Source organism: Arenibacter palladensis (assembly GCF_900129275.1).
Lineage (GTDB): Bacteria > Bacteroidota > Bacteroidia > Flavobacteriales > Flavobacteriaceae > Arenibacter > Arenibacter palladensis.
The window spans coordinates 1-49,829 of the sequence record NZ_FQUX01000014.1 but is presented as its reverse complement, the minus strand read 5'-3'; the positions used below and the strand labels follow the sequence as shown (position 1 = coordinate 49,829).

At 40.1% G+C, this 49,829-nt stretch carries 29 protein-coding genes, 1 tRNA gene and 1 rRNA gene; 25 read left to right on the top strand and 6 right to left on the bottom strand.

The window, feature by feature from the left end:
• Nucleotides 1-200: 200 nt before the first annotated feature.
• The 9 genes from rrf to BUA60_RS22230 all read left to right on the top strand — a co-directional run bounded on the left by rrf (nucleotide 201) and on the right by BUA60_RS22230 (nucleotide 15,223).
• A 5S ribosomal RNA gene (gene rrf / locus BUA60_RS22275) occupies nucleotides 201-312 on the top strand.
• Between the two features lie 570 nt (nucleotides 313-882).
• Nucleotides 883-1,542, top strand: coding sequence for a 3-keto-disaccharide hydrolase (locus BUA60_RS22265; RefSeq protein WP_072865705.1), 660 nt, complete (start codon nucleotides 883-885; stop codon nucleotides 1,540-1,542).
• Nucleotides 1,542-3,164 carry a sulfatase gene (locus BUA60_RS22260; RefSeq protein WP_245802606.1) on the top strand — a complete coding sequence of 541 codons (1,623 nt, stop codon included), beginning with the start codon at nucleotides 1,542-1,544 and terminating at the stop codon, nucleotides 3,162-3,164. Before BUA60_RS22265 ends, BUA60_RS22260 begins: the two co-directional genes overlap by 1 nt.
• A 769-nt stretch (nucleotides 3,165-3,933) precedes the next feature.
• The gene (locus tag BUA60_RS22255) at nucleotides 3,934-7,086 is read left to right on the top strand and encodes a SusC/RagA family TonB-linked outer membrane protein (RefSeq protein ID WP_084532728.1); all 3,153 of its coding nucleotides are present in this window, start codon (nucleotides 3,934-3,936) and stop codon (nucleotides 7,084-7,086) included.
• 16 nt (nucleotides 7,087-7,102) lie between these two features.
• Nucleotides 7,103-8,608, top strand: a complete 1,506-nt coding sequence (locus tag BUA60_RS22250) for a RagB/SusD family nutrient uptake outer membrane protein (RefSeq protein ID WP_072865712.1) — start codon at nucleotides 7,103-7,105, stop codon at nucleotides 8,606-8,608.
• Nucleotides 8,609-8,778: 170 nt separating this feature from the next.
• A complete protein-coding gene (locus BUA60_RS22245) occupies nucleotides 8,779-10,632 on the top strand; it encodes an arylsulfatase (protein ID WP_084532727.1) in 1,854 nt (617 codons plus the stop codon).
• Nucleotides 10,633-10,669: 37 nt separating this feature from the next.
• The gene (locus BUA60_RS22240; protein WP_317043228.1) at nucleotides 10,670-12,139 is read left to right on the top strand and encodes a sulfatase family protein; all 1,470 of its coding nucleotides are present in this window, start codon (nucleotides 10,670-10,672) and stop codon (nucleotides 12,137-12,139) included.
• A 66-nt stretch (nucleotides 12,140-12,205) separates the two neighbouring features.
• Nucleotides 12,206-13,741, top strand: coding sequence for a sulfatase family protein (locus BUA60_RS22235; RefSeq protein WP_072865701.1), 1,536 nt, complete (start codon nucleotides 12,206-12,208; stop codon nucleotides 13,739-13,741).
• A 15-nt stretch (nucleotides 13,742-13,756) separates the two neighbouring features.
• The gene (locus BUA60_RS22230) at nucleotides 13,757-15,223 is read left to right on the top strand and encodes a sulfatase family protein (protein ID WP_072865699.1); all 1,467 of its coding nucleotides are present in this window, start codon (nucleotides 13,757-13,759) and stop codon (nucleotides 15,221-15,223) included.
• A 155-nt stretch (nucleotides 15,224-15,378) separates the two neighbouring features.
• Here the strand turns inward: BUA60_RS22230 and BUA60_RS22225 are convergent, their stop codons facing one another.
• Nucleotides 15,379-16,578: a hypothetical protein gene (locus BUA60_RS22225; RefSeq protein ID WP_072865697.1), complete on the bottom strand. Its 1,200-nt coding sequence runs from the start codon at nucleotides 16,576-16,578 to the stop codon at nucleotides 15,379-15,381.
• A 286-nt stretch (nucleotides 16,579-16,864) separates the two neighbouring features.
• Here BUA60_RS22225 and BUA60_RS22220 point away from each other — a divergent pair, with 286 nt between their 5' ends.
• The 4 genes from BUA60_RS22220 to BUA60_RS22205 are packed head-to-tail and all read left to right on the top strand — an operon-like array spanning nucleotide 16,865 to nucleotide 24,066.
• A complete protein-coding gene (locus tag BUA60_RS22220) occupies nucleotides 16,865-20,110 on the top strand; it encodes a DUF1553 domain-containing protein (RefSeq protein WP_072865695.1) in 3,246 nt (1,081 codons plus the stop codon).
• Between the two features lie 9 nt (nucleotides 20,111-20,119).
• The gene (locus tag BUA60_RS22215) at nucleotides 20,120-21,589 is read left to right on the top strand and encodes a DUF1501 domain-containing protein (protein ID WP_072865693.1); all 1,470 of its coding nucleotides are present in this window, start codon (nucleotides 20,120-20,122) and stop codon (nucleotides 21,587-21,589) included.
• Nucleotides 21,590-21,600: 11 nt separating this feature from the next.
• Nucleotides 21,601-22,668, top strand: coding sequence for a twin-arginine translocation signal domain-containing protein (locus BUA60_RS22210; protein WP_072865691.1), 1,068 nt, complete (start codon nucleotides 21,601-21,603; stop codon nucleotides 22,666-22,668).
• Between the two features lie 3 nt (nucleotides 22,669-22,671).
• Entirely contained in the window at nucleotides 22,672-24,066 is a 1,395-nt protein-coding gene (locus tag BUA60_RS22205; RefSeq protein WP_072865688.1) for a c-type cytochrome domain-containing protein, read from the top strand.
• A gap of 160 nt (nucleotides 24,067-24,226) precedes the next feature.
• On the opposite strand, the gene BUA60_RS22200 is transcribed toward BUA60_RS22205, so the two are convergent.
• The 3 genes from BUA60_RS22200 to BUA60_RS22190 all read right to left on the bottom strand — a co-directional run bounded on the left by BUA60_RS22200 (nucleotide 24,227) and on the right by BUA60_RS22190 (nucleotide 31,669).
• A complete protein-coding gene (locus BUA60_RS22200; RefSeq protein ID WP_072865686.1) occupies nucleotides 24,227-25,693 on the bottom strand; it encodes a glutamate synthase subunit beta in 1,467 nt (488 codons plus the stop codon).
• 7 nt (nucleotides 25,694-25,700) lie between these two features.
• Nucleotides 25,701-30,209, bottom strand: a complete 4,509-nt coding sequence (gltB, locus tag BUA60_RS22195; protein WP_072865684.1) for a glutamate synthase large subunit — start codon at nucleotides 30,207-30,209, stop codon at nucleotides 25,701-25,703.
• 317 nt (nucleotides 30,210-30,526) lie between these two features.
• Nucleotides 30,527-31,669 carry an acyl-CoA dehydrogenase gene (locus tag BUA60_RS22190; protein ID WP_072865682.1) on the bottom strand — a complete coding sequence of 381 codons (1,143 nt, stop codon included), beginning with the start codon at nucleotides 31,667-31,669 and terminating at the stop codon, nucleotides 30,527-30,529.
• Between the two features lie 238 nt (nucleotides 31,670-31,907).
• Between BUA60_RS22190 and BUA60_RS22185 the strand changes: the two genes are divergently transcribed.
• From BUA60_RS22185 to BUA60_RS22150, 8 genes are all read left to right on the top strand, one after another.
• Nucleotides 31,908-33,134, top strand: a complete 1,227-nt coding sequence (locus BUA60_RS22185) for a Glu/Leu/Phe/Val dehydrogenase dimerization domain-containing protein (RefSeq protein WP_072865680.1) — start codon at nucleotides 31,908-31,910, stop codon at nucleotides 33,132-33,134.
• Nucleotides 33,135-33,146: 12 nt separating this feature from the next.
• Nucleotides 33,147-34,511 (top strand): sodium:proton antiporter NhaD, encoded by a 1,365-nt coding sequence (gene nhaD / locus BUA60_RS22180; RefSeq protein ID WP_072865678.1) that lies wholly within the window; start codon nucleotides 33,147-33,149, stop codon nucleotides 34,509-34,511.
• A gap of 49 nt (nucleotides 34,512-34,560) precedes the next feature.
• Nucleotides 34,561-35,253: a MotA/TolQ/ExbB proton channel family protein gene (locus BUA60_RS22175; RefSeq protein ID WP_072865676.1), complete on the top strand. Its 693-nt coding sequence runs from the start codon at nucleotides 34,561-34,563 to the stop codon at nucleotides 35,251-35,253.
• Nucleotides 35,254-35,263: 10 nt separating this feature from the next.
• Entirely contained in the window at nucleotides 35,264-35,650 is a 387-nt protein-coding gene (locus tag BUA60_RS22170) for an ExbD/TolR family protein (protein ID WP_031445231.1), read from the top strand.
• Complete coding sequence (locus tag BUA60_RS22165; protein ID WP_072865674.1) at nucleotides 35,650-36,549, top strand: energy transducer TonB; 900 nt, start codon at nucleotides 35,650-35,652, stop codon at nucleotides 36,547-36,549. The genes BUA60_RS22170 and BUA60_RS22165 overlap by 1 nt, the downstream gene beginning before the upstream one ends.
• Nucleotides 36,550-36,674: 125 nt before the next feature.
• Nucleotides 36,675-37,886, top strand: a complete 1,212-nt coding sequence (locus tag BUA60_RS22160) for a bifunctional folylpolyglutamate synthase/dihydrofolate synthase (protein WP_072865672.1) — start codon at nucleotides 36,675-36,677, stop codon at nucleotides 37,884-37,886.
• 116 nt (nucleotides 37,887-38,002) lie between these two features.
• Nucleotides 38,003-38,077: transfer RNA gene (locus BUA60_RS22155), tRNA-Val, on the top strand.
• A 261-nt stretch (nucleotides 38,078-38,338) separates the two neighbouring features.
• The gene (locus tag BUA60_RS22150; RefSeq protein WP_072865670.1) at nucleotides 38,339-38,533 is read left to right on the top strand and encodes an N-acetylmuramoyl-L-alanine amidase; all 195 of its coding nucleotides are present in this window, start codon (nucleotides 38,339-38,341) and stop codon (nucleotides 38,531-38,533) included.
• 269 nt (nucleotides 38,534-38,802) lie between these two features.
• Here the strand turns inward: BUA60_RS22150 and pckA are convergent, their stop codons facing one another.
• Nucleotides 38,803-40,422 carry a phosphoenolpyruvate carboxykinase (ATP) gene (gene pckA, locus BUA60_RS22145; protein ID WP_072865668.1) on the bottom strand — a complete coding sequence of 540 codons (1,620 nt, stop codon included), beginning with the start codon at nucleotides 40,420-40,422 and terminating at the stop codon, nucleotides 38,803-38,805.
• Between the two features lie 485 nt (nucleotides 40,423-40,907).
• Nucleotides 40,908-42,584, bottom strand: a complete 1,677-nt coding sequence (locus tag BUA60_RS22140) for a M1 family aminopeptidase (RefSeq protein ID WP_072865666.1) — start codon at nucleotides 42,582-42,584, stop codon at nucleotides 40,908-40,910.
• Nucleotides 42,585-43,364: 780 nt separating this feature from the next.
• Between BUA60_RS22140 and BUA60_RS22135 the strand changes: the two genes are divergently transcribed.
• The 4 genes from BUA60_RS22135 to BUA60_RS22120 all read left to right on the top strand — a co-directional run.
• Nucleotides 43,365-44,300, top strand: coding sequence for an SGNH/GDSL hydrolase family protein (locus tag BUA60_RS22135; protein ID WP_084532726.1), 936 nt, complete (start codon nucleotides 43,365-43,367; stop codon nucleotides 44,298-44,300).
• Entirely contained in the window at nucleotides 44,297-47,275 is a 2,979-nt protein-coding gene (locus BUA60_RS22130; RefSeq protein ID WP_072865662.1) for a PVC-type heme-binding CxxCH protein, read from the top strand. Before BUA60_RS22135 ends, BUA60_RS22130 begins: the two co-directional genes overlap by 4 nt.
• Before the next feature lie 505 nt (nucleotides 47,276-47,780).
• On the top strand, nucleotides 47,781-48,839 hold the full coding sequence (locus tag BUA60_RS22125; RefSeq protein WP_218587959.1) for an FG-GAP repeat domain-containing protein: 1,059 nt from the start codon (nucleotides 47,781-47,783) through the stop codon (nucleotides 48,837-48,839).
• A 504-nt stretch (nucleotides 48,840-49,343) separates the two neighbouring features.
• Nucleotides 49,344-49,829, top strand: a 486-nt coding sequence (locus tag BUA60_RS22120; protein WP_317043227.1) for a DUF2231 domain-containing protein, incomplete at its 3' end; no start/stop codon positions are given.

Here is a 49,829-nt window from a genome sequence, read left to right as displayed (position 1 = left end):
ACGACACGTTTCTTGTAGATTACCTTACCAAAGTGCGACCGATACGGCCGCCCTGTCCCATTATTATGTCATGCTTCGGCTACGCTCAGCATCCGCTGTGGGGTACCGGACATTAAAGTATAGAAGTTTTTAGGTGGCCCGCCCTGCAATGCAGTTCGGGCAGACCATGGCCCTTGGGCCGTGGAAAAACATCGACGATTTTAGGTGGCCATGGCGACGGGGCCCACCCCTTACCATTCCGAACAGGGAAGTTAAGCCCGTCTGCGCCGATGGTACTGCTACACCAAGTGGGAGAGTAGGCCGCCGCCTTTTTTTGAAGTCTCTCCATCTTACGATGGGGGACTTTTTTTTTGTGCCATATCCAACAAAAGGGCACGCCTATTGCGTGATTAATTCCTGCTTCCATGTCCACTGCACTTCGTTAGTGCCCATGGGCAGTCATTGAATAGGCCGCCGCCTTTTTTTGAAGTCCCCTCATCTTACGGTGAGGGGACTTTTTTTTGTGCCATATCCAACAAAAGGACACGCCTTCTGCGTGATCGGTTCCAGCATCCGTTCCTGCTTCGCTGCGCTTGCAGCAACGGGCTGTCATTAATTTATACATTGATCAATTGGTCAATTGATACATTTCTAAAGGGACCCATCTTCAGATCGTTCAATTTCCAAATCATCCAATTGATACATGGCTACATTGATTAATTTTCAATTGCTACATTTTCAAACCATCAAATTGTCCCATTATCAAATTGATCCATTGCTACTTTAAATTGTCATTTTCCTTTCAATCAAGCAATATTCAACACCTTCCTAAAATTAGTTTCAACAATATCTTTTGAGTAACCCATTTTTTAATATCTTGTCTCTCCTAAAATAATCAACACCATGAAAAATAGTTTTGCATATCTAATGAGCCTAGTATTCTGTCTAGGAATTTTAAATACAATAACAGGGCAAACAGGGAGAGACAAAAAGAATGATGGCTGGATTTCCTTGTTCAATGGTAAAAATTTGGATGGATGGAAAGTGGGGGAAAATGCGCATACCTTTTCCATTGAGGACGGGGCTATTAAAGTAGAAGGCCCAAAGGCACATTTGTTTTATGTAGGGGATGTAGAGAACCATGATTTCCACAATTTTGAATTTAAAGCCTCTGTGATGACCAAACCAGGCTCCAATTCCGGCATCTATATTCATACCCGTTATCAAGAGGCCAGTTGGCCTGTATATGGTTATGAGGTACAGGTAAACAATTCCCAAGGGGATTGGAAACGTACCGGTAGCCTATATGATATAGTAAATGTAATTGAAACCTATGTAGGGGATGATGAATGGTATACCGAATATATTAAAGTAGAAGGCAAAAGAATAATTATTAAAATAAATGACATTGTGGTAGTGGATTATACCGAACCTGAAAATCCTAAGCGTGATCCAGGGGACCGCCAGCATAGGGTATTAAAGGGAGGAACCTTTGCACTGCAGGGTCATGATCCTAAAAGTATTGTTTATTACAAGGATATTATGGTTAAACCTTTGCCTTAATGCAGAACAAGAATATAATAGGAATGCGCTTCTCCAAAATTTTATCCGTTATTGTTGGTTGCTTTACACTGGGCTTATTAATAGTTGGCTGCCAACAACAATCTGAAAACTTAATTCAAAAACCTAACGTAGTCTTTATACTCGTCGATGATTTGGGCTTGGTGGACCTTGGTATAACCGGCAGTAAATATTACGAGACCCCAAATATTGATAAATTGGCAAAAGATGGCATGGTGTTTACCCAAGGTTACGCTGCCAGCCGGGTTTGTAGTCCTTCTAGGGCCAGTATTATGACCGGCAAATTTACTGCTAGACACGGAATCACGGATTGGATAGGTGCTGCATCCGGTACGGCATGGCGTTCCCATAATCGTCACGATAAACTACTGCCTGCCGAATACGTACACAGTTTGCCAGCAAATGATGTGACCATAGCCGAGGCTATGAAGAAAGGGGGGTATAAAACTTTTTTTGCGGGTAAATGGCATTTGGGCTCGGAAGGATCTTATCCTGAGGATCATGGATTTGACATCAACAAAGGAGGTTGGGACAAAGGCAGTCCAATGGGAGGTTATTTTTCACCTTGGGACAATCCAGTGTTGCCTAATACAGTGGATGGAGAGAATCTTAGCATGCGCTTGGGTGTCGAAACCGCAGAATTCATCAAGCAGCACAAAGATTCCACTTTTTTCGCTTTTCTTTCGTTCTATGCGGTGCATGGTCCCATACAGACCACCCAGGAAAAATGGAAAAAATATAGGGACAAAGCGGAAGCATTGGGCATAGCCGAAAATGGTTATAAGATGGAGCGGGTCCTGCCTATCAGACAGGTACAGGATAACCCTATATATGCTGGGCTTGTGGAAAGTATGGACGATGCCGTTGGAGTGGTACTCCAGGCTTTGAAAGATACCGGACTTGAGGATAATACTATAGTGATATTTACTTCTGATAATGGTGGAGTAGCCTCGGGGGATTCCTTTTCTACCAGTAACCTCCCTTTAAGGGGTGGCAAAGGATATCAATGGGAAGGTGGTATTCGGGAACCTTATTTTATTAAGGTGCCTTGGCTTAAAAATGGAGGCTCGGAAAGCGACTTCCCTGTTATAGGTACTGATTTCTATCCAACTGTATTGGATTTTGCCAATATTGATGCTATATCCGAACAACATATAGATGGTATTAGTCTAAAACCGATCTTGGAGGGCAAAAAAATGGATGTGGTAAGACCGTTGTTTTGGCATTATCCCCATTATGGCAATCAAGGTGGTAACCCATCGTCAATTATTCGGGAGGAAAACTGGAAACTCATCCATTATTGGGAGGATGGAAGCGAAGAGCTTTATAACTTGGCCAATGATGCAGCAGAGCAGTCCAACGTGATTGAACAATATCCCGAAATCGCTAAAAAGTTAAGTAAAAAGCTTCATGGCTGGCTTAGTGAGGTAGGAGCCAATATGCCAACCAAGGACCCTGAATACAATGCCGAATTGGCTCAAAAGCGGCATAATAGAATTGTAAATGAAAGTTGGCCTGCTTTGGAAGCGCAACGTCTAGAATTCTTAGCCAAAGATTTTGAACCCAACGAAGATTGGTGGGGAAGCAAGGTAACGCGGGATTAGGAATAAGTTTTGGCAATGAAACAGGACTTTGCAATGCTAAATCATTGCCTGGAGGTATAATGTGCTATGGGTATGAAATATTTTAGTTAGGGTAAAAAGCGGTTTAAAAGTCTCTCCTCTAACCTTTGCCCATAGAGTGCCTAATGGGTTTTTCCATGCAGATTTTCAGGACATATAATGGGACCCGACTTTTTTCCTTGTTATGCAATAAAATAGGTACGGTCAATTTCTTAAGGGAAAACATATGAGGCTTCGGAAGGAATCTTCCGATAATATTCCCATGCCCGCACGTTGAGTTCAGGCGGGCAAGTTTTGTAGCATTCAAATTTCACTTATTGGGTGAAACGTAACCCCTCTCCTGCCTCTATAAATAACTTCAACCCAAAAAATGAGAACATGGTTTACCTCGACCATTGGTCGGATATCGCTCTTAGCTATGGTACATATACTATGCCTTTGGATTTTTATTCATGTTTTTATCTGACTTTTCCAAAGTGTGCCTGTGCGCTGGACTACATGTAAAAGGTTAAAAATCAAAAAATTAAATTTTATTATTCTAGAACGCATGTTCTGAGCAAATGATTGGGCGATATGAGCAAGATGTGGGGTGTGGTGGGAGACTATATTTGATTACACTCAATCCATGACCAGCTTAGTGTTAATAATATCGATGGTGCAACTATCCGTCCATTGAATTTTAAACGCCAACTAATGGTTACGGAAAAGTTGAATACCAACTAGAATTCTTGAATAACTTAAAAACTTTAAAATGAAAAGAAAGAATGAACCAGTGTGTGGTTTTAAACCTGCACAAAAGGTACTATGGACTACCTTTTTATGTTCCATGGTCATGTTTCTTGCAAATGCAAAAACGGATTTAAATGGGATTTTAACGCCTGTGGAATCCATATTGATTGGCGATGAGCTGCAAATGCAGATAAACGGATCCATTACGGATGCCGATGGTGTACCCTTGCCAGGGGCCAACATCATTGAAAAAGGAACCTCTAACGGTGTTACTGCAGATTTCGATGGTAATTTTGCCATTGAAGTATCCAATGAAAATGCAACCCTTGTAGTGTCTTATATTGGCTATGCCACTAAAGAAATTGCTCTTAATGGACAAACGACCATTGCTGTAAGTTTGGAAGAAAGTGCGGCAGGTTTGGATGAAGTGGTTCTGATAGGTTACGGAACCCAAAAGAAAAGTGATTTAACAGGAGCTGTAGGTTCTGTCTCCTCTGAAGAGCTTCAAGAGCGACCCGCAGCAAACCTTACGCAATCCTTATCGGGTAAAATGCCAGGAGTAAGTGTTTCTATCAATTCCGGTAGGCCAGGGGGGAAATCAAATATAAGAATCCGAGGAAACTCATCGGTAAGTCTTGCCAATGATCCTTTATACGTTGTAGATGGGGTTATACTGGTTTCAACGGGCCTTGCGGACAATAGTACGCCTATCGATTATATCAATCCTAATGATATTGCTTCGGTAGAAGTATTAAAAGATGCCTCGGCAACCGCCATTTATGGATCTAGAGGTGCCAATGGTGTAGTTTTGGTTACTACTAAAAGAGGAAGCAATACAGGTGGTAGAATCAGTTATGACAGTTACTATAGTTTGGGTACGCTCGCCAAAAAAGTTGGGGTACTTAATTCCGAGGAATTCTTAATGATCGAGGAGGTAGCCTACCAAAATGCAGAGAAATATGATGCTGTTGGCTTTGCGAACGGTAAATATACGGATCCTGCCTTAAAGCGGAACGATCCAAGATTGTTCGACGCCAACGGAGATCCAATTTATGATACAGACTGGCAGGATGAAGTTACAAGACCTGCATTTACCCAAAATCATCAATTATCTTTTACCGGAGGAAACGAGAAAGGTAGTTATGGAGCCTTTTTGGGTTATATGAACGAAGAGGGTATTATGAAGGATTCGTGGTTAAAGCGATATTCAGGGCGCTTTGTTTTTGACTCCAACATTAAGGATTGGTTAAAAGTGGGCGGTAGTTTAAGCTATAATAACCAAAACGAAAGAGTAATACATGCTTCATGGGTGGGAAGGAATATGATAGAAAATATTCCTATCATTCCCGTTAAATATCCTGATGGTACCTGGGCCAGTAATGCGGATTACCCTGGTATGGAAGGAGGTCCCAATCCGGTAAGGGTTGCAGAAGAATACAAGAGATACCTAAAAACCAATACTGTGCTGGGTAATATTTTTGCCAATATCACTTTGGCCAAAGGATTGGACCTAAGAACGTCTTTGGGGGTTAATAGTATCGACCAAAAAATTAATGAATATGCCGGTAGGGAACTAAGTTTTATAGGTACTAATACGAACGGCTATGCCACAAGGTCATTGAGCGAATATCTATCATGGCAGTTCGAAAATTATTTAACGTATCAGAAGGAGATTGCCGAGATTCATTCCTTAACAGGTTTATTGGGTATTTCATGGCAACATGTCAACAGTTCCACTTTCAGTGCTGGTTCACAAAATTTTTCGGATGATTTTTTCTCCTATGATAATTTGGGGGCAGGCTCTGTGGTACGTACGCCGAGTTCAAGTGCATATGCCTATGGACTTAATTCTTATTTTGGAAGAATAAACTACGGCTTGCTGAATAAATATTTACTTACGGTTACAGGGCGTGTAGATGGTTCATCAAAGTTTGGTGCTACCAATAAATACGCGTTCTTTCCTTCGGCGGCATTGGCATGGAAAGTGTCCGAAGAAAATTTCCTAAGGGAATCTTCGGCAATTTCAAATCTTAAATTACGTGCTAGTTATGGTGTTACCGGTAACTCGGAAATTCCGGCTTATGGTGCGCTTTCAGGTCTTGGAAACTATGCCTATGTAGTTAACAATGCCGTAGTAAATGGTATTGGTATAGACAGGTTGGCCAACCCCAACTTGCAATGGGAAAAAACTGAACAGGTAGATGCCGGTATAGAGCTGGGTCTTTTTAATGGCAGGGTTTCTATGGAGGCAGATGTGTATAGAAAGTTGACCACGGATATGCTTTTAAATTCCCCGGTACCAACCAGTAGTGGTTATGCTTCGGTATTTAGGAATATAGGTAGTATGGAAAATAAAGGATTCGAATATTCCTTGAATACAAAGAATATAATGACAACGGATTTCTCATGGGAAACCGATTTCAATATCGCCATGAACAAGAATAAAGTGGTTGCCCTGTCTGGAGGTAGTGACATATTCTCTAGCCGTACCATAATCAGGGAAGGGGAACCTGTAGGTTCGTTTTTCGGATTGGTTCACCTGGGAACTTGGGGAACCGATGAAGAGGCGGAAGCAGCTAAATATTTTAGGCTGCCAGGTGATGTGAAAATAGAGGACAGAAATAATGATGGGGTTATCAACCAGGCGGACCGTACAATAATAGGGAAAGGTATACCGGATGGATACGGTAGTTTTATCAATACCTTCCGTTATAAGAATTTTGAATTGTTGGTAGATCTTCAATTCCAGTATGGTAATGATATCATGTATATTACGACACGTCCACAAGAAAATCGCCAGGGTATTGCAAATAGCTTATCCACTGTACTGAATGGTTGGACCCCTGATAATCAGGATACACCAATTGCCCAGTGGAGACCAGTGTCCGCAGGTTATGATAACTTGGATACTTCCCATATGATCCAGGATGGGTCTTTTATTAGGGGCAGAAACCTTCTGTTGGGCTATAATTTTCCTTCCGAAATGACTGAAAAAATAAAACTCAATAGACTTAAGATATATACTTCTGCACAAAACTTCTTTGTTAGTACAAAATATCAAGGTTATGACCCTGAGGTGCAAACCAGCGACAATACTTTTGGACAAGGAGAGGTTAATTTTGATCAATATCCAAAACCTAGGGTATTTATGATCGGGTTGAATGCAACATTCTAATTTAAAAAAGACAAAAATGAAAAATTCTATAAAAACACGATTTGGGTTATTTACAATGGCCTTTTCACTATTCCTTAGCACAGGATGTTCCGATTTTCTTGAGGAATCAGATCCCACCAATATTACGGCTGAAAGTTATTTTGAGACTGCCGAGCATGCCGAATCGGCTGTTATTTCCATATATTCCAGTTTAAGATCGGTTAGAGGTGGTAGTTATGGTGGCAGCCCATGGCTAATGTTGGAATTTGCAACGGGACTTGCAGATAGTGATTTGGGACAGGCCGATAATAGCAATATTATTAGAAACCTGACCAATACCTCGGATAATGCGTATGGCAAAGCGTATTGGGACAGTAGTTATAAAGGAATTGCCAATGCCAATTTGGCCATTGCAAACATTCCGGAAATTGCTATGGACGAAGCCAAGAAAAATAGACTTATGGGTGAAGCCAGATTTTTAAGGGCCTATTATTACTATAACCTTGTCAGAATTTTTGGTTCCGTGCCGTTGATTACAGATCCTATTGATCTGGGCTCGGAAAATCTTTATGCATCTCCTGAATCTGTCGAGAATATTTATGCAGCCATTGAGGAAGATCTTACATTGGCAGAGGCTTCTGGATTGCCCATTAACGATACCACGGGAAAAGTTACTTTGGGTGCCGTTAAATCCCTATTGTCTAGTGTGTATCTTACCATGGCTGGCTATCCACTGCAAAAAGGGAATGAATATTATAAAAAGGCCGCGGACAAAGCTAAAGAAGTAATCGATTCGGATCAATATAGTCTATTTCCATCATATGCAGATCTTCACGATCCGGCCAGCAATAATATTGGCGAGAATATTTTTATGGTACAATATGAAGCTTTTGTAGATCCATCAAATTGGCAACCATTGATAATTCCTTATAATATGAATATCTCAGCGTATTCTGAGCAGACTGGTGCCATTTATGCAAATCAGAATTTTATACAGTCCTATGAAGCTGGTGACAAAAGGGTTGAAGAAAAGGAATTTTACTACACCACCTATACTTCAAAATTTGATAGGAACGAAACTGTTGTCCTGGGAGGCTACTTTTTATACAAACATTTTGATATTGTGGCCAATCTTGAAACGGCTAGTAGTGACCTTAATTGGGACTTAATTCGCTATGCGGAGGTACTTTTAATTTATGCCGAGGCCCAGAACGAGATTTCCGGTCCTACAATAGATACCGAAGAGGCCTTGAACAAAATCAGAAGAAGAGCCGAACTGGTTGAATATTCAGGACTTAGCAAAGAGCAATTTAGGGAAGCGGTTTGGAAAGAGAAATGGCACGAGTTGAGCTACGAAAATGTAACCTGGTTCGATATGGTCCGTCTAAGAAAGGCTTTGAACGTAACTACAGGAAACTTTGAGGATTTTGTTGGACATAAATTTGTTTATGGCCCTACCCTTACTGCCAGGGAATTATTGTTCCCTATTCCTACGGATGAATTGAGAAACAATGAAAACCTTGTACAGAACCCTGGATATTAGTTTAAGGATAATTTGATATTTTTAAGGTGGAAAACCCTAAATATGTCGACCTTAGGACTTTTGTTGGAGTAGGTCGCATTTAGCGGGGTTTTACAAGTTTCAAAATAGGAATTTAGGTTAAAATGAAATAGTATCATGAATGGGTAATATTTTCATAAAAAATAAAAAAAATGATAACTAAATTGTTCAAAAATAAATTAGGTTGGATTATGGTCATAGACAAATTGCGTCCGTTAGGTTCGCTGGTAGGATATTTTAAGGTTTTTGTTTTGGTAGCATTGGTGATACCAATAAGCTTAATGGCCCAAAGCCAAGAAAAGAAAAAACCCAATGTCATTATTGTAATTACAGACGATCAGGGTATGGGAGATTTGGGCTGCTATGGAAACCCATACATTAAGACACCTAACCTAGATGCATTTTATAAGGAGTCGGTGCGCTTTACCAATTTTCATGTGTCCACCACCTGTGCTCCTACAAGGGGAGCCATAATGACCGGTAGACATACCAATAGGATAAACGTATTCCATACCATAACCGGTCGTTCACTGCTGTTTGAGGACGAAGTAATTTTACCTCAAGTGTTGGCCCAAAATGGCTATACCAACGGAATGTTCGGGAAGTGGCATTTAGGGGATAATTATCCGTACCGCCCTGAAGATAGGGGTTTTCATGAGGTTGTTAGGCATGGTGGGGGAGGAATCACCCAAGGACCAGACTATTGGGGCAACGATTATTTTGACGATACTTATTGGCACAATGGGGAAACTCAAAAATACAAAGGTTACTGTACCGATGTCTTCTTTTCAGAAGCTATGGACTTTATAGAGGAAAATAAAAACGACCCATTTTTCTGTTACATTGCCACCAATGCTCCCCATGGCCCATTAAACCTTCCAAAGAAATATTTGGATATGTATAAGGGAGTAGATGGCCTTAAGGAGCAGTTTCAACGCTTTTATGGGATGATAACCAATATAGACGACAATTTTAAGTTGCTGGAAAAGAAGTTGGACGAGTTGAAGATAGCGGACAATACTATCTTGATCTTTATGACAGATAATGGTACTGCTGGTGGGCATCAAGTTTTCGATGCCGGTTTAAGAGGAGGTAAAGGGAGTGAATATGAAGGTGGACATAGGGTGCCCCTCTTCATTCGCTGGCCGGACGGACAACTTACCGGAGGTAAGGACATAGACAAACTGGCCGCAGCCTATGATTTGTTGCCTACTTTTGTAGACGTACTAGGCCTCGATTTCAATCCTGTGAAACCCTTGGATGGCACCAGTCTTAAGCCTTTGTTATATGATAACGCCGAAAATTGGCCCAATAGAACGCTGTATATAGATACCCAAAGACTTCAAAATTTGGTAAAATACAGAAAATACTCTGTTATGGATGACAACTGGAGGTTCGTTAACGGAACGGAACTTTATAACATGAACACGGATCGCAGTCAAACTAAGAATGTAATAGATCAACACCCCGAGGTGGTTGAAAAACTGGCAGAGGGTTACGAAAGATGGTGGCAGTCCTTTGTGGATGAAGGTGTTAACGAAAGATATGCCTACATAAAAGTAGGATCACTGCAAGAAAATCCTAGTCGAATTTCCGCGCACGATATGTTAACTGGGAAATTTAACGGTATGTGGCATCAATACGGGGCAGCAAGTGCAGTTCAGGCTACTGGAAGATGGAAGATAGAATTCGTGGAAGATGGGGAATACAAAATTAGCCTATGTAGATTTCCAAGGGAAAGTGGATTGGAAATTAACGCAACTTTCCCCGCACAGGAAAAAATAGTGGAGCTGGATAGGACAATGCCGGCAAGTGTAAAATCGGATTTTGAAAACGCTTATTTGTATGTTGCGGACGTAGAGCAATCTGCTAAAGTGGAAAAGGGACAGAAGGAAGTGTCCTTCACCGCCAAGGTTTCGGCAGGGAAATACGATATGGAAGCACAGCTAATAGATAAGGACAATAGGGTGCATCCGGCCTATTATGTTTATATTGAGAAATTATAATTGAAATCTATCGAAAAATCTAAAGGTCAATAAGAAATTGGGGGAAACGTTCTTACATAAATTGCGCAACTTTGTATTTATTTTTTGTTGGCTATTTTCAGCAAGCTTGTTTTTGGGTTGCGCAGAAGGGCGGAAAAAAAAGGAAACCAGTCCACCCGAAAACCCAACCCCCAACATCATCCTACTGATGGCCGATGACCAGGGTTGGGGAGATATAGCGTATAACGGCCATCCTCATCTTAAAACTCCTAATTTGGATGCCATGGCTGCCAATGGAGCTGTTTTTGAACGTTTCTATTCAGCTTCGGCCGTATGTTCCCCAACACGTGGAAGTGTAATGACGGGCAGGCATCCCCTTCGCTATGGAATTTGTCATGCCAACTGTGGCCATATAAAGCCAGAGGAAATTACCTTAGGGGAAATGGTCAAAGATTTGGGCTATACTACAGGGCATTTTGGTAAATGGCATTTGGGAACCCTGACACGCGATATTGTGGAAGCCAATAGGGGAGGAAGGGAAAAGTATGATGGGGATTATGCCCCGCCCTGGGATCATGGTTTCAATGTGAGTTTTGTGACGGAATCCAAGGTGCCTACTTGGGATCCCATGATCACCCCTCCACAATCCTCTGGAGACGTCAATGGGGCTTTAAAAGAAGGGCAGCCTTTCAATACCTCATACTGGACCGGTCCGGGCCAAATTGCCAAAGAAAATTTGGAAGGGGACGACTCCAGGGTAATTATGGACAGGGCCATACCCTTTATTGAAAATGCGGTAAAGACCAATAAACCATTTTTGAGTATTATTTGGTTCCATACCCCGCATTTGCCCGTGTTGGCAGGGGATGAAGACAGAACTCCGTATGCCCACCTTTCCGAAGACCAGCAACATTATTATGGCGTGTTAACCGCTTTGGACAAACAAGTGGGGAGACTACGGGATAAACTAAAGGAATTGGGCATTGAAGAAAATACCGTCCTCTTCTATACCAGTGACAATGGTCCCGAGGGAAAATCGGTGTCCGGACGCACCCAAGGCCTTACCAAAGGGCTCAAAGGGAGGAAAAGAAGTTTGTATGAGGGAGGAATCCGTGTACCTGGTATTATGGAGTGGCCAGGAATTATAAAATCGGGGACAACAGTGGATGTTCCTTGTTTTACATCCGACTATTATCCCACAATAGCCAATATTTTGGGAGTGGACCTTAGTAAAAATAAAAGGCCTTATGATGGTGTGGATATGTTGCCTATAGTAAAAGGTGAAGTAAAGCGTAGGACGGAACCCTTGGCCTTCGATTTTCAGGGCCAGGCTGCCTTAATAGACAATGAGTACAAGATTTATAGTAATGATAATGGAGAGCAATTTGCCCTTTATAATATAGAGAGTGATATGGGCGAAAATAGTAATCTGGCAAATGAGCAGCCCACAAAATTGAAAGAAATGGTTGCTTATTGGAATCAATGGAAGGATTCACAGGTGATGAGTGCTACTGGCAAGGATTATTGATTATTTTAGCGACTGCGCCATTAAAGAAAAACTGAGATTTAATTTTACATACCAAAAATAACCTATATGAGATTACTTTTTTGCTTACCCCTACTTAGTATTTTACTACTTGGATCCTGTAAACCATCCGGATCTGAAAAGGTCTCCGAGGTTGGAGACAAGCCCAATATTGTTTTTTTATTTGCCGATGACCAGACTTTTGAAAGTATTAGGGCCCTAGGTTTTGATGAGGTCCATACCCCAAATTTGGATCGTTTGGTAAATGGGGGTACTTCCTTTACCCATGCCTACAATATGGGAGGCTGGAACGGTGCCATTTGTGTGGCATCACGGGCTATGATCATTTCCGGTTCCTATATTTGGAACGCCAAGGAAAAAAGTGAACTATGGTCCAAGGGAGACACTACGGCGCTGAACCAAACATGGAGCCGCTTGATGCAAAATCAAGGTTATGATACTTATATGACAGGGAAATGGCATGTACAGGCACCTGCAGGTACTATATTTAACGATGCCAGACATATACGTCCCGGTATGCCGAAAGATCATGCCAATAAATTGGGCGCATCCATAAAGAAGTGGAAAGAGGAATCCGGGGACATGAAGGATTGGAACGACTATATGCCGCTGGGCTATGGCCGGCCAACGGGTCCGGACGATACGGAATGGCAACCTACAGACACCCTACAGGGAGGTTTTTGGGAAGGTGGTAAACATTGGAGCGAAGTGGTCCGTGATGACGCTCTCGCATTTATAGATTTGGCCACCAAGAAAGATGATCCCTTTTTTATGTACCTAGCTTTTAACGCAACCCATGATCCAAGGCAGGCACCCCAACGCTTTTTGGATATGTACCCCTTGGAAAATATTAAAGTGCCCGAAAATTTTTTACCGGAATATCCATATAAGGATGATATGGGCAATCAACCCGGTTTAAGGGATGAAGCCTTGGCCCCATTTCCAAGAACGGAATATGCGGTGAAAGTACACAGGCAGGAATATTATGCCCTGCTGAGCCATATGGACGAGCAGATAGGGATAATTTTGGATTCCTTGGAGGCTTCTGGAAAAATGGATAATACCTATATCTTTTTCGGTGCGGACCATGGTCTGTCTGTCGGACATCATGGCCTGATCGGGAAACAGAGCATGTTCGACCATAGTGTGCGAATTCCAATGATGGTGGTAGGTCCTGGCATTCCGAAGGGCAAAACTTTGGACCAGGATGTTTATCTACAGGACATCATGGCAACTTCCCTGGAATTGGCTGGTTTGGAGAAACCGGACTATGTGGAGTTCAACAGCTTCATGGATATTATTAAGGGGGAAAGACAGGAAAGCCATTACAATGGAATTTACGGTGCCTATATAGATGTACAACGTATGATACGAAAGGATGGGTTTAAACTTTTAATCTATCCAAAAATAGACAAGGTACTTTTGTTCGACTTGAAAAATGATCCTAACGAAATGAACGACCTGGCCGAAAGTCCAGAGTACAAGGAGAAGGTCAAAACCCTTTTTACAGACCTGTTGGAGCTTCAAAAAACAATGGATGATAAATTGGACCTTAGTGAACTTTATAATAAAATGTACAATTAAAGGAAATATATATTCATGTTGATACGAAGAATATTTTGTGCCAGTATACTTGTGTTTTTATTTGGTTGTGGCGATGCAGCTAAAACCAAGCCATCCGCGGACCAGCAGCCACCTAATATATTATTTATTTTGGTCGATGATCTGGGGAAGGAATGGATCAGCAGTTACGGTGCGGAGGATATTGAGACTCCAAATATAGATGCATTGGCCAAATCTGGCATTAAATTCAACAATGTATATTCCATGCCCCAATGTACTCCTTCAAGGGTCACTTTGCTCACTGGTCAATATCCGTTTAGACATGGATGGGTAAACCATTGGGACGTTCCACGTTGGGGCGGGAGTGCCCATTTTGATGAAACAGAGAACCCTACCTTGGTCAATGAATTGAGAAGGGCCGGATATAAGACCTGTGTAGCCGGTAAATGGCAGATCGACGATTTTCGGGTAGAACCGGATGCATTGGAGAAAGTTGGTTTTGATGAATATTGTATGTGGACGGGTTACGAGGCAGGCATCGAAGCCAGTGCTGAAAGATACTGGGACCCTTATGTTTTTACCAAAGAAGGCAGTAAGAGTTATCCAGGGGCATTTGGGCCGGATATTTTCCGTGATTTTATCATAGACTTTCTGAAAGAAAATAAGGAAAATCCCATGTTTGTCTATTACCCTATGGTATTGACCCATACTCCCTTGGTGAATACCCCGGACGAATCTGCAAACGATAATTTGGGCAAACACAAGGCCATGGTTCGTTATACCGATAAGATCGTGGGTCAATTGGTAGATGCTTTAAAACAAAATGGTTTGTTGGAAAATACGTTGATCGTCTTTACAACAGACAATGGCACCACTCAGTCCATAACCGGTACTTATAATGGTGAAAAGGTAAAAGGCGGTAAGTCCACTACTTTGGAAGCGGGAATCTGTGAACCATTTTTGGTAAGTTGGCCTGGACATATAAAAGCGGATCAGGAATCAAATGCGCTTATCGATTTTACGGATGTCCTTCCAACCTTTTTGGATCTCGCCGGGGTTAATTCAAAGGATAAATGGACAGATGTCAATGCCTCGCATATTATAGATGGCAAGTCTTTTGCGAAGGTTTTGTTGGAGGGTGACGAGGCTTCGCAGCGTAAATGGATATTAGGCATGGGTGGTGGAAACTTTGCGCGCCTCACGGAAAATGGAGTAGAAAATCAATATAAATTTAGGGATAGGGTTCTTCGGGACCAAAAATTTAAATTATATATTGATTCCAAGGGTGAGCCGGAAAAGTTCTTTGATGTGGTCAACGATCCTTTTGAGCGTCATGACCTAAAGGACAGTCTAAATACTCCCGAAAGGAAAAATAGTTATAACGCTCTTTTGGAAGTGGTCCTTTTTTTTCCAAAGGAGGATAGTGATCCTAGGTACAAAAATAATCCAGTTCAGGATTGGGACGTAAAGGTTACTGCCGAAAGTGGTACGTGGAAAATGTGATGCCTCCCAGGTGTCCTTTTCACTAATTGCAATAGCACTCATTTTTGGGAATACTGCGTGTCTTTTCGGTCAATTGGGCCAATTCTTATTTTGGAATATTATGGGTGCATTTTGAGTTATGTGCCTATGTGGGTCGCTTGCAATATTTAAGGTCATTAAGGTGCAATCTCTTGCATTATAAGTATTTTGGAACTTAGTTCCATTCGGTCCACTCCTTTCACTTCCAGCACAATCTGATAATATTTTGGAAGTTTTCCGTATTTTTTAATTAAGGCCGATTCCAGCTCCATAAGAAGTTTTGGTGAGGTAAAATATTTTAAGCTCTGAGAAGCTGCGGTATCCCATATTCCACCAAATAAATAAATGTTGTTATTATTAGGCCCTGGCACTTTGGTGATAAAACCGTAATCTGTATGATGTCCATTGGGGTCGCCGTATGGCCGGAAAACTGTTTCGCTTCCTTCTTGGTCGTTGCGGTAAACTATACTTTGATCCTGATTGTTATAGAATAAGGCAGGACTATCCAAGTAGTCTCTAAATAGTCCAAAAGTTTTCATCATCCCTATAACTATAAAGTTGTTGTCCGGGAGTTCTTTCGGATTAAAGCGTACCATATTTCGAATTGTAAAATCACTGCGGTTATGGGAAAATATTCCGCTAAGATCTTTGATCCACAATGCACTATTGTATATAAGTAAACTGTAGCTTAAAGGCTCGTGGATTAGATTGGATTCGGACTGCTCCATGATAAAGTTGTCATAGTCCTCCAAAGAATTGATAAAGGGATCTCTAATTATTTTTTGCTCCCCTGTTTTGGTATTCTCCTCTTGGTATATAAAGAGGTCCCCCAGTAAGACCATTAGTGGCTTTTGGTTCATTAATAAGTCCTTCCATAAGCCATTCTCGTTTATAGGGTTGATTCTGTGTTTACTGGGATACAGCAAAATATTATATGTCAGGGATAGGATTAAAAATATAAATAGAGTTAAAGTAATGGTCTTGGATCGGGAATAGGATTCCTTCGGCGCCAATATTTTTTTTTCTACAAACCTAACTTCGTAACTACCCTTGGGAATCTGAAGAATTACCGTATCATCTTTTCCTTCCTTAGCGTAATACTTGGTAAGTTTTTTGCGAAGGTTGTAAATATAAACCCTTACCAAGGTGCTCTGGGACGGGTCAAAATTGGGTTTTCCAAGTATTTCGGCAGCAATAGTGGTTTCCTTAGGGATGTCTTCTTGCTGGGTGCTGGCTACTAAATATAGCAGTAGGTTGGCATAGGTATTGGAATGTCCAAACGATTTACTGTTTATTATTTTCGCAATTATTTTATCGTATACGTTACTATTTTCCATTGATTATGCAAAAAACATAAAGATAATCAATAAGTATTAACTGTTAACAAAACAGTTCATTAACCTATTAACAGTTAAAACGGTTATATATATTTGTTTTGGACAAGAGTTTATGGATTAATCTGCCTTTGGCGACAAAGAGTGAAGTTTGTCTGTAGATTTAAAGTTTAAAATGTTTGGACTGGACTGGTTGGGGAGGATTGGCATTTGGTCTATTAAAGAGAATAATGTTATGGTGTCTAGTGTCCTAGAATAACCAATTGATTAAAAACCAATAAATATATTCATGAAGCATTATACCGTATATTTTATTATCAATATGGCATTGGTTCTTAGTGGCTGTGGATGGAGTGCTCCAGAGGAGGTAGAGCTGGCACTTTCGCAGACACCGGATATAATTGATTTTAACTATCATGTGAAACCTATTCTTTCGGATAAATGTTTTGCATGCCACGGCCCGGATACCGAAAATCAAAAATCCGATCTACGACTTGATATTTCTGAAAGTGCATTGGCGCCGCACGGCGATTCCAAGAATTTGGCTATCGTACCTGGTAAACCTGGAGCAAGCGATCTAATTAAACGTATACTTTCTGATAATCCTTCGGAAAAAATGCCCCCGCCAGAGTCTAATTTGTCCTTGACAATTAAGGAAATTGCCATTTTGGCCAAATGGATTGAGCAGGGAGCCGAATATAAGCCTCATTGGTCTTTTATAAAACCTGTTAAGCCCGACATGCCTTTGATAAATGATTCGAATTGGGCAAAAAATGAACTGGACCATTTTATTCTGGAAAGGCTGCAAAAGGAAAGGCTTAATCCGTCAGATAGGGCATCAAAAGAGACTTTGATTCGGCGACTAAGTTTTGATTTAACAGGGCTTCCTCCCAGCTTGGAGCAAATCGAAAGTTTTGTAAAGGATACTTCAGAGGCTGCATATGAAAAGCTGGTGGATAGGCTATTGCAGAGTCCTACTTATGGAGAACGAATGGCGGCCGATTGGATGGACGTGGCACGTTATGCAGAGAGTGACGGGTATCTGGATGATAAGCACAGGGATTTTAGTGCATACCGCGATTGGGTGATTAAGTCTTTTAACGAGAATATGTCGTATAAAGAATTTTCTACCATGCAGTTGGCGGGTGACCTCTTGCCAGAACCCACTAAGGAAAGCATTTTGGCAACGGCATTTAATAGGTTGCATAAAAGGAATTCTGAGGCTGGAATTATTTTTGAAGAGTATCGTGTTGAATATGTTGCGGATCGCGTACTCAGTGTGGGTAAGGCTTTTATGGGTCTTAGTATGGAATGCGCAAGATGTCATGATCATAAGTACGACCCCATAAGTCAGAAAAATTACTATGAGATGTCCGCTTTTTTTAATAGTACCAATGAATTTGGTTCCGCTGTTTACGGTCCCGGTCAAGTTCCTGGACCTTCACTTCTTTTAACCGACAAGGAAGCGGATAAGGTATTGGCCTATATTGATGGCGATATTAATAGTGCGGAGAATAAACTTAGGTTGCCAAAAATGGCGGAACCTAAGGGGTTCGAAAAGTGGGCGGGGAATCCGTCCGCAATAAGAAAGTCCATAGAAAATAGTTATTCCAAAAGTCTCAAGGCCCATTATCCTTTTGATGCTTTCGTGGAAAAAGGAAATAAAAAATACATTAGTCCAAGTAAGGTAGTTAATTCTGGTCCTGCATTGATTAATGAACCTAATATAAAAAAGACGGCCAAAAACAATGGCGTATTCTTGAATGATTTTACATCTATAAGCTTGCCAGAGAAGGTGGGATGGTTTGATCAAACAGATCCCTTTTCCATTTCCTTGAGTATTTACCCAGATACCCAATATGAAGAAGCTGCCCTATTTTATCATTGTGAAGACTTACGATTGGGGTTAAAAGGGTATTCTATGTTTTTGGAAAACAATCGTCCAAAATTTATCATGGCTTTTTCTTGGCCAACAAATGCAATCCAAATTAAGGCCAAAGAGGAAATACCGGTAAAGGAATGGACAAATATTGCAGTTACCTACGATGGATTGGGAAAAGCAAGTGGACTTCATATGTATTTAAATGGCAAAGAAATACCGGTAGATGTAGAAATAGACCATCTTTATAAATCCATACTGTATAAGCCTGATTTGCATACCTATGGATTCAACGGTTTCGGAATTGGGATCAGGAATCATATGAAGACCTTTATAAATGGAGGAATTGATGAGCTTAAAATACATAATTCCGAACTTTCCGCATTGGAAGTTAGTTATGGTTATGATTCCAATACTGTATCAGCAATTATAAATAACAGTACCGTCTCCGATAATAGATCCATTTTAAAATCGCATTATGACTTGCGTGAAAATAGTACCCTTGAGGAGGTAAAGGAAAACATTAGGGAGTTAAACAGGAGGAAAAACAAGGTAATTGATACTGTATCTGAAATTATGGTCATGGGCGATTTGCCCGAACCGCGCCCTACCTATGTTTTGGATAGAGGGGTTTACGATGCCCGTGGGGCTATAGTATACCCCGATGTTCCGGAGGTAGTACTTTCCTTTAAAGATAGTCTGCCCAAGAATAGACTAGGCCTAGCCAAGTGGTTGTTTAATAAGGATAATCCGCTCACTGCCAGGGTATTTGTAAATAGGTTGTGGCAGATGCATTTTGGGACAGGATTGGTTTCGTCGTCCGATGATTTTGGTAATCAGGGTAATTTGCCGTCCCATCCAAAATTGTTGGATTGGTTGGCAGTTAAATTTATGGAATCTGGATGGGATATAAAGGCTATGAACAAATTGATTGTAATGTCGGCTACCTATCAGCAAAGTTCTAAACTAACACCCAAACTACTAGAAAGGGATAAGGAAAATGTATTGCTGGCAAGGGGGCCAAGTTTTCGGATGACTGCCGAAATGGTTCGGGACAATGCGCTGGCCATAAGTGGCCTTTTATCCCCCAAAATTGGTGGTCCAAGCGTTTACCCATATCAGCCAGAGGGCCTTTGGGACGAAATAAGCAACAAACCATGGCGATATAAATATCTACAGGTACCGGGGGAAGGGCTTTATAGAAGGAGTTTGTATACCATATGGAAAAGAACATCGGGTCCGCCATCCATGTTGATTTTTGATGTGGGTGAAAGAGGGGTCTGTACCGTAAAACGGAGGCAGACCAGTACACCATTACAGGCATTGGTACTTCTTAATGACCCCCAATATTTGGAAGCTTCTCGCGTAGTGGCTGAAAATTTAATTGCAGATTATAGTGGGAATGTGGATGTCCTATTGCAAAAGGCATTTGTTCTGTGCACTGGTAGAAATCCCAATGAAATTGAATTGGAGGTTTTACGTAAATTCCATAAGGAGGAATTGCAACGTTTTTCCAAGGCGAAAGAGGATGCAATAGCCTATACCAGTATAGGGAGTTCCAAAGTAAGAGCAAGTGCGGATCCGGTAATGTTGGCCGCTTTGGCTACTGTAGTAAACGGGGTGATGAATACATATGAAGGTTATACGATTAGATAGATATTTAATATGGAAGATTTTAAAAAGCACATGGAATTTATGGAAACCCGTAGGGGTTTTTTAAAGAAATCTGCACTAGGGTTTGGCTCTGTAGCACTTGCCAGTTTGTTGGGTCCGTCATCCTTGTATGGGAATGACCTTTTGGGGAGCAGACCGCAAAATATTTTGGGTGGGTCATTGGGTGGCACCCATTTTCCGGCCAAGGCTAAAAGAGTAATTTATCTTTTTCAAAGTGGAGGACCATCACAATTGGAAACCTTTGACTATAAACCTGAATTGGCAAAATGGCACGGAAAGGAAATACCTCCATCAGTCCAGGGAACCCAACGTAATTCTGGTATGGTGTCTAGTCAATCTACTTTTCCTTTGGTTAAATCTATATATGATTTCAAGCAATACGGACAATCTGGAGCATGGGTTAGCGAGATTTTTCCTTACACCGCACAGGTAGTGGATGATCTGTGCATCATTAACTCTATGCGTACCGATGCCATAAACCATGAACCTGCTGTAATGTTTCTACAAACAGGGAGTCAGCAAAGTGGACGGCCGTCAATAGGTTCCTGGCTTAGCTACGGTTTGGCCAGTGACAATAAAAATCTTCCGAATTTTGTAGTCCTATTGTCCAAGGGGGGTGGGGCGCAACCCTTGAGTTCAGCCGCTTGGGGCAATGGCTTTTTGCCATCCCATCACCAAGGAGTTCAATTCAGGTCAGGTAAGGATCCGGTACTTTATTTGAACAACCCACATGGAGTCCATGATGAAGATAGAAGAAGGGCTTTGGATTACGTTTCACAATTAAATAACCATCAGTTTGATGTTTGGAAGGACCCGGAGATACAATCCAAAATCAATCAGTATGAAATGGCGTATAAGATGCAAAACTCCGTACCCGATGCAGTGGATACCAAAGAGGAACCCGATTATATTTATAAATTATATGGGGAGGATGCTAAAATACCCGGCACTTACGCAGCCAATTGTTTGCAGGCCAGACGCTTGGCGGAAAGGGATGTAAAATTTATACAGTTGTACCATATGGGTTGGGATCAACATGGCGGACTACCCGGTGGGATTAAAAAACAGGCCCTGGGCACGGATCAGGCCACTGCCGGTTTGATCAAGGATTTAAAACAAAGAGGTTTGTTGGAGGACACCCTTGTGGTATGGGGCGGAGAATTTGGCCGGACCAGTTTTTCCCAAGGTAGATTAACAGCGGATAATTATGGAAGGGACCATCATCCAGGCTGTTTTACGATGTGGATGGCCGGGGCAGGGGTCAAGGCCGGCATGGTTTATGGTAAAACTGACGAATTTAGCTATAACGTAGTACAGGATGAAGTTCATGTTCATGACTTTCAGGCCACCTTGCTTCATCTTTTGGGGATAGATCATGAGAAACTTACTTTTAAGCACCAAGGGAGAAGATATAGATTAACGGACGTTCATGGCCATGTGGTCAAAGACATTCTTTCATAAAATTGGTCATTATGATTTCTAGAAGGAAATTTGTTGAAAAGTCCGCGATGGGGGGAGGTGCGTTATTGGCATCAGCGGTAGTTCCCTTTCAAATAATGCCATCAAAACCCAAACTTCATGAGCAAATTTTGGGACATGGCGATTTTAAATATAAAGTGGAAACACAATGGGGTAATTTGGATCCCAAGGTCTACCCCGTAAATAATTGCCATGAAATGGTCATGGATAAAAATGGCAGGCTTTTATTGTTGACCGATCATCCCAAGAACAATATGTTGATCTATGATAGATCTGGGAAATTGTTGTGTAGTTGGACTTTGAATTTACCCAGTGCCCATGGTCTTAGCATTCATGATGAAGGTGGCTATGAATATCTATATATAACAGATCCTGGTAGTGGAAGGGTGGTCAAAAGTACTCTGGAGGGTCGGGTCGTTTTTGAAATTGAGTCTCCCAATAATATTGGAGCTTATGACGGGAAGATGCCATTTAGGCCTACGGAAACCGCAATTGGTCCAAATGGAGACATTTATGTGGCGGACGGATATGGTTCCCAATATATATTGCAATATGACGCAAAGGGCAAGTTTATACGAAAATTTGGGGGTGACAGTTTTTTGCAGCCGGACAAGTTTAAACAAGTGCATGGGGTAGCCGTGGATGCTAGAGATCCCAATAATCCTACTTTGTTGTGTACTGCCCGAATAAAAAATTCCTTTAAAAGATTTAGTTTGGATGGGAAATATCTGGAAACCTATTATTTGCCTGGGGCCTTTATAAGTAGGCCTGTCATAGATGGTGATAATATTTACTCAGGAGTCTGTTTCGGAATGGAAAAGGATAACTACAACTTAGCTTTAAATAAGGGGTTTATTACTATTTTAAACAAGGAAAACAAGGTGGTGTCCAACCCAGGAGGTACCAAACCGAGATATAAAAAAGGAAAACTTAAGTTGATGTTACAGGATCAAACGGTTTTTAAGAACTGTCATGATGTATGCGTGGATGGGGATAAGAATTTATATGTATGTCAATGGAACGCCAATGGAGTTTACCCGTATAAATTACATAGAATTTAAATAATGGGAAATACTGTTGAGGTGTCGGATTGGATTATTTTTATTGGAAGGTTCCACCCCCTAATGGTCCACCTTCCCATTGGAATTATTTTTGCTGGGATTTCTATGTATTTTCTAGCAAGGAAAAAGAAATTTTCACAAATGAAGAGTGCAATTCCCTTTTTAATGGGTGCAGGGGCAGTTAGCGCGGTTCTATCCTGTATATTTGGTTATTTGTTGTCTTTTCAAGGGGGCTACGACAATGAGGCCCTCAATGCCCATCAATGGATGGGTATGGCGCTGGCTATTTTCGCCGTGCTGGCCTATGTCTCCGTGGTATGGAAAAAAACAAAAAGGATTGTGGTGTTACAGTCTGGGCTGATGGTATTTCTTCTGGTGGGACTAGTATATACTGGTCATTTGGGCGGTAACTTAACCCATGGGACCTCATATCTTACCCAATACTCCCCTGATCCGGTACGAAAGTTGGTTGGACTTCCTCCCAAACCCGTAAAAAGACCCCCGGTAACGTTATTGGATTCTGCAGATATATTTTTGGATGTTGTTTCCCCAATGTTATCTGATTATTGCGTAAGTTGTCATAACCCAGGTAAGTCTAAGGGTGATCTAATTCTTTCCACTTATGAGCGTATCCTAAAAGGAGGGGAAAACGGACCAGGTGTAGTTGGTGGGAATTTGGCTAAAAGTGAACTTTTTAGAAGAGTAAGCCTTTCAGAGCATCACGACGATTTTATGCCACCAGAAGGTAAAAAACCACTTTCCGTGGAGCAGAAAAAATTATTGGAATTATGGATAATGAAGGGTGCTCCGGATAAGGGGCAAATGGGCAATTTTGAAATCGATAGGGATTATTTGTTGGCAGCGAATAAAGTCCTTGGATTGGAGGGACAGGGGAACAATTCTTTGGCAAAGAGGGTGGAACCCGCTGATTCTTCGGTTGTGGCTTCCTTGAATGCCAAAGGTTACCTCATTAGGACAATCAGTGGTGGGAGTAATTTGTTGGATGTCAGTTTTTTGTCCAATGGAAACAAGGAAAGTGTAAATATCGAAGAGTTGTTACCAATAAAAGATCAAATCGTATATTTAAGTTTGGGTAACCTAAACCTAAGGGATGAAGATCTTGAAGTTATTGGGCAGTTTGAAAATATGGTTAGATTAAATATTCACTCCAATCCTATTACCGATGATGGCATATCTTTTTTAGGGAGACTTGAGAATTTAGAGGTTCTAAACCTGTATGGGACCAAAATAGGGGATATTGGATTGGAAGGACTGGTATTGTTGCAGAAATTAAGTCGTATTTACTTATGGAATACACAGGTTACTCCGGAAAAAGTGGGAAACCTAAAAGCAAAACACCCCGATTTAGAGATTAACATGGGCGAGGTTTCTTCCTAAATTTCACATGGGAAATTTTATCTATCTCGTATGTAGCTTCCTTTGATTATTTTGGAAAAGTCGGGGCTATGGTCTGTTAGTCTTATTTCTTGGTCAAAAAAAATCCAACCCATTTACCGGGTTGGATTTTTTTTATCTATTCTGGTCTACAAAAAATATGTTAAACCCTTGGAAGGTCTCCCTCTCCTTTTAGCGGTAAGTATGAAGTTCCCATAAGATAGGTATCCACATGGTACGCTGCTTGTCTACCTTCAGAAATGGCCCAAACTATTAAGGATTGTCCTCTTCTTTGATCACCGGCTACAAATACACCGGGAACGTTGGTCTTATAATCCGCTTCACTGGCTTTAATGTTGGTACGGGCATCGGCCTCGAGGCCCAATTGCTCGGCAATAGTCATTTCGGAACCTGTAAAGCCCATGGCCAATAGTGCCAATTCGCACTTCCATTCCTTTTCGGTACCCGGAACCTCCTTAAGTATTGGTCGTTGGCCTGGTTGTGTAATCCACTCTACTTCAGAAGTAATAAGTCCTTTTAAATTACCATTTTTATCACCAATGAATTTTTTAGTGGAAATACTAAAAAACCGCTCTACACCTTCCTTGTGGGATGAACTTGTTCTCAAACGCATGGGCCAAAATGGCCATGGTTGATCCTCTGGACGTCCTACGGGAGGTTTTCCCAATATTTCAAAGTTGGATACAGAAGTAGCTCCGTGTCTAATGGAGGTTCCAATACAGTCAGATCCCGTATCTCCCCCGCCTATTACTATAACGTTCTTACCTGTAGCCTTTATTTCCTCGCCAAGGTCTGTAATACCGTCTACTCGTTTATTGTTTTGTTTTAAGAAGTCCATAGCCTGAACTACTCCTTTAAGGTCGGCTCCTTCTATAGGTAGTCCTCTTCTAACGGTAGCACCACCAGAAAGTACAATGGCATCAAATTGATCTTTGAGTTCTGTAGCCAAAACATCAACACCCACATGAACCCCGGTCTTAATTATGATACCTTCTTCCTCTAAAATCTTAACCCTTCTATCAATGATATTTTTTTCCATCTTGAAATCAGGAATGCCATATCGTAAAAGGCCCCCAACTTTTTCATCCCTTTCAAAAAGAGTTACTAGGTGCCCAGCTCTATTCAACTGTTGGGCCGCTGCTAGTCCGGCAGGTCCCGATCCAATAACGGCAACTGTTTTTCCAGTTCTGCTAGCAGGTGGTTCAGCTACTACCCAACCTTTTTTGAAGGCTGTTTCAACAATGTTTTTCTCAATGTTCTCTATAGTTACCGGATCTTCATTTATTCCTAGTACACAGGCTTCCTCGCAAGGAGCGGGACAAAGCCTCCCGGTAAATTCAGGGAAGTTGTTGGTAGAATGTAATATTTCTGCTGCTTTTTCCCACTTTCCAAGGTAAACTGCGTCGTTGAAATCGGGTATTAAATTCCCTAACGGACAACCACTATGACAAAATGGAATACCACAGTCCATACATCTGGCACCTTGATCCTTTAGCTCCTTTTCTTTCATAGGGAGCGTAAACTCTTTATAGTTTTTTACCCTATCCTCTACTGGAGCGTATTCTTCTACTTTTCTATCGAATTCCAAAAATCCTGTTATCTTTCCCATATTTCGATTATATCGTTTCTAATTTTTCTTTTTCTAATCGTATCAATGCCTGCTTGTATTCTTCAGGGAAAACCCTAACAAATTTGGGAAGGCATTCTTCCCAATTTTCCAGGATTCTTTGGGCTATTGGGCTAAGTGTAGCATTATAGTGGTTTTCTATAAGACCTTTCAATTCGGCAATATCATTATCGTCCTCTACTTTTAAAAGGTTTAAAGACTCGGTATTGCAATTTTTTCTAAAGGTATTTTTCTCATCAAAGATGTAGGCAATACCTCCACTCATTCCAGCTCCAAAATTTCGTCCTACCTCACCAAGGATAACCGCCGTACCACCGGTCATATACTCGCAACCGTGGTCTCCAATACCCTCTACGACAGCCTGTGCTCCTGAATTTCTAACGCAGAATCGTTCACCTGCTTTTCCGTTTATATAGGCTTCACCCGAGGTTGCACCATAAAGTGTAACGTTTCCGGTAATTACGTTTTCCTCTGGTTTTAAAGTGGACTTGTAAGGTACCTTTATGATTAACTTGGCTCCAGAAAGACCTTTTCCTAAATAATCGTTGGTGTTTCCATTAACGATCATGGTGAGGCCTTTGGTTGCAAATGCACCAAAACTTTGTCCTGCCGAACCAGTGAAATTAAGTTTTAAGGTATTTTCAGGTAAACCATCTACACCATAGATCTTTGAAATTTCATTACTGGTAATTGCTCCAACGGCCCTATCGGTATTGTGGATAGGAAAATCCAATGAGATTTTTTCTTTTCTGAACAATGCTGGATGTGCTTTTTCCAAAATTTCAAACTCAATAGACTTGTCAACATCGTGTTGCTGCTTTTGGGTATTGTAGAATTTGGTTCCCTTTGGCACATCAACCTGATATAAGATTGGTGTAAGGTCTATACCTGCCGCCTTGTAATGTTCCAAAGCTTTTTTACGGTCCAGTTTTTGTACTTGCCCAACCATCTCATTAATAGTCCTAAACCCTAATTGGGCCATTATTTCCCTAAGTTCTTGGGCTACAAAGTACATATAGTTGACAACGTGCTCCGGCTTGCCTTCAAACTTCTTGCGCAGTTCAGGATTTTGGGTCGCAATACCTACTGGGCAAGTGTTTAAATGACATACCCGCATCATGATACACCCTGAGGCTACCAATGGTGCTGTAGCAAATCCAAACTCTTCTGCTCCCAACAAACACGCTATTGCTACATCCCTTCCTGTTTTCAACTGGCCGTCACATTCTAGGACTATCCTGTTCCTTAGGTCGTTCAGTACCAAGGTTTGTTGTGCCTCGGCAATTCCCAGTTCCCATGGAAGTCCGGCGTGTTTTAAGGATGTTAAAGGGGAAGCTCCTGTACCACCGTCATGGCCAGAAATAAGGACAACGTCAGCCTTTGCCTTGGAAACACCAGCTGCTACTGTACCCACTCCTACTTCGGAAACTAATTTAACGTTGATCCTTGCCTCTCGATTTGCAGATTTTAAATCGAAAATCAATTGGGATAAATCTTCTATTGAATATATATCATGATGTGGCGGTGGAGAAATCAATCCCACATATGGTGTGGAATTTCTGGTTTTGGCAATGGACGGATTTACTTTTGGTCCCGGCAATTGTCCACCTTCACCTGGTTTGGCCCCTTGGGCCATTTTTATCTGTATTTCTTTAGCATTGGTCAAATAATTGGAAGTAACCCCAAATCTACCGGAAGCAACTTGTTTGATGGCACTGTTTTTCCAATCCCCGGTTTGGTTCTTGTAAAAACGCTCTGCATCCTCCCCGCCTTCGCCAGAATTACTCTTTCCGCCGATCCTGTTCATGGCGATAGCCAAATTTTCATGGGCTTCCTTGCTAATGGATCCATAAGACATTGCGCCTGTTTTAAAGCGTTTTACTATTTCTGTCCATGGTTCCACTTCATCCAAAGGAATAGGGTCGTAATTGGAGAATTCAAAAAGACCTCGTATAGTCATCAAGTCCTTGGATTGCTCGTTCACCATTTGGGCAAATTCCTTATAGGATTCCGGTTCGTTATTTCTAACCGATTTTTGTAGCATGGCAATACTTAAAGGATTGAAAAGGTGTTTTTCACCATCCCTTCTCCAGCGATATTGTCCGCCGATTTCCAAGTCTAAATTTGCTGCTATATCCTTATCAAGGTAAGCTCTTTGATGACGCTTTGCAATTTCCTTCTCTATTTCATATAGTCCAATGCCCTGTATTCTAGTAGGGGTATTTGGGAAGTATTTGTCTACGGTGGAGGTGTTTATTCCAATACATTCGAACAATTGGGATCCACGGTATGAATTTAGGGTGGAGATTCCAATTTTGTTCATCACTTTAAGTATACCCTTGCCAACAGCTTTGTTGTAGTTGTTAATGGCTTCTTCAAAAGTATATTCTGTGATATCGTGCTCTTCAATTTGTTCCGCAATAATTTCGTTAACCAGATAAGGGTTGATAGCACTTGCCCCAAATCCAAATAATAAGGCAAAATGATGTACTTCCCTAGGTTCGGCAGATTCTATAATTACACTTAATTTGGAACGTTTGCCCAATCTTTGAAGTCCGCTGTTTACAAATGAACATGCCAACAAGGCCGGAATGGGAGCTTTTTCCTTACTAACGTTTCTATCCGATAAAATAATGATATTGGCACCTTCATCAATAGCGTGTTCTGCTTGTAGTAAAAGCGATTCCAAAGCATCTTCAAGTCCGTTGTGTCCCTTTTCTATGTCATATAGCATCGAAATGGAAACTACCTTGTAATCTGGACTTGCGTCATAGTTCTTTATTTTGTCCAGATCTTCCTTGGAAATAACTGGATTTTTAATTTTTAATTTTCGGCAATGAAGCTCGGAAAATTCAAAGATATTATGATCACTTCCCAGGGTTAGGCTAATATCTGTTATTAGCTCTTCGCGAATACCATCCAAGGGTGGGTTGGTAACCTGGGCGAACAATTGCTTAAAGTAGTTGTAAATCAATTGTGGACGATCGGATAAAATGGCGATTGGGGTATCCGACCCCATGGATCCCAAAGGTTCTTTGGCCGTTTTTCCCATAGGAAGTATAATGGTATTTATATCTTCCAAGGTATATCCAAATACCGCTTTTCTCTTTTGTACGGATGCCTCATTTAAGAAAAGTGGACAGTCGTTGTATGGGATATCTTTAAGGTGAACCAAATTCTTGTTCAACCATTCCTTGTACGGATACCTTAATGCAATCTCTTCCTTAATTTCTTCGTCATTGACAATGCGCCCTTCTTCCATGTTTACCAAGAACATTTTACCTGGTTCCAGTCTTCCGTGCATTTCAATATTTTCGGGCTCAATTTCTACGACCCCCACCTCAGACGACATAATAACATAACCATCCTTTGTTACGGAATATCGCGATGGACGCAATCCATTTCTGTCCAATACGGCTCCAATATAGTTTCCGTCTGTAAAAGGAATGGATGCAGGCCCGTCCCATGGTTCCATTAAACAGGAGTGGTACTCATAAAATGCCTTTTTTGCTTCGGACATTTCATTGTTCTTTTCCCAAGCCTCAGGTACCAAGATCATCATAACTTCTGGGAGTGATCTTCCTGTCATTAACAATAGTTCAACAACCATGTCCATGGTAGCGGAATCCGACTTCCCTGGAAGTATTATAGGGATAATATTTTTTATTTCGTCCCCGAACCAATCACTTTTCATTAACTCCTCCCTGGAGCGCATTCTGGTAACATTGCCTCTTAGGGTATTTATTTCCCCGTTATGGCACATATAGCGGAAAGGCTGGGCCAAATCCCAAGTTGGGAAGGTATTGGTGGAAAATCGTTGATGTACAAGGGCCAATCGGGTGACTACCCTTGGATCCATAAGGTCCTTATAATATAGGCTAATATCTTCCGGCATCAAAAGCCCTTTGAAGATTATAATTTTGGTAGAAAGACTTGGAACATAGAAAAACTTGCTTTCAGACAATTTGGAAGCGTTGATAGTATGTTCGGTAACCTTTCTGGCTATGAATAATTTTAAGTTGAAATGGAAGAAATCCTGTTCGTCATTCTCTCGGGCAACAAATACTTGCTTCACGAAAGGCTCGGTCTCTGCAGCTATTCTTCCGGGTATGGATTTGTTCACGGGAACTTCCCTCCATCCCAATAACTTTAAACCTTGTTTTTTAATGTTGTTTTCAAAAACCTTGATACAGTAGTCGCGTTGGTTTTCTTTTTGAGGTAAAAAGACATTGCCAACGGCATAACTACCTGGTTCAGGAAGCTCAAAGTTGCATACGTCCTGAAAAAAATCATGTGGAATATCTATTAGGATTCCAGCACCATCTCCAGTTTTTCCATCCGAACTTACAGCTCCCCTGTGCTCCAGCCTTTCTAATATTTCCAAAGCCTTGTGAATAATATCATTCGACTTTTTTCCTTTTAGACTACAAATAAATCCTGCGCCACAGTTATCATGTTCAAATTCCGGTAGGTACAATCCTTGTTTTCTCAGCTTCATAAAATATCATATTTATTCAAAAATATCAAAATATTTACATTTAATGCAGTGCAATATTAAATAGTGCGAAAGAAATTCAACGTTTATAATTCAACGTTAAAAAAAATGCATATTATGATATTTGAGCCCATTAAATTGGGATATCCTCAATATTAAGGTTTATATATTGATTTTTTTCCTAATAATAGGGGGTTAATAATGTGTAATTAATTGTTTTTGGTTAATTGCCCCATCTAGATTGGGGGTGGTTATTTATTTTTTTTAATTTATCTGGTGTCTACCCTACAAAAATAAGGGGTAAGTTGGTATAATCATTATTATTCTCTTAAAATACTTCGCGAAATTACAATTTTCTGAATTTCTGAAGTGCCTTCATAGATCTGGGTTATCTTGGCGTCCCGCATCATTCTTTCCACATGGTAGTCCTTTACAAAGCCATTGCCGCCATGAATTTGTACCGCTTCTATAGTGGTGTCCATGGCTACTTGGGAAGCATAAAGTTTTGCCATGGCACTTGAAAGGTCATAGCTATTGCCTTGGTCCTTGTCCCATGCCGCTTTATAGACCATATGTCTTGCTGCTTCAATTTGGGTGTGCATATCTGCAAGCTTAAAGGCTATGGCCTGATGGTTGCTGATTTCCGTGCCAAAAGCCTTTCTTTCCTTAGAGTATTTTTTGGCCAGTTCATATGCCCCGGCAGCAATTCCCAATGCCTGTGCCGCTATTCCTATTCGTCCTCCGGCCAGTGTCTTCATGGCAAATTTAAAACCAAATCCATCTTCGCCAATTCTGTTTTCTTTGGGTACTTTTACATCATTAAAGATTAGTGAATGTGTATCACTTCCCCTGATGCCCAATTTATTTTCCTTAGGGCCTATTTCGAAACCTGGCATGCCCTTTTCTACAATTAGGGCATTTATTCCTTTATGTCCTTTTGCAATATCGGTCTGGGCAATTACCAAATATATTTCAGCTGAATTTCCGTTGGTTATCCAGTTTTTGGTGCCATTTAATACATAGTGGTCACCATGGTCAACAGCAGTGGTTTTTTGGGATGTGGCGTCACTGCCAGCTTCAGGTTCTGAAAGGCAGAACGCCCCAATACATTGTCCTGTGGACAAGCGGGTTAAATATTTTTCTTTCTGTGCTTCACTGCCAAAAGTTTCCAGTCCCCAGCAAACCAAAGAATTGTTGACAGATACAATTACCGAAGCCGAGGCGTCAACCTTGGAAAGTTCTTCCATAACCAGGGCATAAGATATGGTGTCCAGGCCACTTCCTCCGTACTTGGGGTCTACCATCATTCCCATAAATCCCAGTTCGCTCATTTTCTTTACTTGCTCTGCCGGGAATTTCTGGGCGTCATCCCTTTCTATGACTCCGGGTAGCAATTCATTCTGGGCAAAATCCCTTGCTGCCTTCTGTATCATCAACTGTTCTTCCGAAAGTGTAAAATCCATTTGTGTAGAAAAAAAATATGAGAATGATACAAATATACGAGTATAGAATGGAATAATAATGGGGAATAAAAACATTAAAACCTAATCTATATTTTTATATTTGTTCGGTTGTATACTTTTTGCTGAAAAAGAACTTAACAATTATGAGACAACATTAGCTAGTCTGGGAAATTAAACCAAAGCATGGGAAATGTTCCCTTGTTAGCAAATGAAATCAATGAATTAATTGTGAAGTGCAATGAAAGAGTTATTAAAAATATACGAAAATAAGGCACCTGAAATTGTTTTTAACTGGAAAGATCCGGAAACGGAAGCAGAAGGGTGGACGGTGATAAATTCCCTTCGTGGAGGGGCCGCTGGTGGCGGTACTAGAATGAGGGACGGATTGGATATGAACGAGGTATTGTCCTTGGCCAAAACGATGGAGGTGAAATTTACGGTTTCGGGGCCTCCGATTGGAGGAGCAAAATCCGGAATTAATTTTGATCCAAACGATCCTAGAAAATCCGGGGTACTTAAAAGGTGGTACCATGCTGTGGCGCCATTGTTGAAAAGTTATTACGGTACGGGAGGGGATTTAAATGTTGATGAGATTCATGAGGTTATCCCCATTACTGAAGACGCTGGGGTTTGGCATCCGCAAGAGGGTGTTTTTAACGGTCATTTTAAACCAACCGAAGCGGACAAGATCAATAGGATAGGTCAATTAAGATTGGGAGTTGTTAAGGTGTTGGAGGGGGAAGACTACTCGCCATCGGTGGCCAGGAAATTTACGGTTGCGGATATGATAACCGGTTTTGGAGTAGCGGAAGCGGTTAAACATTATTATGACATACACGGTGGTTCGGTAAAGGATAAAAGGGCCATTGTGCAGGGTTTTGGAAATGTAGGTTCCGCAGCGGCCTTTTATTTGGCCAAAATGGGCGCGAAAGTGGTCGGGATAATAGATAGGGCCGGAGGGGTTATTAATGAGAACGGGTATACTTTGGAAGAGATTAGAACATTCTTTCTGAATAAAAAGGGAAATGAGCTTTTTGCGGATAATATTATTCCATTTGCTGAAATGAACGATAGAATATGGAACCTGCCCGCCGAAATTTTTGTTCCCTGCGCAGCATCCAGATTGGTGACTAAGGAACAGATATCCAAAATGATCCATGCCGGGTTACAAGTGATTAGCTGCGGAGCCAATGTGCCCTTTGCTGATAAAGAGATATTTTTTGGTCCAATAATGGAGTATACGGACGAACGTATTAGTCTAATTCCCGATTTTATATCCAACTGTGGAATGGCGCGGGTCTTTGCCTATTTTATGGAGGGGAGGGTGGCAATGGATGACGAACTTATTTTTAATGACACATCTAATACCATTAGAAACGCAATTTTAAATATATTTGACCAAAATAAATCAAAAGTCAATCTCAGTAAAACCGGATTTGAGATTGCGTTAAAACAATTAATCTAAACCAATAATAGCATGGAGACCATTATTATTATTTTATTCGTTGCCGGTTACTTGGCAATAACATTGGAGCATAACCTGAAAATAGACAAATTAATCCCCGCTTTGGCTATGATGGCTCTGTTGTGGGCGGTTATTGCTCTGGCGCATATGCCGGTTTTTGAGGTCAATGCCGAGCTCCGGGAGTTGGAGGCGACCCATATAGATGAGATTTTGCTGCATCATCTCGGAAAAACGGCAGAAATATTGGTCTTCCTCTTGGGTGCCATGACCATTGTGGAAATAATTGATTACTTCGATGGTTTTGCGACCATAAAAGGTTTTATAAAAACCAGGAGTAAAAGAAAATTATTATGGTTGTTCTCCATATTGGCCTTTATACTTTCGGCCATTATTGATAACCTAACCGCTACCATCGTTTTGATTACCATTCTACAGAAGGTGATCAACGATAGGGAAACAAGACTTTGGTTTGCAGGTATGATAATTATTGCAGCCAATGCTGGTGGTGCCTGGTCTCCAATTGGGGATGTTACCACTACCATGTTGTGGATTGCCAATAAGGTATCTGCGGCCCAATTGATAGAACACGTTCTTTTGCCTTCTATAATTTGTATGGTGGTTCCTACCTTTATTGCTAGTAGATATAAGGCATTCTCAGGGAATATTGATACCGATATGGATGAAGAGGAACCAACGAAGTCCAAGTACGGTGCAACCATGCTTTATTTAGGGTTAGGGGCTATTATATTTGTTCCTTTTTTCAAAACCATTACCCATTTACCACCTTACGTTGGTATGATGCTTTCTTTGGCTTTGGTAGCTACATTTGCAGAAGTATATAGTAGTTCCAAATTCAGTATTTCCAACATAGATGGTGAAAGTGAGGCGGAATCGCATCACAGCCCTGTGCATAAATCCCTTTCCAAAATTGAATTGCCAAGTATTCTTTTCTTTTTGGGTATTTTAATGGCTGTGGCAGCTTTGGAATCTTTAGGGATGTTGTTCCATTTTGCTGGAACTTTGGATGAGGTGATGCCGATGTTGGGAACAGAATCTCCTGGTGAATTGGTATCGGATTTGGTGGTGCTTTTCCTTGGTGTTGGGTCGGCGGTAATAGATAATGTGCCGCTTGTAGCAGCTAGTATTGGAATGTTTTCCGTAGGAATGGATGATCCAGTTTGGCATTTTATTGCATACTCTGCAGGAACAGGTGGTAGTATGTTGATTATTGGTTCTGCAGCAGGTGTTGTGGCCATGGGAATGGAAAAAATAGACTTCTTCTGGTATTTGAAGAAAATAGCATGGTTGGCATTCCTAGGTTTTGCTGCTGGTGCCATAGGATTTATTTTAATTAGAAATTTAGTGTTGAACGGATAATTTAATCGACAAAAGACCGTTATTAAGGCAACTTAAATAAAGAAAATATATGTTATTGATACAAGACCTGGCTCAAGAGGCGGGATTAGAGGGAGTTGTGTCCGAGGAAAAGACACTTTCTGTAATAGATTTAATAGTAAATGGAGGAACGGGAAGTATCTTGATCATAAGTGTTTTGTTTGTAATGCTCTTTGTGGCACTGTATATTTATTTTGAACGGATTTTTGCGATAAAGGCTGCATCAAAAATAGATAGCAATTTTATGAACCAGATACGGGACCATGTTACCAATGGCAAATTGGATGCGGCCAAAATATTGTGTGCACAGACAGATTCGCCAGTAGCAAGGTTAACGGAAAAGGGAATATCCAGAATTGGGAAGCCATTGGATGATATCAATACGGCTATAGAAAATGCCGGTACCCTGGAAGTGTATAAATTGGAAAAAAATGTAAGTGTATTGGCCACCGTTGCAGGAGCGGCACCCATGATAGGGTTTTTAGGAACCGTAATTGGTATGATTTTGGCATTCCATCAAATGGCAACCAGTGGCGGACAGGCAGAAATGGGGTCCTTGGCCTCTGGTATTTATACGGCAATGACCACTACCGTAGCCGGACTTATTGTAGGTATTATAGCATATATAGGATACAACCATTTGGTAAACAGGACGGATAAGGTAGTGCATAAAATGGAAGCCAATGCGGTGGAATTTTTGGATTTATTGAACGAACCTCTTTAGAACATAACAAATGAAACTAAAAGGTAGAAATAAGGTTAGTCCAGATTTTAGCATGTCCTCTATGACGGACATAGTGTTCCTATTGCTTATCTTTTTTATGCTAACTGCAAATTCGCCCAATGCGTTGGATTTGTTGTTGCCTAAAGCAAAAGGAAAATCTACCAATACCCAAAACGTATCGGTAAGTATCAATAAGAATTTGGAATACTTTGTAAACAACGAGAAGATTAACGGACAGTATATAGAAATTGAATTAAAAAAGGCACTAAAAGGGCAGGAGAAACCTACAATTATTCTTAGGGCAGAAGAGAGCGTTGCCATCAAAGAGGCGGTGAACGTAATGGATATTGCCAATAGAAATAATTACAAGGTTATTTTGGCAGTGCGACCAAATTAATGTCATTACTTAACACGAGACACGAGAAAAAATCATTTACACTTACCACAATTCTGTTGAGTGTACTATTGCTATTGCTTTTTTATATTGGACTCACTTATATGGACCCTCCAATAGAAAACGGTATTTCGGTAAACTTCGGAACAACCGATTTTGGTAGCGGCAGGGTACAGCCAAAAGAAAAGATTAAATCCGAACCCCTCAACACTCCTATTAATGAACCCAAGGTGCAGGAGGAGAAAGTGGAAGAAGTCGTAGAAGAGGTGCCGGAAGAAAAGGTTGCCAAGGAGAAACCTGCCGAAAAATTACTTACCCAGGAAAGTGAAGAATCCATAAAAATAAAACAACAGCAAGAAGCTAAACGCAAGGCGGACGAAGCGGCCAAAAAAGCACAGGCCGAGGCGGAACGCATTGCTCGGGAAAAGAAAGAGGCCGAAGAAAAGGTTAGAAGGGAGCAACAGGCGAAAAAGAATAAATTGGATGAGCTGATCGGAGGAATAAATAAATCCGAAGGAACGGCATCCGGGGGAGAAGGAGATGATAACAAGGCCGGAGATAAAGGCCAGCCAGATGGGGATCCCTATGCAACAAGTTATTACGGAAGTCCAGGTTCGGGTAGTGGAACTGGGGGTTACGGCCTCAATGGACGGTCTTTAGTAAACAAGGGCAAGGTACAACAAGAATGCAACGAAGAAGGTAGGGTAGTAGTCAGAATTACCGTTGATCGAAATGGAAAGGTGGTTAGTGCTGAACCTGGGCAAAAGGGAACTACCAATACCCATCCCTGCCTAATGGAACCCGCAAAGAAAACTGCTTTTATGCATCGATGGAATTTGGATTCCAATGCCCCTAGCCAACAAGTTGGTTTTGTGGTGGTGAATTTTAAATTGGGGGAATAAAGTTTTCCTTCATTGCCCAAATGCAATTTTCCTGCAGTAATTTTACATTTTCATTTACTTTTTTAATTAGATTAATAGAAGGTATTGCAACGGCATTAAGTTCTAACTTCAACAGACGACTTTAAATGACCTATCAGGAAACTTTGGAATGGATGTTTGCACAACTTCCCATGTACCAGCAAAAGGGGATTTCTGCGTTTAAGGGTAAATTGGACAATATACAGGCCCTCTCGGCATATTTAGGTCATCCAGAACGTAAATTTAAAAGTATTCATGTGGCGGGGACCAACGGAAAAGGGTCCAGTAGTCATATGTTGGCCTCTATTTTGCAAGAGGCCGGTTATAGAGTGGGTTTGTACACTTCACCCCACTTAAAGGATTTTAGGGAGCGGATCAGGATTAATGGAAAACCGGTCGGTAAAAAATTCGTGGTCGATTTTATAAAGAATAATAAATTATTTTTTGAGGCACACGACCTTTCGTTTTTCGAAATGACAGTGGGAATGGCCTTTAAGTACTTTGAAAAGGAAAAAATTGATATCGCTATTGTGGAGGTTGGACTGGGAGGCCGATTGGATTCTACCAATATAATTATCCCCGAGGTGTCCTTGATCACCAATATTGGCTATGATCATGTGGAGATGTTGGGCGATACCATTGCCAAAATAGCGTTTGAGAAGGCAGGTATTATTAAGCCGGGAGTACCAGTAGTGATAAGCGAGCTTCAGGAAGAGACAGCAGCGGTTTTTAACAATATAGCAAGGGAAAGAGGCTCTAAAATAATCTTTGCAGGGGAGGTAATCCCTGGAATCTATAAAACCTCCTTGTTAGGGAGCTATCAGGCCAAAAACGTTAAGGGGGTTGTTGCTGCCATTAAGGAATTAAAGGGGTTTAACATAGGGGACAAGCATATTGTGGATGGCTTATTGAATGTCTCTGACAATACGGGCTTGTTGGGTAGATGGCAATATATTGGTGAAAATCCAACAGTTGTTTGTGATACGGCCCATAATACTGAAGGGTTATCCATTGTTTTAAGTCAATTGAAGCAACAGGAATACACCTATCTTCATTTGGTCATTGGATTTGTAAAAGACAAGAATTTGGAACAGATTTTACCTCTTTTTCCAAAACACGCCCATTATTATTTTTGTAGGCCTAACATTCAGAGAGGTTTGGATGAACTGGCCCTTAAAACTCGGGCAATGGAATATGGTTTGGAGGGGGATTCTTATCCTTCTGTAAATGAAGCGCTTAAATCTGCATTGAGGGTTGCGAAAAAATCTGATTTTGTGTTTGTTGGGGGGAGTACTTTTGTTGTAGCCGAAATTGTGTAATTTTTTTTATTTTTTCCTTTGGGGAAAGTAAAAACTATTCTATATTTGCACCCGCCTACCGAAAGACAGGCGTGCTTCTGGAGAAATCAAGAAGCGAATTAAATACTGATTAATTAGGGCTCTTAGCTCAGCTGGTTCAGAGCACCTGCCTTACAAGCAGGGGGTCACTGGTTCGAACCCAGTAGGGCCCACGGTAACAAAGATAAGGCTTCCAAGAAATTGGGAGCCTTTTTTGGTTTATAAAAATGGCCCATTTTAGGCTCACTTTTTTTCAAATTAATAGAATTTGAGCGGTCCAATACTTAGTTGGTTGTTTTGTAAATAACTTATATTCAGTGAATTATATTTATAGATGTTTACGTCTCTAACTGATTGCCAATTCAAAAAGCAGGGGGTCACAAATTATAGTTGTGTTTTGTTTTTGGGTTGCGACTACTAGATAAATCAGTTGAATGAAATATGCCAATTTTCAGGTGCTACGGGAAACGCAATACGTTTGTCCGTCGGTGTTACTGGAAGTAGGGTTTTTATCGAATTGGGAGAAGGCAGAGCATTCTGATAAGGTTTCGAGTATAAGAGCATATGCATTGGTTATTTTAAGTGCGGTATTTAAATATGAGAATACATTTCTAGTCATAAAGACCTAGGTTGGCCTTACCACGATCCGTCGACTAGTCATAATGGAATTTTAATTCAATGATTCAATCGTCACATCCGTACAGTAAGGTACAAGCAAGTATATCTATAACACTTGTTTTAGGTCAATATAACTTTATTGTATTTTTAGAATATATTATTTTATCTAAGAGCTGTTTTGCATATATAATCACAAGTGCTTTTTGTTGTGTTCTTCTGTTGTTTGTAGCCAATGATTAAGAACTTTCAACGTTCCGCTTTAAGCTGGTTTAGAATTACCCTAATCAGCAAATCGTTGTGGCCCGCCTCTTCTGATTTCTTCAGACGCATGTGCTTCGAATTTTTTAAAATTCTCCCTAAAAGCATTGGATAGCTTAAAGGCTGCTCTATAATATGCATTGTCATTATTCCAATTAGTTCTAGGGCTAAGAATACTTGATGGAACTCCAGGGCATTCCCTAGGTTGTACAACACCAAAGACAGAATGAATGTGATATTTATCATAACTATATAATCCGAGCTCACCGTTTAGAGCAGCATTAATCATTGCACGGGTATATTTTAGTTTCATCCTAGTTCCTATGCCGTAAGGACCACCTGTCCACCCTGTATTAACCAACCAAACGTTTACACCTGTTTCTATCATTTTCTGACTTAACATTTTACCGTATTCTGCTGGATGTAAGGGCATAAATGGAGCACCAAAACAAGCTGAAAAAGATGGTTCAGGTTCAACTACACCTGCCTCAGTTCCTGCAACTTTTGCCGTATATCCGGAAATGAAATGATATGCTGCCTGACTTGGTGTTAGTTTTGATATTGGAGGCAAGACACCGAATGCATCTGCTGTAAGGAAGAATATGTTTTTAACATTTTTACCTATGGAAGGCTGCATTATATTTTCTATATGCTGAATGGGATAACTTACTCTAGTATTTTGTGTGATGGAAGTGTCCCCAAAGTTTACGGATCGATCGTTATTCAGAATTACATTTTCCAAAAGTGCACCTTTTTTAATGGCTCCATAGATCTCAGGTTCATTCTCCTTTGAAAGATTAATAACTTTGGCATAACATCCTCCCTCAAAATTAAAAACTGAATTATCTTTGGTCCATCCATGTTCGTCGTCGCCAATTAGCTTTCTATTTGGATCCGTTGACAAAGTAGTTTTTCCTGTCCCTGATAATCCAAAGAATATTGCAGTATCACCAGCATTGCCTACATTAGCGGAGCAATGCATTGGTAAGGTATTTTTTTCAACTGGCAGTATAAAATTCAAAGCAGAAAAAATCCCTTTTTTGATTTCCCCAGTATATCCCGTCCCGCCAATAAGCACCACTTTTTTAGTGAAATTTAAAATGGCAAAATTATGCTGACGTGTCCCATCAAGTTCAGCATTCGCCATAAACCCTGGTGCATTAATGACAGTCCATTCTGGTTTGAAGTTTTGTATTTCGTTTTCATTTGGAACAATAAACATATTGAACGCAAACATATTAGACCATGGATACTCGCTTATCACACGTATATTAGTTCTGTAATCTTCGTGAGAACAGGCATAACAATCCCTTACATAGACTTCATTGACATTATTCAGATAATCGATAACTTTATTATAGAGTTTGTCGAATTTTTCTGTTTCGAATGGAATATTTATTGAACCCCACCATATTCTATCCTTAGTTGTCTCATCCTTTACTATAAATCTATCCTTAGGTGACCTTCCTGTGAATTCTCCTGTATTTACCGCCAAAGTCCTATTAGAAGTTTCTACACCTAAACCCTTTTCCAATGTTATTTGATGTAGTTGGTCTGGATGTAACTGATAAAAAATGTTGTCATTTATAATTCCATAGTTCCTCAAGGAAGTTTCTTTGTTTTTAATATTCAATGTATTCATATATTAAATTTTAAATAGTCTTTGTTTTTATTAATTGCAGTAAATACTTTGTCAAAGCCAATACACTTAGTGATCAATTCATTTTTCTAAAAGAATGAAATGATTAGTTTATACCAGTTTATATTCCCAAACCTGGTTGACGGTTGCAAGACAGTGTGTGGGCCCCTCCCAATTTTTCTAGTTTCTATTCCTACTATTGCTGAAACTATAATTATATACTTAAGGCGTAAACCGTATGTCTTTAATATATCCTCTCAGAAAGTTAATATTACTGTAGTACTATCATTAAGTCCGTTAACATTCAATAGTGTAACGGTAACATTTTTTTTTAAAGATAGTTGGCAAAGTGGATGGTTTTTAGAACGGTACAACAAATTACTGAATGGCTCTCCTTTATACGCGAATCAATTGTATATAAAGCCCGCATTTATTCCATAGTTATTAGAGTCGGCGAGGATCATATAATTGGTCGGATTTTCTAAAAGCTATTGATTAATGGAATCCACCAATTGTACATTTAATAAATACATCTTTTCTATTCTTGAAGGGTTGAATAAATATTGTTGTTTTGGATTGATCTCTATACTTTGCCATTCATCACTGGGTGTAATTCTAATGGACTGATCTTCCCCTTTTAAGGATAATGGTAGATTGAACCCAGCGACGGCACGACCCCACTTATAATGGATTTTGTTATTTGGGCCGTCGACATATAAATGTAATTCAGGAATATGCGTAGTATTCAGATATTGATAAAAAACCTTAGTATAATCATATTCGGCTTTCTGTGAAATATAGTCTTGGATTTGCCTACCGTCAACAGTTTTGTTGTGAAATGTCAAATTTAGTCCATTAAGAATATTTCGGAACAATTTATCATCGTCCATACTGTGTCTTATAGTATGTAACATATTTCCCCCTTTTACATACATATCTCCACTACCTTGAGCATTTACGCCATAAGGTGCAATTATGGGTTTGTCATTCTTGATACTCTTTCTTGTACCAAAATTATAGTCATTGCCTGCCTCTTCTCCATAAATATAATCTACAAATAATGTTTCACTATAATTGGTAAAACTCTCGTGAATGTACATATCGGCAAGGTCATTGCTAGTAATATTGTTTCCGAACCACTCATGTCCACTTTCATGGATAATAATAAAATCCCATGTTAGGCCTAATCCGGTTCCTGAGCCATCCCGGCCCCTATATCCAGGTCTGTATTTATTGCCGTAGGTCACTGCCGACTGGTGTTCCATTCCGGTGTTATCTGTTTCAATTAATTTGTATCCGTCTTCATAAAAAGGGTAGGGGCCAAACCAATACTCAAAGCTATCGAGCATATTATGAACTTCTCTTGGCATATAGTTTTTGGCTTTTTCCAAATTATAGTCCAGTACCCAATAATTAATCTCCAAATCTCCTTTTAATCCCAAATAGTTTTCTTTGAAATTAACGTAATGACCTATGTTTGGAATGAGGGTATAATTGCTTATTGGGTTTTCCACAGCCCATTTATATGAAATGGTATTATCATTGTTTTTTTTTGTTTCGATCAACTTTCCGTTGGCAACAGCAACAAGATCCTTTGGAACTGTCATGGTTAAGGAGGCTCCATTATCAGGTTCATCACTCTGGTGATCCTTGTTCGGGTACCATATGGAAGCACCTAGGCCTTGGCATGTTACTGTCATCCATGGTCGGCCTTTTTCATCCTTTGTAAAGGTCCATCCACCATCCCATGGTGGTCTTATTGCAACATGGGGATTTCCACTAAAAAATATTGTTACTACATGCTCTGTATTAATGGACTGTTCTTCTGTTTTTATATAAAATACACTTCCTTCCCTCAAGTATTCAAGCCTTTTAAGACCGTCATAGATTATGCTATCTATCTTCATGGGTTCTTTTAGGTCAATTTGCATTACGGGAGGGTGGTCTTCTTGGATTACCTTATAAGTGATCAAATTACTTCCTGAAATGTACTTTTTGTCATAATCGGGTCTTATGCTTATATCGTAATGCAAAATATCCCACCATTCCCTTTCGGGGGTTATTGTGCCCCTTAATGAATCCATACGTGTGTAAGATAGGGCATCGTGTTGAGAGAAGGTTTGGAAGCCTACAATGAAACAGATAATTAAGGTGAAGGTTTTCATAAATCAATCAATTAAAAATTTATGTACGGACGTAAAAGATTTTATCATGCTTTTATTAAAAATATAATGGAATTGGTGAACTATTGGATCAAATTTGATAACAAATAAATCAATAAACAAGGTCTGTTACTATATGTGGTAATATTGTATTAATTTTTGCTAAAATGTGTAATAACCAGTGAATTGGACTTTGTAATAGTAGAGTTGTATAACTTGATTGGTCTTTTTTAGGAAAGGATACTTTTGGTCTGGATATCATAACAGACAATTAGAATATAACTGGAAAAACTTGTCTATAATATCAGTTCTGGGTAATGGTCTGGCAACAAGAAGGTAAAATTAGTTTTGTTATTTAAGTAAATTTAGATTGCTTATCCAAATGAATTTTGAGTTCTTTTGTGAAATTCATGGAAGCTCTAATTGTTGGTCGTAAAAGGTTGACTTATGGGTAGTTCGCATAACATATTACCTATTGTCAATACTATATTGCCTTATATGCCTTACTCTGACATTTATTTTTCTAAATTTCGAGAAGCAAACTTTTAAACTGTTGATATTAAACGATTATAACTTTATTTGGTGGGAGTTATAATTTCTGTTTTTTACGATTTATGAATGACCATATAAAATGTATAATACAGAATATTTTGTAAGTTAATAAGCCGGCAAGAACGTTTTGAAAATAATTTATTTCCAATCACTGAAGAAAAAACCAACCTTGAAAATAATTTAAGTTTTATAACCATTTAGCTTTAAGTTAATGAATCTAGATTATACAATATGAGAATAATTTGCTACCATGTAATGTTAATACTAGTGCTAGTTCTTCAATTATCTTCCTGTACTTCTAAAACGTCGCCAGCACAGAGATCACTAGTGTTTAATCAAAATGAAAAAGTTGTCTTTTTGGGGAATGCTTTCTTTGAAAATGCTGTTGCATACGGAGAAATTGAAACGACATTCTCCCTTAGTTTTCCTAATAAAAATATCACTTTCCGCAACATTGGCTGGAGCGGTGATAACGTTTACGCACACGCACGCTCAAGGGCGCGTGATGGTCAAAAATTTGGAAGCCCTGAAGAAGGATTCGGTATGTTGACCGAACAAATAACCGACCTTAAACCGGACAAAATATTTATCGCGTATGGTTTTAATGAATCCTTTGATGATGACGCTGGCATTGAAGCTTATCGTAAGGGCCTAAATCGCCTATTAGAAATGCTTGGTCAGCATTGCCCTGAACTTATTCTTGTTTCTGCGATACCAATGGAAAAAGGTTTTGGTATTCCTGCAGAGCATATAGAATCAAGAAATAAGGCGCTTAAAAAGTATGTAGAAATCACCGAAGAGGTAGCCTTTAAAGGGGAGTACCGTTTCATTGATCTATTTACTCCTTTCAGCAAAGAGAATAAATACACTACGAACGGTATACATCTATCCTCGGAGGGATATCGCAAAGCTGGGGATTTAATTGCAGAAGCATTAATATTTCCCCAACTAGTGATAAAAATTGACTCTAAAAAAGCCGATGATATCCGTAATGCTATTATCAAAAAGAACACGCTTTTCTTTCACCGTTGGCGACCTCAGAATGATGCATATGTCTACGGACTTCGTAAACATGAACAACGCATTGCACAGGAAGAACCTGCACAGATCGAGCCATTTATTGTAAAACAGGAATTTGCAATTACATCCTTACTTGAGAAATTATGATTAATAATATTAAAGGAACATCATATTTGTTTATCTGCATCGGTCTATTGATCCAAACCCTACAAGCACAAAATGACCTGCGTGATATACCGAAACCGGATTTGAAAAAAGAGCAAGCCTCTTTTTCTATCGCTGAAGGGTTCGAAATAAGTCTTTATACGGCCAGTCCTATGATTGAAAAACCTACCCAAATTAATTTCGACAACGAGGGTAGGCTCTGGGTTTGTGGGAGCCATTTGTATCCTCAGTTAAACGTAAATGAGGAGCCCAGCGACCGGATTGTAATACTTGAAGACACGGATAAGGATGGGGTGGCAGATAAATCTATTATTTTTTATGATAAGTTAATTATGCCCAACGGAATACTGCCAGATAACGAAGGTGGGGCCTATGTGGCAAGTAGTGACAAGCTAATTCATCTTAGTGATACCAATGGTGATGGGAAAGCTGACAAATCGGAAGTCTTGCTAACTGGATTTGGAACTGAAGATACGCACCATACTCTTCATAGACTTGGTTGGGGACCTGGAGGAAAGATTTACATGCAGCAAGGTTTTTATGTTTCTTCGCACGTAGAAACTGCCTATGGGCCTCGTCATCTCAAGGGTTCTGGTCTCTGGACCTATGATCCTGAAACAAGGCGTTTGGAAATCTTCACAAAGGGGTATATTAATCCTTGGGGGCATGCATTCAATTATTGGGGTCAGACTTTCGAGGCAGATGGGGCTGGTACGGGTTTTGGACATAGTTTCCCTAATTCCGTTGTTGTAACTTCTCCTGGCGAATCCCAATCTGTACCATCCCTTACCCCAAATAGTCCCAAAGCCTGTGGTATTGAAATTATTAGCGGGAAACACTTTCCTTCATCATGGACCGGCAATGTCATTACCAACGATTTCCGTGCGCACATAACAGATCGTTACTCCATTGAAGCCAATGGAAGTTCTTACAAAGCAAAACTGGAGCCTACTTTTTTAAAGTCAAAGCACATATCCTTTCGTCCTGTAGATGTAACAATGGGCCCTGATGGAGCTCTGTACCTGGCTGACTGGTATAGTCCCATTATTCAACATGGAGAAGTTGATTTTCGGGATCAGCGGAGAGATCACGTGAATGGTCGCGTCTGGCGAATTACTGCAAAAGGAAGGCCTTTACTTCAAAAGCCCGACTATAATAAGCTTAGCATTCCTGAATTGCTAGACCTGCTAAAGGCGGAGGAAAACTGGGTGAGGCTACTTGCAAAACAAACTTTGAAAACAAAAGAAGTAAAACAGGTAACTAATGCATTGGACAAGTGGGTACTGAACCTCGATTCCCAGGAACCTAAATATGATCATCATCGGCTCGAAGCGCTCTGGACAGTGCAGACTCTAAACTTAATGGACATAGACTTGCTTAAATCTGTATTGAAATCGAAAAATGCAAGTGCTCGATCAGCTGCTGTTAGGGTCCTTTATTATTGGAACGAGAAAGTTCCCGATGCACTAGTTTTACTTAAAACTGCGGTTCAAGACTTGGATACCAGTGTCCGGCGTGAGGCAATTATTGCGCTGAGCAAATTCAGGACAGTTGAGGCTTTTAAAACTGCCCTACTTGCCCACAATCGGAATATGGATCAATACTACTCGTTTGCATTACGTGAAACCAGTCGTATATTATCAAAATATTGGCTTCCTTCCTTTTTAAAAGGAGACTTTGATACCAAGACAGGTGAAGGTGCATTGATTTTTGCACTTAAATCAACAGAAGACCAGAAGGTGATTCAGCCGTTAATTGATTTTTATAGGAATAGCAAAAGTCCGGATGCAAGCATCTTATCTTTAATTGGAAAAATTGGTAATCCTAAGCAGTTAAATTTTCTTACGGAAATTGCTAGTGTAAAATACCATCCTCACCAAAGTGATGCGGCCATTAGTCTACTAATTGCAGCCAAAAATAGAGGGGTTTTTCCTATTAGGAATAAGGCCGAGGCGCTTCAAAACCTTTTTGCATATGGTGACGAAGATGTCCAAGTCACCGCCTGTGCTCTTGCAGGTTATTGGAAAAACGCAGAATTTATCGATTTTTTAAAACAAAAACTTAGCAAACCAACTACAAGCTATGCTGTCCAAGAAAGTGCTGCTCAAGCTTTGACGATGTTTAAAACTGGCGACATTCGTGACTTTTTTGTCAAGATTATTGGTGAAGATCGTACCATTGGGACTACCAAGTTGGCAGTAGTTGCGTTGGTTCATGTTGACTTGGATGAGGGGGTAAAAGCAATAGTTCATCTATTGGGTAAAGAACTTGACGAAGAAACTATAGATTATTTAATTAAGACAATCATAAAGAAAGAAGGGGCGCTTACAGCCTTAAGTTCAGCATTGGAAGGAAAAACAATATCCGCTGAAACCGCTACACTGGCGTCTCGTTTTGTTCAAGCATCAGGACGTGAGGGAGTAGGAGAATTAATGGCTGCTTTAGCCGAAGCGGGCTCAATAGAATCTACCTCTGTTGTGTCTAATTATGGCTTAAGTATTCAGGATATCTTGAGAAAATTAAAGGATGGTGACGCAAGGAAAGGCAAGGAAGTGTATCTAAGACCACAGATTGCCTGTGTCGCATGCCATAAGGTCAAAGGTGTGGGCTCTAGTGATGTTGGACCGGATCTAGGAAGTATTGGTGCTAGTGCTCCTGCAGACTACATCATTGAGTCATTGATTGAACCAAGCAAAAAAATAAAAGAAGGTTTTAAATCTACTGCAATCACAACTAAAAATGGGGACTTTTATACAGGCGCAATCGTTTATGAAGACACGAACATCATCAAAATTAAAACTTCTTCAGGAACAGAAGTTTCCTTGCAAAAAAAATTAATTGAATCTCGAGAAGCAAGTAAAGTTTCAATGATGCCAGCTGGGCTGACAAATTCCTTAAATGAGGGAGATTTTATTGATCTCCTAAAGTATCTCACCGTACTAGGAAAAAACCATTAATTGGATAAGACTCTATAATAACTGAATAAAAATGACTATTAGAAAATAAAGCAATGTCAATTATATTGGCATTAATTTCTTGTCCTAGGCCAGGTCTTAACTTGCGATTAACTTGGACTTTTTCATCCATAGGTTCAGTAACACCTCTGCTCTAATTTCCTGTATTTAAGCTAGAATGACCTAGGCTAATAATACTGAGTCATTAGTTGCTTCAGTTATTCAAATGGTCATGTCTAAGAAAATTAATTTAAATACAAAATTCACTAAAATCACATATCTATTAATTCAAAATGCGGACCTTATGATTGAACAAATATTCCATAACGAATTAAAACATATCCAAAATAAATTGATATGCTCTCAACCAATTCCAATCGGATACAATGAAAGGTTTAATAAAACTAGTTTCCTATTCTTGGTCTTGATTACAGTATGTAATTTTTGCTGGGCACAATCAAAAATTGAGAAAAATAATATTCCTGATAGGCCAATAAGGTTTGTCAAAATGAAAATAGCCTCCGAAAGCTTTGAATCGGTTGGTGTGTTTGACGTTAACAATGATAAAATACCGGACATTGTTTCTGGTGCATTTTGGTACGAAGGTCCTGATTATACTGACCGTCACTCTGTAAATTCTCCCAAGCGCTATGGGGAATATTGGGATGATTTTTCTACCATACCATTAGATGTTAATGGAGATGGCCGAACGGATATTATTTCGGGAGGTTGGTTTGGCAAGCAGTTGATTTGGAAAGAAAACCCTGGCAGCGAAGAGAAATGGCCAGAGCATCAAATAGCCATAACAGGGAGTATAGAGACTACTAGATCATGGGATATTGATGGGGATGGAACATTGGAAATTATCCCCAATACTCCCAAAGATTCCTTAGTAATTTATCGTTTAATCAAAGTGGGAGAAGATAGGGGTTCTGGAAAATTTACGGCCCATAGAATTTCAGGAAAGAACGGCCATGGGCTGGGTTTTGGTGATGTTAATGGAGATGGAAGGGGCGATCTTATCGTCCACAATGGATGGTTGAAAGCTCCGATGAAACCTTTTAAAGATGCCTGGGATTTTCATCCTGATTTCGATTTCGGGACTGCTAGTATTCCAATTCTTGTAGTGGATGTAAATAAAGATGGTCTAAACGACCTCATTGTAGGTCAGGCTCATGACTATGGTTTGGATTGGTATGAACAAAAAGTAGACGGTACAACAAATGGCAGGAGTTGGACAAAGCACTCCATTGATCCTTATAATTCTCAATTCCATACCCTGGAATGGACAGATTTGGACGGAGATGGTGAAGGAGAACTTATAACGGGGAAACGTTACAGGTCCCACAATGGAACAGATCCTGGTGGGAAGGATTTGGTTGGAATCTATTATTATAAATGGAATGGGGAAAGCTTTAGTAAAGAGGTAATTAGTTACGGAATCTTTGGCGAAGGTAAGGGAACTGGAATATATTTTGAACTATATGATTTGACGGGATCCGGAAGAAAGGATATTATCGTGGCAGGTAAGGACGGTCTTTACATTTTCTATAATAAACTATTATAAGGAATTATCAATTGAAAAGTTGACGATAGTAAGTCATTTCGTTTAGCCAACACAATTTTATGCAGTCCAGGAGGTGCATTTCTTAGCCTTATGTATTCGAATAACTTATTAGCTTTTGCATATACTATATTACCCAACATTGTTCGTCCAATAATTATTTGTTTTATTTTCAGCAATCATAATTGTAAATCCTTAATTGTTAAATAATTAGTAGTGTTTCCGGTTAGATTTTGATTATTGCATGGACAGATTTTTTAGGTTGGTGCTGAGTGGAATAATCCAATGGGAACTATTCATATTTATGATCATAGGTTTGGACTCTTTATGGGTGTATTGCTACATTCTAAATTGTAAACGGATTTATATTGATAAAAGCATAAGTAATTATATAATCAAAAAAGTTAGTAATTAAGATGTCTATGAGTTTTGATTTGAACCAACCCTAACCAAATTGTGAAAAGCGTAGATGAAAATGGATTATAATCTTATATAATTAACATTAAAATGGAAGATTTTAATTGGATATTTCAATTTCTAGGCAGGTTACATCCTTTACTAGTACATTTCCCAATAGGATTGTTGGTCGTTACCTTTATTTTTGAGCTGTTCACAATTGGAGGAAAGCGTCAAGGATTAAGGGATGGTATTTATTGGATGGTGTGTATAGGGGCCGCGACTGCTGCAGTAGCTGCTTTAATGGGATGGTTGCTTCGTAATTACGATGACTTTACCGGGGATCTGGTGAACTACCACCAATATACGGGGATAGCAACAGCTGTCCTAGGCGTAATAACAGCCTTGTTGTTAAGGAATGTGGTAAACAAAAAATTGCCGGATTACCGTGTATATAGATTCGGACTTTTTATAACGGTCGTAGTACTGACCATTGCAGGACATTTGGGGGCAAACCTAACCCACGGCGAAGACTATTTGACGAGCATTTTACCGGGCAATAACAATACCTACGACAATAGTAAATCGGTTGCACTG

Bases quoted from the DNA above. Each gene is read 5' to 3' on its own strand.
- BUA60_RS22265 (WP_072865705.1), top strand. From the start codon at position 883: ATGAAAAATAGTTTTGCATATCTAATGAGCCTAGTATTCTGTCTAGGA.
- BUA60_RS22260 (WP_245802606.1), top strand. From the start codon at position 1,542: ATGCAGAACAAGAATATAATAGGAATGCGCTTCTCCAAAATTTTATCC.
- BUA60_RS22255 (WP_084532728.1), top strand. From the start codon at position 3,934: ATGAAAAGAAAGAATGAACCAGTGTGTGGTTTTAAACCTGCACAAAAG.
- BUA60_RS22250 (WP_072865712.1), top strand. From the start codon at position 7,103: ATGAAAAATTCTATAAAAACACGATTTGGGTTATTTACAATGGCCTTT.
- BUA60_RS22245 (WP_084532727.1), top strand. From the start codon at position 8,779: ATGATAACTAAATTGTTCAAAAATAAATTAGGTTGGATTATGGTCATA.
- BUA60_RS22235 (WP_072865701.1), top strand. From the start codon at position 12,206: ATGAGATTACTTTTTTGCTTACCCCTACTTAGTATTTTACTACTTGGA.
- BUA60_RS22230 (WP_072865699.1), top strand. From the start codon at position 13,757: ATGTTGATACGAAGAATATTTTGTGCCAGTATACTTGTGTTTTTATTT.
- BUA60_RS22225 (WP_072865697.1), bottom strand. From the start codon at position 16,578: ATGGAAAATAGTAACGTATACGATAAAATAATTGCGAAAATAATAAAC.
- BUA60_RS22220 (WP_072865695.1), top strand. From the start codon at position 16,865: ATGAAGCATTATACCGTATATTTTATTATCAATATGGCATTGGTTCTT.
- BUA60_RS22215 (WP_072865693.1), top strand. From the start codon at position 20,120: ATGGAAGATTTTAAAAAGCACATGGAATTTATGGAAACCCGTAGGGGT.
- BUA60_RS22210 (WP_072865691.1), top strand. From the start codon at position 21,601: ATGATTTCTAGAAGGAAATTTGTTGAAAAGTCCGCGATGGGGGGAGGT.
- BUA60_RS22205 (WP_072865688.1), top strand. From the start codon at position 22,672: ATGGGAAATACTGTTGAGGTGTCGGATTGGATTATTTTTATTGGAAGG.
- BUA60_RS22200 (WP_072865686.1), bottom strand. From the start codon at position 25,693: ATGGGAAAGATAACAGGATTTTTGGAATTCGATAGAAAAGTAGAAGAA.
- gltB (WP_072865684.1), bottom strand. From the start codon at position 30,209: ATGAAGCTGAGAAAACAAGGATTGTACCTACCGGAATTTGAACATGAT.
- BUA60_RS22190 (WP_072865682.1), bottom strand. From the start codon at position 31,669: ATGGATTTTACACTTTCGGAAGAACAGTTGATGATACAGAAGGCAGCA.
- BUA60_RS22185 (WP_072865680.1), top strand. From the start codon at position 31,908: ATGAAAGAGTTATTAAAAATATACGAAAATAAGGCACCTGAAATTGTT.
- nhaD (WP_072865678.1), top strand. From the start codon at position 33,147: ATGGAGACCATTATTATTATTTTATTCGTTGCCGGTTACTTGGCAATA.
- BUA60_RS22175 (WP_072865676.1), top strand. From the start codon at position 34,561: ATGTTATTGATACAAGACCTGGCTCAAGAGGCGGGATTAGAGGGAGTT.
- BUA60_RS22170 (WP_031445231.1), top strand. From the start codon at position 35,264: ATGAAACTAAAAGGTAGAAATAAGGTTAGTCCAGATTTTAGCATGTCC.
- BUA60_RS22165 (WP_072865674.1), top strand. From the start codon at position 35,650: ATGTCATTACTTAACACGAGACACGAGAAAAAATCATTTACACTTACC.
- BUA60_RS22160 (WP_072865672.1), top strand. From the start codon at position 36,675: ATGACCTATCAGGAAACTTTGGAATGGATGTTTGCACAACTTCCCATG.
- BUA60_RS22150 (WP_072865670.1), top strand. From the start codon at position 38,339: ATGAAATATGCCAATTTTCAGGTGCTACGGGAAACGCAATACGTTTGT.
- pckA (WP_072865668.1), bottom strand. From the start codon at position 40,422: ATGAATACATTGAATATTAAAAACAAAGAAACTTCCTTGAGGAACTAT.
- BUA60_RS22140 (WP_072865666.1), bottom strand. From the start codon at position 42,584: ATGAAAACCTTCACCTTAATTATCTGTTTCATTGTAGGCTTCCAAACC.
- BUA60_RS22135 (WP_084532726.1), top strand. From the start codon at position 43,365: ATGAGAATAATTTGCTACCATGTAATGTTAATACTAGTGCTAGTTCTT.
- BUA60_RS22130 (WP_072865662.1), top strand. From the start codon at position 44,297: ATGATTAATAATATTAAAGGAACATCATATTTGTTTATCTGCATCGGT.
- BUA60_RS22125 (WP_218587959.1), top strand. From the start codon at position 47,781: ATGAAAATAGCCTCCGAAAGCTTTGAATCGGTTGGTGTGTTTGACGTT.